Here is a 56,083-nt window from a genome sequence, read left to right as displayed (position 1 = left end):
GCCGCAGAGCAGCCAAAAAAATGCCCCGCTCGCGATTTGCGGAGCGGGGCGGAGGCTACGTACAGCAGTTAGGGAAACAAGGAAGGGGATTCCCCTGCCACTACCGCCACGTAGCCCATGACGTGCAGCACCGCAAAGCGGTTGTTGTAGCGCACGTTTTCAGCTGGCCATCAAGGCCGGTTCATTGCTGTCACAGGGCAGATCCTGCGCCAGCCAGTCGAACATGACAGAGCGAATCTCGCGAAAGTAGCGGCCACCCACTGTCCAGTGATCACAGCCCGGAATCTCGACCAGACGACAACGATCACCATACCGTTTCGCGATCTTGCGCTGCACGCCGATGGTTGTGATGCGATCTTCCACGCCACCAATGATCAGGATCGGGCAACGAATGCTGCCCGGCTCCACATTCGCAAAGGTTTTTTTGCTGAAAGCGGCCAGGGTCATCTGAAAGGTCACCATGCCGGATTCGTAACTGCACAGGTCGAATACTTCCTGCTGGGTCGCCGGACTCTGGGTGTTGGCAACACCGTACTGCACATTGGCCAGCTTCAGGTGGGTGGCGCTACGCCACAGCGGAAAGCGGAACAGGTTGCTGCCCAGGGTCCGAAATACCGATAAGCCGAGTCCGTTAATGCCTGCAGGCGCCGCTGACGACAACAGGATCAGGCGATCGCAAGGCACCCGCGCCGCGGTGAGCTGGGCCAGCAATCCACCCATGGAATGCCCCACCACAATAGGCGCGCTTTCCATTTTCTTTACGTGCTCGACCAGGAACTCCACATAATCCTGCAGCCGGGCTCGCGCCAGACTGGCAAGACTGGCGGTGGAATGCTCGGCACGGGGACGATGGAACGGCAGCGTCACCGAATCCACCCGATAGCCCTGCTCAACAAAGGCATCACGCACTTCGTGCAGGGTATCACCATCACTCCACATGCCATGAATCAGCAATACTGGCGGTTTGTTATTTTCGCTCATCGTTTTTCTCCCTGTGCCCGCCACGAATAGCTCTCCCGAATCCTGTGTTACCCGGGCAGGCACCAACAATCAGAATACCATCAGGCAGAGGCGCGGATTGGCTCTACGTTGTTGGCACGCGCCGCTTCACGGCCAGCAAATTCAAGAATGCCATCGTACACCGGATCTTCCGTCAGCAGTTTCTTGTCCTGGCCGTAGTGCATGGTCACTTTCCAGGGACCACCGCGCCCCTGACGAGGCATGCGATCCTTGGCGCGGTTAATATAACCCGGCGCAAAGCCATCCAGCATCCCCACCTCGGTCAGGTTATTGTGATGATCCACTGGTGTGGCCACAGTAGAACCGCGCTTTTCCATTTCCGCAAACAGACGACACAGATACTGGCCGCCGATATCGCTCTTCAGGGTCCAGGGCGCATTGGTATAACCAAAGATCCAGCCGTAGTTGGGAATATCCTGAATCAGCAAACCCTTGTAGGTCATTTTCCGGGTCAGATTCACCGGCTGATGATCCAGCTCCAGCTGCATACCGCCCATCAACTGCACATCCAGCCCGGTGGCGGTGACAATGATATCGGCTTCCAGATGCTGGCCGGACTTCAGCACGATGCCGGTTTCATCGAAGTGATCGATATGGTCGGTGGCCATGTCCGCCTTGCCGGAACGCAGCGCATCAAAGAAGTCACCGTCCGGGGCCGCACACAGACGCTGGTCCCAGGGCATGTAGGACGGCGTGAAGTGTTTCACGTCGATATTCGGGGCGCGCTTGCTCATGTGTGAGATCAGCAGCTTGCGAGCCTTCTCCGGCCAGCGCTGGCAGGCCAGGTAGAGGCCGCGCTGGAACAGGATGTTGCGCTTGCGGGTCATGTTGAACACCCACTTTTTCGGCAACACCTTGTTCATGGCAATGGAGATCACGTCGGTATCCGGCATGGCCATGATGTAACTGGGAGAACGCTGCAGCATGGTGACCTTGGCGGCCTTTTCCGCCATAGCCGGCACCACGGTAATGGCGGTGGCACCACTGCCAATCACCACCACTTTCTTGCCGCTGTAATCGAAATTTTGCGGCCACTGCTGGGGATGAACGATCTGCCCCTTGAAGCTTTCCTCGCCATCGAAATGCGGGCGATAGCCGTGGTCGTAGTTGTAGTAACCGGCGCAGTTGACGATAAAACCACAGGTATAGGTGCGGGTTTCACCACTGGCCTCATGCAGGGCGGGAATCTCCCAGTGTTGATCACTGCTGGACCAGTTGGCCTTTTCCAGTTTGAGCCCGTATTTCACCTTGTCGTACAGGCCAAATTCCCTGGCGGTCTCCGCCACGTATTCACGAATATCGCCCCCCTTGGCCAGCACCTTGTCGGAATACCAGGGTTTGAAGTTGAAGCCGAAGCTGGCCATGTCAGAGTCGGAACGAATGCCGGGATAACGAAACAGGTCCCAGGTGCCACCCACTTGCTCGCGGCGCTCAAGAATGGCCAGGGACTTACCCGGAAACTGACGGGCGATATGGCAGGCGGTGCCGATGCCGGAGAGTCCGGCACCAATGATGATGATGTCGTAGTGTTGAGTAGTCATCGTATTTTCCTTGTTATTAATCTCGCTCTCACCATCCACTATTCCAAAACCCGGGCTTGACAATATTGACGAATGCGGACATCTTTTTGACATATCGCGACATATTTTCAAGAACAAATACACCGAATTGCTGTGCACACAGGCACCCGCAATGACATCGGAGACAAGCGCGTGACCAGCCTGATCCGGGCCACCAATCTGTGGGGCTATGAAGAACAGGTCCGGAGCAGGGGTGCAGATCCGCTTCCACTTCTCGCCAGACATCACATCCCCGCACAGGATGACCGCGAGGACCAGAGCTTTCTGGTGCTCAAGGACTTCATCGCCCTACTGGAAGACACCGCGGACAGCCTCGGTGATCCGGCGTTCGGCATGAGCCTGGCAGACTACCAGGGCATGGACATTCTCGGTCCCATCTCGGTGATTGCCCGCAGCTCCATGACCGTGGGCGACGCCATTCAAAGCATCGGGCGCTACCTGCATCTGCACTCCCCGGTGCTCAGCGTGGACACCGAAATGGTGATGCTGGACGGACAACCCGCCATTCAGTTCTTTTACCGTATTGATAACAGGGGCCTGGGCTACTGGGTGCAGCCTTATGAACTGGGCATGGCCAATGCCATGCAGGTGATCAAGCTGCTTTGCGGGGACGACTTTCAACCCATCTCCGTTCACTTCATGCACCCGCGCAGCGCAGAGATGACCGCCTACCGTTCCATGTTTCAATGCCCGGCCTTTTTCGAACAGGACTGGACTGGTTTCTATCTGCCCATGTCCACCTATGCCATGCCACTGTCCAGTGCCGACCACCAGACCTGGCAACTGGCAGAGCGCTATCTGGACTCCCAACAGACACCCAATGCCAGCAGCTTGTCAGAGGACATCACCGGGCTGATCAACACCCTGCTTCCCACCGGCCGCTGCTCCAGCGATACCATTGCCTCACACCTGTCCATGCACAAACGCACCTTGCAGCGACGTCTGGCCAGGGAAGGGACAACCTATGAGCAGCTACTCAATGCGGAGCGGATGAAGCTGGCCAGGGAGTACCTGATGGAGCCCAATCTCAAACTCAGCCAGATCGCCGGGCTGCTCGGCTACTCCGAACAATCCGCCTTCAATCGCGCCTGCCGCGACTGGTTCGACCTCACCCCGCGGGCCTTCCGCCAGCAGCTGATCGGCCAGTAATCCCCCGGTTACGCCCCTCCAGATCATGACCTCCCGCCCCTAAACAGTTGGTTTACTTTGTATATTTATTAAGCAAAGGCAACATTATACAATGTAAACGTGAAGCACCTTCATGGCATTAGACAGCATGTTTACGCCATTTTAATTAAATATTGACGACAAACGGCACATTTTTGCCGCGCAACCCCATGGCCAACCCCGCCCCCACGGTGATACCGTGCGCGCGCAAAACTCATAACTCGGGAAAGCTATGATGAAGTATTCAAACAAGATGATTTTGGCGGCCTCTATTGCTGCCGCATCAAGCCAGGTAATGGCCAATGGCCTGTCACTGAACGAGCAAAGCGCCAGCAGCGCCGGCTCCGCCTACGCCGGTCGCGCCTCCACCGCCAGCGATGCCAGCATTCTGTTTGGCAACCCGGCCGGCATGAGCCGCCTGAAGCGCGCCGAAGTGTCCGGCGGCCTGGCCTTTATTGATGCCAGCACCGACATCAGCAACACCCAGGGCCAACTGGCCCCCGGCCTGCCGGTGAGCGGCACCAACGAGGGCGACATGGTGCCCTTCTCCACTGTGCCGTTCGGCTACTACGTGACCCCGATTAATGACAAGCTGCACGCTGGCATCGGCCTGTACGTGCCCTATGGGGTGGAAAGTGATTACGAGGACACCTTCCAGGGCCGTTACCATGGCCTCAACAGCCTGGTACAGGTGGTGACTATCCAGCCCACCATCAGCTACGCCTTCAACGACAAGGTGTCTGTGGGCTTTGGTCCGACCATCAACCATATCGAAGGCAAGCTGACCAGCGCCCTGCCCGGGGCAGCCTTTGCCTCAATTAATCCTGCTCTCGCGCTCGAACCAGACGCGGACGTGGAGATCGAGGGCGACGATATCGCCTACGGCTACAATCTGGGCGTAATGGTTGCGGTCACCGATCGCCTCGACTGGGGTCTCGCTTACCACTCCAAGGTGGACTACAACCTGGAAGGCGACACCACCATCACCGGCACGCCAGCACCGGTCGCACCGGCTCTGGATGGCAAATACGACGCGGAAGTGGACATCACCATGCCCGAATCCGTGGACACTTCCATCAGCTTCAAGGCCACCGACGAAGTGACCCTGTATGCCGGCGCCACCTGGACCCGCTGGAGCCGCCTGGAAGAGCTGGTTGTCGAAAACAGCGCCGTACACCCCATGTTCGCATCCAGCTTCGGTGAAGTCTCCGAAGAACTGAACTGGGAAAACACCTGGGCCTTTGCCATCGGTGGTGCCTACCAGCTGAATCCGGACTGGGTACTGCGCGCCGGCTATGCCCGCGACAACAGCCCCACCCGTGATGCCGACCGCACCGTGCGCATTCCCGTCAGCGACCGCGACATCCTCACCCTTGGTGCGGGCTGGAACGTGTCCGAAGACCTGACTCTGGACGCGGCCTATGCCTACATTAATGAAGAGAAAGGCGGCATCAATCAGGATTACTACAGCGGTGACTTTGAAAACACCGCCCACGGCCTTGCCCTGCAGGCAACCTACCGCTTCTGATTGCGGGAATGCGGAAACAAAAAAGCCGGGCTCAATGCCCGGCTTTTTTATGCCGCTCTGTGACCGCTTCATGCATCACGCAACAAGCAACACGCGAAAGACCAAACAACCCGAAAACGAAGGCTTTGCCTTTCGAAACTCGCTTCTCGCCACTCGCTGCTAGCTTTCCAGCTCCGCATCCGCCTTGTGGATCGGATGTCCATCACTAACCCGACCTACCCACAGCGGATGAGGCTCGGCGAGACGGACACGCCTGCGGAAGTGCTTGCGCACCAGCCACAGCAGCCCCGCCAGCGACAGCATCACCCCATTGATCAACAGCACGTCCGGATCGCGCCAGGCGCGAGCCCCATCCAGCACCAGAGAAAGCACGGGAATCAGCAGATACAGCCACGGCAGAACACGCAGGCCCTGGCCGCAAAAACGCAATGGCGAAGCCCGCAGACTCCAGCCTGCCAATGGCACCAGCACCAGCCAGAACACCAGCCGCTCCAGCCACACCACCTGATCCGCCCAGGGGGAATACAGGCCCAGCTTGCTGACCCAGAAGCTCACCGCCACCCCGGCGACCACACCGACACAGACACCCAGCGTGAGACGCAACAGTAACGCCGACGCCCGTGAAGGACCGGCACGATCACTGCGTCGCTCACACCAGAGAATATTGCCGGAGACAAACAGAAGGCAGCCCAGCAGGCCTAACAGGAAATACATCAGCTTCACTGCCAGCCCGCCGTAATCGCCAAAGTGCAGCGCATACACCACCGACAGAGAGGCGTTATTGAGGTCCCGCTGCGCCGGACTGATCACCCGCAGTGGCTTGAGGGTCGGATCCAGCACCACATGGGCATGATGGCCAAGGTAGCCAGGAACAGTGCCAGCCACATCCAGCCACCCGTCACTGTCGCCAAAGCCCCGCACTTCCACCCAGGCCACCTGCAGTCCCGGCACTTCATGCTCGGCGGCGGACAGATAATCAGCCATCAGCGCCATGGTCACCGGCTCGCCACTTGTGGTCATGGCCGGCCACACGTCGGTCTTCTTGCTGATTACCTCTTGCAACTGGGGACCGAACACCAGCGCGCCCAACAGCAACGCCACCACCGTAAACAACCCCATGGCGGCTCCGGTGATCGCCATGATCAGATGAAACGGCAAACTCACCACCCCGATCAGGTTGTGCAGGTTTTTCCAGTAGCGGCGCAGGTTGCCCTGGTGCTTGAGGGCAAGCAGCTCGCGACCCAGTTTGGGCCAGTGAATCACCAGTCCACTGAACAGGGCCACGCCGTAGAGCGCCGCCACCAGCCCCATCAGGATCATGCCGATATTGAGCAGACCGGCACCACCCGGAATCGCAAGCTGGTAATGCAGCTCATTAATGAAGTCGGCCAGCTCAGATCCGGGGCGGGACAGGTAGCCATCATCGCCCCCGAAATGAGACACCCTCGCGGTCTGCCATTCTCCATCCTGCTTCCACATGGCGGCAGGGTCGTTCCCGGGCTGAAAGTAGAGTCGCTCGGCCGCTTGCGGGAAACGCTCCGTCAAACGCTCAAGGAAGGTATCGGCATCCAGAACCGTCGCGTTTTCAGCAGGCCGGTCTTGCCAGTGATGCAGCTCATGATGGAAAACATTGATGGCGCCGGCAAAAAAGGCCACGAACAGCAGCAGTCCGCTGACCATACCCGCCCAGGCATGCAGATCAATGAAACGACGCAAACGATCCGCCTTCATGGGCCACCGCCATACAGCGTCGTGGTCTGCAGCAACAACAGCGCCACACCGTTAGCTGCCAACAATCCCGCCAGCGCCGGCCAGCCACGCTGTGGCAGGGCGGCCAGTGCCACCAGCAACATCCACAGGGTCACTACCAGTAGCAGCATCAAAACCAACCAGGAAGCCCAGGGCACCGGGAGAGCAGCGGCCAGCAGACCGCTGAGCATCACGCTGAGGGGCAGGGACAGCAGCGCAGCAGGCCACAACCTCATGGGCGGCCTCCGTTTTTCTGGTAGGTATCTCGCTGATGCGCTGCCAGCAGGGTTTGCACTACCAGCGCCAGAATAAACAGCCACAGGGCAGCCATCAGGCCAACCCCTATGCCAAGCAGAACGACCCACAAGCCGGCAGCCAGGAGCAGCAGCAATATACTGACCAACCGCTGCCAGGACGCCAGCGGCGCGGCCAGCCAGCGCTGTTCACGGTCGGTAAGATAAAAAAGTGCAGCCGAAACCAGCGTCAGTAGCGACGCGGCAATCCCCATCATCGAGAGTTCCCTTCCCAATCCTGATAATGGTTCTCATTTAATAGCAGCAGAAAAACAGCGTCAATGACGCAAGCGATATGCCAATTAATGAACCGGGCGAAGAGGCAACAACGCCTCGGTAGAAGTACTCAGACGCGCGGTGGACAACCGACGCCAGTCAATGCCGTCACGATCCGGCATCCACACATCGCGGAAGGCTGCGGCATCTGCCACGGCCATTTCCGGACTGAGCATGGCGGCCCCATAACACCCCTCGGCAGACAAACCACCCACCTGACGCATCACTGACCACCAACCGGCAGGCCGGTGGTGCAAGCCCACATGGCTCAGATTGCAATCCGTCACCGGCTCCGCCACCGCACACTCCAGCCTGCTGTCCTGCTGGGTGCTGACACCCTGGCGCCATAGCGCCGACCCCCCCACGACCACCAGCGAGGGAAAGGTACGGGTCAGCGCCTGCAAGGCTTCCGCCTCACTCAGCGGCTCCCCAAGAATCACCCGATAAAACACCGGTCGCTCCGGGGCCACCTGCCGAATCACCCCTGCTTCCAGCCAGCGCAGGGTCACATCCAGTGCACTGTCACCCTCACCGGGCAAGCGTTGCTTCAAATCCGACAGGGAAAAAATCTTTGGCATGCTGTCCAGTGACGGTGCCATCGCGTCCAGCTGAATCATGGTTCCACGACCCGAGCGGCCGGCAACGGCAAGCCCAGCCCCTGACGCAGCACCATCACCGCCCGCAGCAACTGGCAGCAGATGGCCACATGGCGAGGCTCGGGAAGGCAATCTCGGCGCAACAGGGCAGCCTGCCCAAGACGCACCTCCAACTTCTCAATCTGGCCTTCACTGATCCGCCCCGGGAACTGTCTCGCAGTAAGACGATACGTCAACAGCCGGCCCTGCAGATCTTCTTCCAGAGTGACATATGCACGCAGCACAAGGCTGTGGCTGCCCAGACGGCGCATGGTACGTGCGGCATGACGACGACGGGGCTTGTCCTTGCGGAGAGGAATCATCGGCAGCAACAACCGGGACAACTTGTTCAGCCAGCGCACCCAGCCCGCCCCCCGCTGCAGACTACTGAGATACCACCACCAGGCCTGCAGACGCGCAATATCACTGTGCAACACCCGAGCCTGACGCCACTGCCAGCCACCCACGCCGGAGGCGAGCCCGGCGCGGTACACCGCCAGATACTCAGACAGGGCCTGCAGGCGATGCTCCACGGCTTCGAGGGCAAGGCCGTTGAGGCTGTCACTGCTCGGCGAGCGGGAGGACGTCATTGGAAAGCTCCTGGTGCTTCGGTTGAGACTGCTGTAGATCACACAATCGAACCCTCGGCCTTTTCGAATCCAGTCCGGGGAGCACTAATAGCCTAACGCCGCCCCCGCCATCCCCCCAGCCCGAAAATGTGCTTTTTCGTAGTGCCGCGTTGCGGTTTGTTTCGTCGCGGTAAATTGCAGGAACCAGTTCACAATAATTTTTACGTAGGTCATCGCTCATACCCCTAATGGCTGATATCTTACGCATTTATTCTTAGCTTTATGGGTAATTCCTTGCGCAAAGCCCTGATCCTTTTTCTTGTTGCCGTACCGGCATTTCTGGTTGCCCACCCCGGCGGACTGGATAAGCAGGGCGGCCATACTGACCGCCATTCCGGTCAATATCATTGCCATCGCGACCAGTGCAAACAGACCCATCAGAAACAACGCCAGGCGGAGCAGGAGGCCCTTGAGGCGGACAGGGCCTTCAGCACCCTCTACGACCGTGATCAGTGGCCACACTGGATTGATGCGGATCACGACTGTCAGGACACCCGGGCTGAAATCCTTATCCAGCAAAGTCAGCAACCGGTCACGTTCAGCAATGCCCGCCATTGCACCGTGACCAGCGGCCGTTGGTACGACCCCTATACGAATATCACCTTTACCAACGCCCGCTCTCTGGATATTGATCATGTGGTGCCACTGCGACACGCCCATGGCCACGGCGGAGACCGCTGGGACGAAGCCCGCCGCCAGCAGTTCGCCAACGATCCTGACAACCTGATTGCGGTCTCTGCCAGCGCCAACCGCAGCAAGGGCGCCAGCAGCCCCGATCAATGGCTACCCGAGAACATGGGATACTGGTGCGAATACGGCCGCCGCTGGCAAGCACTGAAACAACGCTATGAATTGATGATCACGCCGCCAGAACAGGACGCCCTGAACAAACTGGCCGCCACCTGCCGCTGAATCAGCGATGAGCCGCGAGCAACCAGCTGCAAGGAAAGCCGGATTCAAAGGATTAATGAGCCTGACAACTTAACGCTCGTAGCTCATGGCCAAAAAAAGGCCGCACCCGATTCCGGGCGCGGCCTCTTTCATCGCAACAAACTCCAACCTATACCGCGTTGATGCGTGTTGCGTGTTGCGTGCAGCGCGGTTACTGCTCTGCCGCATCCTTCATGCTTTCCATGGATTCTTTTGCACTTTCTGCGGCGTTATCCAGGTCTTCACCCATTTCTTCCATGGGGCCCTGCGGATCCATGCTCTCAACCGCCTCATCCACTTTTTCGCCCGCTTTTTCTACCGGGCCATCATTGCTGTCACAAGCTACCAGCAGCGCAGACAGGGAAAAAATGGCGGCCAATGTCGCTTTAGTGAAAATACGCATACACTCACTCCTTTGCTCAGTGATACAGACGACCACCACCCTAATGATGTGGCGGCACACTGGCCATGGACCGACCCACAGAATGTCGGCATTTTACGAAGCCTTACGAATCACGTTGCGACAGGACATGAGCACGCTGGCTGTTTGGCAGGCGAACAGACCCGGGGACACAAGCAATGAAAAAAGTCGGACATCAGGTGGGCGGCCTGGCACAGCTGGTTACCCGCTTCGGCAATGAAATCACTCAGGTTGTGCAGGATATTCACGGCGCCGTTGCCAACCCGTTCGGGGTACGCGGGCACGATTACACCCCTGCACCCATGATCTATAACCTGATTCGCTACGGCTTTCGCCAGGCAGGCAACGCCGCTGGCATGGCCGACTTGCTGGCAGACCCGAACCGGGAACTTCGCGACAGTCTCGACTTGCAAAGCATCGTCAACGGCATCTTCGGGCAACTGCTGGTGGAGCAGAACAGCAGCTATGCGCTGCCCATGACCCTGCTGCCGAAAAAGCCCCAGGCTGCTGACACCGATACCCTGGTGATCTTCATCCACGGCCTGTGCATGAATGATGCCTGCTGGAACACCCCTGCTGCCGATGGCTTCGGCCAATGGGCTCGCCGTCACCTCAATGCCGAGGTACGTTACCTGCGTTACAACACCGGCCTGCATATCTCCGACAACGGCCGCAAGCTCGCCGGCCTGCTGGCCCACTCCGTACTGCCGAAACGGCTAATTCTGGTGGGGCATTCCATGGGTGGCCTGGTGGCTCGCAGCGCACTGCATCAGGGCCGTGAACGGGAAGACAGCTGGGTGGACAAGGTGACGCATCTTGCCTGCCTTGGCTCCCCCCACCAGGGTGCCCTGTTGGAGCGTATCGGCAACAACGCCAATCGCCTGCTCGCTACCACGCCCTGGTCAAAGCCGCTGATGCGACTGGGCAACCTTCGCTCCGACGGCATTCGCGATCTGCGCTTCGGCTATGTGCTGGAGGAACAGTGGCGCCACCGGCCAATCGACGAAGTCCAACCGAGCAGCAAGGTACCGCTGGATCCCACGGTAAAACAGCTGTTCATTGCCGGCAGTGTCAGTGAACCGGATCACCCCCAGCCCCAGGGCGACTGGCTGGTATCCGTGGACAGCGCCCTGGCCCGACGCCTTTACCCGGATGCACCGCAGCTGACCCGGGAACTGTTCTGGCAAATGGGCCACATGACCATGATCGAGGAAAACCGCACTTTCGCCCGGGTACAGCAGTGGCTGGAACCCCACGGATGAACTGCACTCTCTGCCATACACCTGCAGCCCTATTTGCGACCGTAGAAGGACGTGAATACTTTCGCTGCCCGAACTGCCAGCTGACCTTTGAACACCCGGACAAGCTACCCAGCGCCGAGCAGGAAAAAGGCCAGTACGATCTGCATGACAACCGGCCGGATGATCCCGGCTACCGGAAATTCCTGTCACAACTGGCCGAGCCGCTCAAGCGCGAGCTGCCCCCCGGCGCCCGGGGGCTGGATTTCGGCTGCGGTCCGGGCCCGGCACTGGCCATGATGCTGCGCGAGCAGGGGTTTGATTGCGCCACCTGGGATCCGCTCTATGCGTCAGATAAGGCAGCGCTGGAACCGCAATATGACTTCGTCACCTGCACAGAAGTGATCGAGCACCTGCACCAGCCGGCGAAGGAATGGCAGTGGTTTTCCGAACATGTGAAGCCCGGCGGCTGGCTGGGCATCATGACCCGCTGGCTGATCGACGATGACGCCTTCGCCCGCTGGCATTACCGCCGCGACCCTACCCACGTGTGCTTCTGGCAGCCTGCCACCTTTCAGTGGCTGGCCCGGAAACAGGGCTGGGATCTGCACCTCACCGGCAACCCGGTGGTGCTGATGCAAAAACGCCCGCCAGGCTGAAGCTCAACCGGGCGGGCGCTTGATGAATCATGATCCTGTCGGTTCAGCCGGCCACCACAACGGCTACGGCTGCCGCCAGCAACGCCATGGGTATGATGATCAGGATATGCCTGACCAACCGCTCAGCGAATACCGATAACCGGTAATGTAATTCCATTTTTTCTCCCCTTTTCCCAAAGCAGAAACTGGGCAAGCCATTGCATATCCCAGTCACTGAGACTGCATGGTAGAGGAGTTTAAAAAACCGACAATCCCCCACATGGGGGATAGCACACACTTTTGGTCAATCAGGCCCGCGCCCGCGCCCACTGCGGCATCCGCAAGGCGCAACTGACTAAAGGCTGTGCAACCAGAACTGCATATGCTTGAGCGAAGGCTCGCTGTCACCCAGATCGGTCCACTCGAAATCGGCCACCAGCTGGTCCTGGGGGAAATAGCCCCGCCCGCGCCAGAAGGCATCCAGAGGGCGATAATCTGCCGGCCGTGCCGGATGATCGTCAGGCCGCTGCACCGCACAGAAGGTGGTGTCCTGGAAACCAAAATCCTCCGCGTACTGCTCGCGCAGATCAAAGAAACGATGCCCGATGCCCTGCCCCCGCCAGTCCTTCTTCAGCACCGACTCACCAAAATAGAACACCGTGGACAGATCCGCCCCCAGCATCCGAAACGGTGCCTGAAAGGCATCATCCGCTTCCCGCAGGGGCAAGCCGGTGGCAGCACCCACCAGCTTGTTGAACTCCAGGGCCAGCACAAAGACGCTGCGATCGGACTGGGCATACCGATCCAGATAACGGCGCTCATATTCCAGATCACCGTCATACAGGTAGGGAAAGTCCCGAAACACCTCGATGCGCAACTGCGCCAGTTCATCCAGCCATGGCTCTACCGCAATACCGGTAACCGGACGAATTTCCACTGAAGACATGCAGGCTCCTCGGGAGACAGATCAGGAAGGGAATCAATAGCACGATGAACGGGGGAAGGAAAAGGGCGGGGAGACGAGTTACAAGCTAAAAGCTACAAGCTGCAACATGAAACAAGGCATCAGATGAATCCGGCGCCGTGCCCGCGCACCCTTTTTCCTGATTCGCGGGCACGGCGGCATAGCGAGAGGTATGGCATTGCCCGCGTTGCAGCTTGAAGCTTGAAGCTTGAAGCTCTAAGGCCGCATCAGGATCAGGCCGGTGATCCACAACACCACAAACACCGCCTGACGAAACCGCTCTTCGTTGATGCGATGATGCAGCCATTCCCCCAGCAGCATGGCGGCAATCACCACCGGCACCAACATGCCGATCTTCGGCGCCGCCGGCAGCAAAGAACCGTCCAGCAGAAACACTACGGTGAGCAGGCTGTTGAGAGACAGCCAGACCAGAATCAGGGTGGCGCGAAAGCGCTGCTTGTCCAGCTGCAAGCCACTGAGCGCATACACCAGCAAGGGGCCGCCCGAGGCAAACAGGCCATGGGTAATCCCGGCCAGGAACATCCAGCAGCGCGACCACCAGGCGGCATGACTGCGCACCTCGATGCCCTTGAACATGCGCCACAATTCACGGCTACTGAACCACAGCACCAGCACCCCGAAGCCCTGGCGCAGATAATCATCGCCCAGCCAGGGCCGCAGGCCATAACCCGCCAGGGTGCCCAGTACCATCAACGGCAGAATCAGCTTCCACAGGGTAGGCCAGTGGATGTGATGACGGTGACGCCAGCTCAGGGTGCTGCTCATGACAATATTAAGCGGCACCAGCACTGGCAGGATTTCCGGTATCGGCAGCACCAGGGCGCCCATCGACAGGGCGATGACGATACTGCCGAAGCCAGTCATGGCCTCCGTGGTGAAGGCAAAAAAGATGAACAGCCCCAACAACAGCCAGGGCCACATAACCGCAATATCCAAGGTTACTGCTCCAGCTCGGTGGCGAACTTGCGCACCATCATGCGCTGGTAGAGATCCGGGGCCAGCCGCCACAGCAGGCTGGCAAACCAGGTGAAGCGATCCGGGAACAGGCGTTTCTGTTTTTTGTCGTAGGCAACAAACACCTTTTCCGCCAGCGATTCCGGGGTTTGCATCTTGCCGACCATGGAACGCGCATGGCCAGCCGGCTTGCCGTCGTGGCCCAGCGCATTGGTCTCGATGGGCGTGTCCAGAAAGCTGGGGTACACCATCAGGATGTGCACGCCATAACGCGAGACCTCCCCGCGCATGACCTCAAAGAACTGCGCCATGGCACTCTTGGCGCTGCAGTAACCGGCGCGTCCCAACACCGGCATCCAGCCGGCCATGGATCCGATATTGATAATGCCGCCACGGCTTTTGCGCAGCAGCGGAAGCAACGTCACCGACAGTTCCACCGGCGCCTGCCAGTCCACCTGCATGACCTTGCGAAACACCGGTACGGCGGTTTTTTCCGCCAGGGAGCGATGGGTAATACCGGCATTGTTGATCAGCAGATCCAGCTCGAACGGCTGCGACTGCAGCCATTGTTTGAGCAGGGTGATGGCATCGCTGTCAGTGACGTCCAGCTCCCGGCAAAGCACCCGCTCAGCATCGCCAAGCTGTTTCGCTCTCGCTTCCAGCAGCACAGTGTTCATGTCCGTGAGAATCACCCGGTAACCACTGGCATGGGCCTGCTGGGCCAGCGCCCAGCCGAGTCCCGAAGCGGCACCGGTTATCAATACCGTTTTCATGAAGACTGCCTCGCGGGAGTTCCATCCAGATAGAAACGGAACACTTCCTCGGAACTCTTTTTCGGCTGATAACCGAATTCACTTTTCAGTCGCTGATTGCTCAGCACCGGGCGGTAACGCAGGAAATTGATCTGCGCCGGAGTGTAGCCGGTAAGGCCCAACTTGTTGCCCAGCCACAGACCGGCGCGCAACACGCCAGCGGGAATAGCCACCACCGGCTTGCCGAGAATACGGCCCAGCTCATGGATACTCAGGGCGCCATCACCGGCCAGATTGAAACAGCCAGAGGCTTCTTCGTTGACACCCTTTTCGATGATCTCGAGCACGTCCTGATCCCAGATAAACACGAAGGGCGACGGCGAACCGGCCACCGCCAGCAAACGCTTGCCCTCGAACAGTTTGGTGATCAGGTTACGGGTACCCTTGCCCAGCACTGTACCCGGACGCAGCACCAGCTGCTTGAGCTCGGGATGTGACTGGCGATAGGCCGCCAGCAGCTCTTCTACCTGACGCTTGTGATCCGAGTAGGCGAATTCCTGGTTGCCGCGCAACGGATCCTGCTCGTCCAGCCACTCCGGATTATCCGCATGGTAGCCATAGGCCGCGCCGGAACTGGTCACCACCAGCTGGTGCACACCGTTGGCCACGCAAGCCACCAACACATTACGGGTGCCGTTCACATCAATATCGTAATCACGCTGACGATCACCGGAGTCTTCCAGCACCGCCGCCAAATGCACCACCTGCTCAATGCGATGCTCGCGAATCAGCCCGGCCAGGGATGGGTCGCGCACATCCAGCACATGGAAGGGAAACGTGGCGGACTTGTCCTCACGGATATCCACCCCTACCACATAGTGCTGCTCCGCCAGACGACGGGCCAGCAGGCTGCCGATGTAGCCACCGGCACCGGTTATCAGGATACGTCTTTGCATGGCGCACCCTCCTCCTCAGCAGCCTCACCGGGCTGGCGCCCCCACCAGAAGGCCAGCGCCAGTCCGGTCACCAGATGCCAGACGCCCCAGAAGGCGGCGATCAAAATCATCTCACTGGCCTCCGGAAAGAAGGTGAACAGGATCGCCAGCCCCAGGCCGGAATTCTGGATACCCACTTCCATTGTGATGGCGCGCCGGTCATTGCGCGGCAAACCGGTCAGGCCGGCGGCGAAGAAGCCGAGGCCGAGGGCCAGCAGATTCTGCAGTACTACCAGGCCGACGATGCGATCCGCGTTGGCCAGGAACACATCCATATTGTTGCCGAAGGCCACCCCCACAAACAGGAAAAGTACCAACAGCGTGATCACCCGCATGGGCTTCTGCGCGCCATGGGCAAAGGCGGGAAATGCCTTGCCCACCAGCATGCCAACCACCAAAGGCAGACCCAGCACCAGCCCCACCAGCATCAGGATTTCCATGCTGTCGAGCTGAATCTCGGTAAGGATGCTGCGGGTATTCGGGTTGATATAGCCGTACAGGGCAAAGTTGAACGGGGTCAGGAACATGGCCGCCAGGCTGGACACCGCGGTCATGCTCACCGACACCGCCACATTGGCCTTGGCCAGCCAGGTCATGATGTTGGAGAAGGAACCGCCCGGGCAGGACGCCACCAGGATCATGCCCAGTGCCAGTTGCGGATCCACATTGAAATACCAGGTGGTCAGACAGGTGGCTGCGGGCAGCAGCACAAACTGGGCAATCAGCCCCACCAAGGGGGCATCCGGGCGCTTGAGCACCCGGCGGAAGTCGTCACCGGTGAGCGACAGGGAAACGCCAAACATCATGAACGCGAGAATGACGTTGAGGATCAGCAGGTTGTTGCTGCCAAAGTGCACTTCCATGTCACACCCCCTGCAGCAGATCGCTGATGTGTGTACCGACGGCCTTGCGATAGGTGTCCTTGTGGACATAGTAGGCCATCCGCGCCAGCTTCAGGTAGGCCAGGCCACCATCAAGATTATTGCCGGCCTCGGCACTGGCTTTCTTCTCCAGGGCCGCCGCTTCCGGCAGCCCCTTGGACTTGGCACGCAGATACAATGCCACCATTTCCGCCTGTTCGTTACGCCCTTCCCAGCCCAGCCCGGCCGCTTCCACCATGCCCATGATGAACAGGTTGCGGTGCTCGGGATGGAACACGTTCAAGTACAGCTGCGGCGCATCCTGGCCCTGCCAGTTGAGTTCGGCAGCATCGATGAAGGGGTAATCCAGCTTGTAACCGGTGCCCATCAGGATCAGGTCATAGACCCGTGACTGCCCATCGGCAAAGGTCACGGTATTACCGGATACGGCGGCGATATCACCATGAGGGGTAATGTCACCATGGCCCAGGTGATGCAGGATCAGAGAATTGATCACCGGGTGGGATTCATACAACTTGTAATCCGGATCCGGCAAGCCGTAATCGCTGGGCTTGCCGATCAGCATGCGAATCAGGGCGCCATCCACCTTCTGCTTGACCAGACGTGGCAGGGTAAATTTGCCTCCCAGGCTGTCGGTGGCCTTGCCGGCAATGAACTTGGGCAGGAAGTAGTAACCACGACGCACGGACATGTCCACGCTGGCCGCACGATGCACCGCGTCCACCGCGATATCGCAGGCGGAATTGCCACAACCCACCACCAGCACCCGCTTACCGGCAAACACGTCGGCACTGCGGTATTCACTGGAGTGCATCAACTCGCCTTCAAACTCACCCGGCAGGCTCGGCATATTGGGCTTGTGCAGGGTACCGTTGGCGATCAGTACGCCCTCGAAACGGCGGGTTTGCTGCTCGCCATCCTTGCTGGTGGTCACCTGCCAGCCGTCACCATCCTTTTCCACACTCTCCACCCGGGTGGAAAATTCGTAGTTTTCGTAAAGGCCGAACTGGCGCGCATAACCCTGGAAGTAGCGCTTCATCTCGCTGTGATGGGGGTAGGTCGCCACGCTGTCCGCCATGGGGAATTCCTTGAATTCCGTCATGCCCTTGGAGGAAATCAGGTGCGCGGATTCGTACATGGTGCTGTGGGGGTTATCGATGTCCCACAGGCCACCCACATCGGAATGCAGATCGAATCCAATGAACGGGATATCATATTTTTTCAGGTTGCGGGCGGTCGCAAGCCCCATGGGGCCGGCCCCTATCACTGCGTACATGTTGTCACCTGCGTTTGTTGTTTGCTGAGCACAACTCAGAATTTGTTATGATGTTCACTTTACGGTCAGAGCCCCAGAGCCTCACGGCCAATTCAGGACCAGCCTACGGTTAATTCGGGACCCGTTAACTCAGACAGGACAGCCCATGTCGCACACCCCCACCGTCACGGTGCGCTACACCCAGGCCATCAGCCAGGCCGCTGCCAAGCTGGGATTTTCCCTGCCGGAGGCACTGCAAGACGCCTTCGCAGAACAGGAACGGGTGGGGCTGGAGTTGCAGGGCGATATCTGGGAAAGCTTTTGCAGTCAGGCGGACGATGCCCTGGTTGGAGTGCGTTTCGGACTGGCATTGGAAGTGGGACATCTGGATACCGCCGGCATGGTGTTGATGAGCTGCGACACCGTGGCCGACGCCATGGAAAGCCTGATCGACTACTACCCCATCGTCGGTGAAGGCGGCCGTTTCAGTTATGAGATACAGGGCGAAGAATGCATCGTTTCCTATGAGCCCCAGTATCAGGTTCGCAAACAGGAACGGGTGGAAGCGGCTCTCGCCTCACTACTGCAACTGTCCCGCTGGTCTTCCGGCGGCAAACTGAAAGCCCTGCGCCTGGAGTTTGCCCATGCCGCCCTGGACGACAACCGCCGTTACGAAACCCTGCTCAACGTGCCGGTGCGCTTTCTGGCCAACCGTAACAGTCTGGTGATCCCCGCAAGCTCCCTGGATCTTCCATTGATCTACGCCAACCCGGCCCTGTGTCAGCACCTGCGTACCCTGGCTGATCAGGTACTGGACTCCCTTGGCGAACAATCCCTCAGCGCCCAGGTCACCCAACTGCTCCGCCAGCACCCCCACTGGGGCAAGGAAAAAGCAGCCGATGCCCTGTCCATGAGCGGGCGACATCTGGTGAGAAAACTGGGCGAGGAAGGCAGCAGCTTCAAGCTGCTCCGTGACGGCCTGCTGCAAGGCATGGCGGAAACACAACTTCGGGATGGCGAGCGCCTCAGCAACATTGCCGAGGCACTGGGGTTTTCTGATGAAAGCGCCTTTTCCAAGGCGTTCAAACGCTGGACCGGCATGACGCCGGCCCAGTTCCGCGAAAAAACCTGATCAGGCCTTGTCGAGCGCCTGGGTAATATCCGCAAGGATGTCATCAATGTGTTCGATCCCGACAGACAATCTCACCAGATCCGCACTCACTCCCGCGCTCTCCAGCTCCTCATCATTGAGCTGACGGTGCGTGGTCGTAGCGGGATGGCAGGCCAGTGACTTGGCATCACCAATATTGACCAGCCGCTTGATCATGGTCAGCGCATCAATGAAGCGCGCCCCGGCGTCACGCCCGCCGTCAATACCAAAACTGAGAATGGAAGACGGCACACCACCATCCATGTAGGTTTGCGCGGTGGCGTAATCCTTGTCCGTATCCAACCCGGCAAAGTTCACCCAGCTCACCTTGTCATGATCGCGCAGGAACGCCGCCACCGTCATGGCATTTTCGCAATGGCGCTCCATACGCAGGCTCAGTGTTTCGATGCCCTGCAGAATCAGGAAGGCATTCATCGGCGACAGGGCGGCTCCCATGTTACGCAGTGGCACAACCCTGGCACGGCCAATGAAAGCCGCCTCGCCCATGGCTTCCACATACACTACACCGTGATAGCTGGGGTCCGGTTCATTGAACTGCGGGAAGCGAGGATTGCCTTTCCAGGGGAACTTGCCGGAATCCACAATAATCCCGGCAATGGTAGTGCCATGCCCGCCCATGTACTTGGTCAGCGAATGCACCACGATATCTGCACCGTGTTCAAACGGGCGACACAGCGCGGGTGTGGCAACAGTGTTATCTACCACCAACGGCACCCCGGCAGCGTGGGCCACCTTCGCCAACGCGGCCATATCCACCACATTGCCGGCCGGGTTGCCGATGGATTCACAGAACACCATTTTGGTCTTGTCATCGATAACCGCAGCGATAGCTTCCGGATCTCGACCATCGGCCATGCGCACTTCAATGCCCTGGTTTGGCAACGTATGCGCGAACAGATTATAGGTGCCGCCATACAGCTGACTCACCGACACGATATTGTCACCGGCACGGGCCAGGGTCTGGACTGTCGCGGTAATTGCCGCCATACCCGAGGCCATGGCCAAGGCACCGATACCCCCCTCCAGCATGGCTACCCGTTCTTCGAGCACCGCATTGGTGGGGTTCATGATCCGGCTGTAGATATTGCCGGGAACTTTCAGATCAAACAGATCCGCGCCATGCTGGGTATCATCAAAGTAGTAACTGGTGGTCTGATACATCGGCACCGCCACCGCATGGGTTTGCGGATCACCTTCAAATCCACCATGTATGGATACCGTTTCCTTCTTCATTACTCTCTCCCTGCCAACCATAAAAAAGGCCGCCTGATGGCGGCCTGATGAAGCTACTTATTCAAGCGGAGGTTGCGGCCAAAAATCAAATTGTTTGGGCACATCGGACAGATCGGTTTCAAAACGCGGCGCGCGTTTTTCAAGGAAAGCGGTGAAGCCGTCGCGGCCATCCCAGAAAGAATGGGACCAGTAGATCATTTTCGATTCCACTATATGGGCCTGCATGGGGTGATCAAATTCCGGATTGCGCCACAGCATGTGGCGCGCGAGGGCCACCGCCACCGGGGAGCTTTTGGCGATCAGTTTTTTCGCCATGCAACGGGCCACATCCAGCACTTCACCCTTGTCATGCACACTATGGAACAGACCGGCTTCTGCGCCTTCCTCGGACATGAAGATATCGCCGCTGAGCACCCACTCCAACGCCTTCTGACGACCCACCACTCGCGGCAGGAACCAGGAGGAACAGGCTTCCGGGGTAATACCTCGCTGGGTGAACACGAAACCGATCTTGCTGTTCGCAGCCACCAGACGAATATCCATGGGTAGAGTCATGGTGATACCCACCCCCACCGCCGCGCCATTGATGGCACCAATAACCGGCTTGCGACAATGGTAGATCGCCATGGACAACTCGCCACCGGAATCGCGGATGGTCTCCAGCGGCGGATCCATGCCCTCCGCGTCGTCATAACCGAACAGGTTACCGCCGCCTTCAGGTTCCATTTCCATGCCGGCACAGAACACCTTGCCCGCCCCGGTGACAATAATGGCTCGCACCTCATTGTTGCTGTCCGCTGCCTCCAGGGCATGCACCACTTCGTCTTTCATGCGCAGGGTAAAGGCATTCAGGCGTTCGGGCCGGTTAAGGGTGATGGTGAGGATGTTTTCCGACAGCTCGGTCTTGATGTCCTGGTATTCCATGGTCACTCCGTGAAAGTTGTTCTTGTATGAGCAGACAGATCCACCACCTGCACCGATTGCCCCCGAGCATAGCGCGATGGCAGGGCATCGAACATGGTCCGAAGCGTCCTGTTCAGGTGGGGTTGATCGTAAAATCCGGCCGCCACGGCCAGTTCGGTCAGGCTCATGCCGCTCTGCCACAGAGTCAGGGCTCGCTGACATTTCAGGTGCAGCACGAAACGCTTGAAGGTAACGCCCAGCTGTTCACTGAACAGACGGCGAAAACGGGACGCAGACAGGTTGGCGGTGACCGCCAGGGATTCCAGATCAAGGCTGCTATCTTCACGCAGCGCCTGGCAAGCCGCCACGATGCGCGGGTCGGGAATATGCGCCGGATGAGGGACTCTCAACTGGCGGATAAAGGCTGCGGCCATATCTACATGCACCTGACCGTCCGCCAGCGCCATCAATGGCTGCCGCAATTCGGCTAACGGCAAGACAGCTCCCTCATCAGCCTCGCGCAGGGCCCACCAGGCAGGTTCATCGGGGTCCAGATGCAGCACCGCCAGCGGGGTATCACTATGCAAGGACTGGGGAATCTCCGGCGGCACCCGCACCAGTGGCTGGGTCAGCGTCTCGCCATCACGGCTGACTTGCAGGCTGCCTTCAAGGGCAACCAGCAGCGACGCGGCCACATGCTGATGGGGGCGGTTATCCATGGCGGACAACAGCACCAGCCAGCCACCTGGCCAGATATACAGGGGCGACAGTAAACGGGTTTCGATAGCCGGCGAAGAATCAGTCATGCCGGCATCATGCCCGGCTAACGCCGGGCGGACAATGTGCCGATCAGGCCGAAACGCCTCTGCGCAGCCCCAGCTTGTGGGCCAGCTCAATGGAGACAAACATGGGCCCCACCAGCAGGAACACCAGATCATCCACGAAGGAAGGTTTCTTGCCTTCCACCTTGTGACCCCACACCTGCACCGCCCAGGCAAGCAGCCAAACGGCCGCACTGGTCAAGCCCAGCGGCAGATCGCTGCGATCCACCGCCACAATGGCCAGCAGGGACAGCGCCAGCCAGGCGCTCATCAGTACCGTCATGCCAGCAGACATGCGCAGATAAAAGGGCATACAGATGGCCGCCAGCAAGGTACCACCGTTGACCCAGTAAGCGGCCGAACCCTCGAGTCCCAGCCAGCTGCCCAGCGGGATCAACCAGAACAGGCCAATGGTTGAAACAAAGATCGCAGGCACACAAATGATGTGCACCCACTGATTAACCGGATTGCGATGGCTCTCACTGTAGTCGGCCAGAAAGGTCTGCAAATCGCGCATGGGGGTTCTCCCGAATTGTTGTTTTCCATCGGGAGACTACCGGTACGGCAATCAGGAAAATTGTACGCAGGGGCCGAATGGACGCCGGATGCCAGAGGCTCGACGCCTGACGGTAAAGACAAAACCAGGCCGCGTCCGGCGTCAGGCATCCGTCGTCCAGCAACAGGCCTAAAACTCACGCCTCGCAGGCGCGACGGCTGTCTTTCAGGGCGCGTAGTACCTGATGGCGGCTGAGCAACCCCACCAGCCGTTTCTGGGCATCCACCACCGGGTAGATCTTGGGCTTCTGGTTGACCATCAGTTCCGCCACATTCACCACCGAATCCGTCTCGGCGACGGTCAGCGGCGAGGCATGCATGAACTCATCCACAACCAGTGAGCCTTCACAGTGGTAACTGGATACCAGCAGTTTGCGCAGGCAATCCTGCTCCGACACAAAACCCACCACCCGGTGATTGGCATCCACGACAGGCAGCCCGGTAGCCTTGTGTTGCAGCAACTTGTCTACCACCTCAGTGAGCTCCGTACCCAGGGTAATCGCCGTGGGGTGCTTTCCCATCAATGCGCCGACAGTCAGATCGCTCATTGCTTGTGCTCCTTTGCAATGCTCTTTTCCTGACTATAGCACCCTGCCCCTCCCCTTCCTGTTGTATTGCTCTATGATCCTTATAACTGTTTTGAATAGAGAAGGTGACGGCTAGCGCCCCCCTTCCTACAATGGTTGCGAAGCAGCCCCGGATTCCGGGCCAGAATATTGGAACGCCTGAACAACCCTTTGCACATTGTTGGTTGCTGCCTTTTCCGACAGGCATACCGAATGCGCCACGCGGCCCCAACGGGAAATCCCGCCAGCGTCTGACAAACCGGCAAACTGGACTCAAGGTCTTCCAGAAATACAAGGACACAGGATTTGCGAATGGGATCGCACCGAAAACACTTGCCCGGCGTTGTGATGGCTTTCCTTCTGCTGCTGTTTCCGATGCTGGCCATCGCTACTCCGGCCTGCGAAGAAGCAGAGCAGCTGCTCGCCAGCCTCAAGAACGAAAAGCTGCAGTTGCAGGCAGACAAACAGGCTCTCGAAGATATCCTTGATGGCCAGGTACCAAGCCGGGCCACGCTAGAAGAACTATTGGGCGTCACCCTCGATCTACCCTTGATCAAACTGCCCGCCCTCTCAGGAGTGCGGGCACAATCCCTGCCGGATTGCCCCAGTCTGAAAAGCGATCTTGACACCCTGGTGCGGCAGCTCGGCAAACTTGAGCAGGCCGGCCATGCCCTGCGTCAACGCATCACTGACCGCAACCTGCTGCAGCGTCAGGTCATGGTGGAGCTAACCGAACTCCACCACACGGTCGAAACGCTGATTGCTGCCGAGAACCCCGACCCGGCGGTTCTTCAGGGAGCCATTCTTCTGCAAAACGCCCTCAAGCGCGTTTGGACACTTATCCCGACGCTGGATGAGAAAAGGGTAAAACTCACCCGGTTCGAACTGGACCATCTCTGGTATTCAGCGCCGCCACTGGAGGCCCCCGAAGCCGCCATCCCGGAATACCGTACCCTGATCAAGACCAGACTGGACCTGCAGCGGCAAATTCGGACCTTGCGCGGTGATATTTGGGAACGACGACAACTGGCTGAGCAGATTTCAGAACAAGGCGGCCTTGATGCCGTTCCCGGTTTGTTGACCAGAGAAGTTCGCCGCATCGGCCAGCGGGCGCTGGATACACTGGTGCTGGTGCGTTACGACCTGAATGCTCCTATGCGCGGCAGCGGCTACTTGCCGCTGGTGCAGAATGTGTTGGCGCTGGTACTGGGCATCGCCGGTTTTGTTATTCTGGTAAAACTGGCCCGCCGCACACGACAGTGGGTATTGGGGCTACATGAACATGTGGTGAACGCCAGCGGTGACAGGCGCTGGATTCGCAACGCCAGCCGACTGCTCAGTGGCCTTGCTCCCATGCTGCCCTGGTTCCTGCTGTGGGCCATTCTGGATCAGCTCAGCCTGCACCTGAACTCGCCCACCACCAAGGTGCTTTACTGGTTGCTGCCGCTCGCCAATCTGTATGTCATCTACGGCCTGCTTTCACTTCTGGGAGAATGGCTGGTCGGCCGGGTGGCGCAAAGTGCCGGCGCCTATCTAAGCGCAGACCAGACACAACAGGTGCTCGACCACTCGCATCACATCGCCCGCTGGCTGATGATCCCCTGGCTGCCCTTGCTGGTGGTATGGGAAAGTCTGGGCCCATCGCTGCTCTACTATCTGATGCAAGGCCTACTGGCTGTCTGCCTGTATGTCGGTCTGAGCCGCCTGCTCGCCCTGCGCAGCAAGGACTACCTGGTATGCCTGCAAGCCATTTTACCGTCGCGACTGGATCCACTTGCAGAAGCACTACTGAGCGAGAAGCTCTTTACCCTGTTCGCGCCCTTGCTGCTGCCCGTGGCCCTGGTCAGTTTCCTGGTGGATTTCCTCGACCGGGTACTCACAGACTTCGACTGGTACATGAGCTTCAAGGCCCGCTGGTTCCGGCTGAGAACCCGCATCGCCAGTGATGAAGACGATGCGGGATCACAGAATAATGAAGAGGCGGTCGAGATCCATTACGAGCGCTGGTTTGCCCAGGACGTCCCTGAAGGCAGCAAGCTGCCCTTTATCGATACCGGCCTGGTCGCCGCCATGGAAAAAAGCATCCTGCGCTGGCACGAGAACAAGACCGACGAAAACTCTCTGGTGGTGGCCGGAGAAAAAGGCAGCGGCAAGAGTGTCAGCATCAACAAGCTGAAAAGCGCACTGGAAACCAATGCCGAAGGCCTGCAGGTCATCGACATCAAGGTGCCCGCACGCACCACCGCCCCTGCAGATATCCTTGCCCTGGTCGGCGACACCCTGTCGGTAGACCTGAGCGAACATGGCGCCGCTGCCTTGGTAAAAAGCGACGAAGACCGCAAGCCCACCCTGGTGGTGCTGGATGAGGCGCAGAATTTTTTCCTCTCTCAACAAGGCGGACTGGAAGGCTGGCGCCAGGTGCTGAGTCTGGTCAACGCCCGACTCGACAATGTGTTCTGGCTACTGTTGATCAACAACCAGAGCTGGGCCTACCTGTGCAATGTTTTTGGTCGGGATTACCAGTTCCGCAATGTGATCAAGGTAAAACGCTGGGCGCAGTCAGATATTCGTTCGCTGATCCTGTCACGCAACCATCTCAGTGGCTACAAGGTCCGCTATGACGAGGTCCTGCTGTCTTCACGGGGCCCGGAAGCCGGCAACGTACGCAATGCAGAGCAACGTTATTTCAGTCTGCTGTGGGATGGCTGCCGCGGCAATCCGCTGGTGGCCCTGAAACTTTGGCTCACATCAATCAAGGTACAGGGACGGGAGGTACTGGTCGGGCTGCCCACTCCTCCCTCTGCCGGCATTCTCGACAGCATGGGTGAAAACGCCCTGTTCGTGTATGCCGCCATTGCCACCCACGGGACGTTGAGCAGTCATGAAATCAGCGGCGTCACCTGCCTGCCGGAAAATGTGGTTCGCTATGCCCTGAAAGGGGGATTTGATACTGGTTTTCTGCAAAAAACCGAAGATAGCCGCTACCGGCTGGTGCCCCTTTGGTACCAACCGGTGATCAGTTACCTGACAAGGAAGAACCTGCTCAATGAATGATGGAAATATCGTCAACGACCTGGCGGTAGTGGTTGAGCTGTTCAACATCTACGCCATCGTGCTGCTATTCATCGGCGGCTTTGTCCTGTGGGCCCTGAACTGGGGTATCAGCAAGGCCAGCCAGAAGGTTACAGAGAAACTGCCCACCAAGCGTTTTCTGATCCTGCAAATCACTACCCTGATCGGCTTTGTGCTCTATACCGTGGGCTCCATTGCCCTGATCGTTGGAGTGCTCCAGCCGCCCAAGGAATTCATGCTGGCGGCGGGCGGCTCCATCGCCGTTGCACTGGGTTTTGCATTGAAGGATATCGCCGCCTCATTGGTGGCCGGCCTGCTGCTGTTGTTCGACCGCCCCTTTCGGGTAGGTGACCGGGTCAGCTTCGATAATGTTTATGGTGAGATTGTTTCGATTGGCTTGCGCACCGTGCGCCTGCAAACCCTGGACGACAACCTGGTCACCATTCCCAACTCCCGCTTCATTACCGATGTGGTCGCTTCCGGCAATGCCGGTGAGCTGGACATGATGGTGGTGACCGATTTTCACGTGGGTCTGGATGCGGATCTGGAACAGGCCCGCGCCATTATCGAGGAAGTGATTTTCACCAGCCGCTTTGCCTATCTGAAAAAACCGGTGACGTTCGCCATTGAAGAAATCGAGATCGGCTACAAGCTCGCCATCCGCCTGCGAGCCAAGGCTTATGTGCTGGATGTGCATTACGAGAAAGCATTCCAGAGCGATATCGTGGTGCGGGTTTCCAAACGCTTTAGCGAAGCGGGCGTGATTCGCCCTTCATGAATGCCGCGCTGCGGCTGCATCACGCTTCACGCTTCACGCAACATGCGGCACGCAAATATAAAAGGCATTTGATCCACAGAGACCACAGCGTTCACTGCGGCAAAGTAAAACAGGCTTTTTCACTCTTTGGTCTCTGTGGCAGGGATTAACTTTTCAGGATTATCGACCGGATTTTTTCTGCTTTTCCAGCAGCGCTTCCACTTCTTCCCGGGGCAGGTAATCCAGGTCCCAATGATTGGTAAACGTTTCTTTTATCCGGTGTCGGCCGCGATGCAGATCGTCCGGTGTCTCTCCTTCATGGGCCGGGTGATACTCCACGTGCTCATGCCCGGATGAAATATCTTCTTCCGGTTGCTGAGAGGGAAAGAATCGCTGCTTGAGAGCGGTTAACCAACGCATGACCACCTCCTTGATTACATTCACCCTAACATGGCAGGCGTGAAGGATTCATGGTCATGGCGTCAGACAGCAAACCTGTGGTTTTCAGCGCACATTCACGCCACCAGATCCGGCCGTCCCATCATGTCCGCCAGGCGAATCAGGGCACGCCTGCGCAAGTGGGCGCTGTCACGTTTTGAGGGATGAAAGTCACGCTTGTAATAAGCGATGTAGGACTTGCCCAGCTTGCGTAACCAGCCCGGTTTTCCGAGCAGCCAGTTAAAGCCATTGCGCACCGATTTCCAGTCGGTGGGATCATCCATCTCGTTGCGCAGCTGCCAGTAGTGAAACACCGTAAAGCTGAGAAACTCCACGGTGGTAAAGGCCATCTCGGAACTGCGCACCCAGTAGCTGTCCACCTGATCCTGAAACACATCAAAGGCCACCGCCTTGTGCTCGCTCTCTTCGATGGCATGCCACAGCCACAGCGGCACCATGCGCTCATCCATGCCCTCAATGAACTCCGGGTTTTCCAGAATCATTTCTGCCAGCATGGCGGTGAAATGTTCCAGTGCGCAGGTCTTGGCCAGTTGCCGCTCAGGCGACATCACCTTGGCCATGAACTTGAGTCCATCCTTCACAAAGGCATCCACCTTTTTGGTCGGCACGCCCTTGGATTCCATGAAATCATTAAAGGCATCGTGCTCATTGCCATGATGCGCCTCCTGACCGATAAAGCCTTTCACCTGCTCACGCAGCAACGGGTCCTGAATGTTTTTCTGGAAGTGACGCACCGAACGTACAAAGAAACGCTCCCCTTCCGGGAAGGTACAAGACAAGGAAGTCAGCAACGTCGATTTGAACTGATCGTTATCGAACCAGTAACGGGGCATGGAAGGATCGAATGTGAAATCCATCCGCCGCGGCTGAATATCGCTCTGATTGATTTTTTTCTTTGCCGGCGAATGCGTCGTGACTTGGGCGGTCATAGGTCTTCTCCTGTCGTCCACCCAATATGTGACAGCCAGTAATGGCACACTAGTGCAGGTTGTGCCATTTTCGTTCACTCTGCCTGGCTCAATCGGCCGTTTTCAGCAACACCGCCTGATCGCGCCCCTGACCCTTGGCAAGATACAGCGCTTCATCGGCCTCACGCATCAGCGCAGAAGAAGACAACGGCTGCCCCGGCAACCAGCTGGCCGCCCCGATAGACAGCGTGACAGGCACCCAGTCAGATACCTCACCAGCACTCTGAGCCTGCTTGTTGGCGCTTCTCAGGGCCATCACCAGACGCCAGGCCACGTCTTCGGCTCCCCGTCGGTCAGTATTGGGCAGTAACACGGCAAATTCCTCTCCACCGATCCTGGCAACCTGATCCCCTTTGCGGACCAGCGAGGCTGTCAGCAGGGAAGCAACCGCGCACAACACCTTGTCGCCGGCTTCGTGACCGTGGGTGTCGTTGATTCGCTTGAAAAAATCCAGATCAATCAGCAGTAACGAAAACGGGAAGGCATTGTCCCTGGATTCCCGGCACAGCTGTTCAAGCCAATGATCGAATGCCCGGCGGTTGGCAATGCCGGTGAGTGGATCCTGATTGGCTTGCGACAAGGCGACGCGGGCTGTTTCTCTTGCGCGGACATAATTACGCTGCAGGGAGGCCTCACGACGGCGCGTCTCGGAAAGGCGGCTCATTCCTCCCACTGCCAGATCACGGGGGAACAGCTCAATCAGATAACAGTCCTGCCATTCATCATCACGGCAAACCCGGGAACTGGCCGGATAATAGTCCGCCAGAGGCTCAACAAGCCGGGTAGTCAAATGTGCACAGTGCCGATTGCGACGCACCGCTTTCAGGAAAGATGACAGATCGGTCGCCACCAGCGAAGCGATAGACTTTGGTAGCTCTCCTTTCAACAGGGCAAGGGCGTGGGCATTGGCCACCTTGATGCGCCCCTCGCCGTCCATAAGCACTACCGGCAGGGAGATCGCATTGAGGATGGCGAGGCATTCCCGGGTGACCATGCTCAGCTATCCGCCGAGAAATATTCACGCCCGGAGGCCCCTTCTTCCGGTGTCAGACTGACGACCACCCGGCACTGGGAATCACCATGGGCAATGGCCTCGGTAATTTCTACCCTGGCATAGCCGGTATTTTCTGCGGCGATCACGCCAAAAACATTGGAGGTCATCATGCACAGGGCAGGCCTGCCCTCTACGTAACGACCAAAGGGACAGCGCCAATTGCCAAGGACAATGCGCTCCTCATCCTGCTCGATAACGTAGAAATCACCGCCGATACGGCGCTTGAGATCGACCATCACGGCCGTCACCTGATCCTTGTCGAGGCCCGATACATTCAGCGCTGATCGATAGCTGGCATTGATCTCGTCACCGATTTTCTGGCCGACAATAGAAACCAGTCCTTCAGCCTGCTCCAGCCCCGCCACATCCTGGATCGACTCGGCAAGATAGCCCAGCAGCTCACGGAGAAAACGGTCCCCATTAAGCGGTATCCTGGCGTTTTTAACCTCATCCATGGTCATCCCTCCCCGAGCACTCAGGTCCCGAAGGTTCATCGGCGCCCTGCCGAATTATTGTGACACCTGTCACAATATTTCCATTCTGGATGAAAATTAATCAAAAAACGCTGAACCGCCCCCCAGACTGGATGAATTGCCGTCGTTAGCCGCGCCGGAACAGCCGGGCATGGATCTCGCCGGCCTGCTTCTCGCGATGCAAAGACCAGTTTTCAGGTACCGCAGGCTCCGTTCCCTGACGGCGGGACTCCACATAAATCCAGGCCTCATCGGCTAGCCAGCCACGCGCCTCAAGATCCCCACAGGCCGGTTCCGCCAGCCCCAGATCATAGGGCGGATCCACAAACACCAGATCGAAACGGGTGGGCGGCTGGTGAAGCCAGAGCAAGGCGTCGTGGCACTGGATGCTGATCCGGTCGGCAAACATGGGTTGCAGCTGGCGCTGCAGATCCGCCACCCGCTCCCGCTGCTTCTCGATCAGAACAGCTTTACTGGCACCGCGACTGAGCGCCTCGGCACCCAGCACCCCGGAACCGGCAAACAGATCCAGCACGTTCAGCCCCGGCAACTCGAACTGCAGCCAGTTGAACAGGGTTTCGCGCAGCCGATCAGAGGAAGGGCGCAGGTCGCCACCATGATCCACGAACTGCAACCGCAGCCCGCGCTTCTCTCCACCGATAATGCGCACCTGCCCTTTGCTACCCGCGCTGGCGCGGCCCTTACTCTTCGCCACGGCCTGCCTCGACGCTCACCGCTGCCACATCGCTCTCGGCCGGTTCATCCACCGGCACGATCTGCGGCGCTTTGGGGCCGATACTGACAATCGCCAGATCATCCGCCTTCAATGCCCGCGCGAACGCCTCCCGGATGTCGTCGGCACTGACGTCCCGTACCTGCTGACTGAACTGCTGCAGGTAATCCAGCGGCAGGTCATAGAAACCGATGGCGCCCAGTTGACCGATGATGTCGCTGTTATCAGCGGTGCCCAGGGCGAAGCTGCCGAGAATACTGGTGCGCGCTTCTTCCAGCTGGGATTCACTGGGGCCCTGCTGGATGAAGTCATCTATCAATTGCAGAGTCAGGCTCAAGGCCTGATCGGCATTCTCGTTCCCGGTCTTGAACGACACCTGGAAAGGCCCGCCCGCCGCCATGGCCGAGAAGCCGCTGCCAATGCCGTACACATAGCCGCGCTTCTGGCGTACTTCATCGGTGAGTATGGAAGCGAAGCCGCCGCCGCCCAGCACCATATTGCCCACGTACAGGGCCACATGGTCCGGGTTGCCCCGCCAGGTACTTTGATTCCCCAGCAGGATGCTGGTCTGGGCGGAGGGGAACTCGATGTGTTCACGCTGGCGAGAGGCCAACGGCGTGGCACGCTCCAGTTTCGGCGCCGCCTCACCGGCGGGCAGCGCCGCACTGATCTGCGCCGCTATCGTTTCCGCCTGTGAGCGATCCACCGCTCCCACCATGGCAATCACTGCGTTGCCGGCGGCGTAATAGGTGTCATAGAACGTTTGCAGTTGGGCACGCTGAATCGCCGGCAGGCTCTCCAGGGTACCGTCGCTGGCGGACCCATAGGGGTGATCCGGGTACAGCGTGGCCATGAAGGCCTTGCTCACCTGCGGCCCGGGCACCTGCTGCTCCATGCGCAGCCCCTGCATCATCTGGGTACGAATTCGCTCCAAGGCCTCCTGCGGGAAGGTCGGTGTCCCGATCACCTGGCCAAACAGGTCCAGTACCGGCTCGCGGAATTCTGTATCTGAAAGGGTACGCAGGCTGATGATGCCCATATCCCGGTAACTGCTGGAGGAAAACTCGGCACCACGATCTTCAAACCCGCGGGCGATGTCATCCACGTTCAGGTCTTTGGCACCTTCACCCAGCAAGGCACTGGTCAGGGATGCGAGACCGTCATTGCCACCATCCCGGGCACTGCCCGCATCCATCACCAGACGGATATCCAGCATGGGTAACGCATCGCTGGGCACGAACAACACCTTCGCCCCTTCCGCAGTCTGCCAGGACTGAATCTCCAGCACCGGCGCCCCCGGCTCACTGGCCGCCACCAGCGCCTCAGTGGTGGGAAAATCCGCAGAAGGATTCAGGGAAGCACAGGCACTCAGCAATACCACTGCAGCCACTGTCAGGAGCCGCAAGCTGCAAGCTACAAGCTGCAACGCGCGCAAACCTCTCAGCCAACCGAATACCGCAACCACCGCGCCGCCAGCACTTGCCGCGCGGCGCCCTTTATCGTGACGCAGCGCAGAACCGTTCCCCGCGTCTTGTAGCTTGTAGCTTGAAGCTTGAAGCTGCTTTTTCATTTCCCTTCCCCCTGCTCCGGCTGCACATGCCCGACAGCAAGGCGCTCCGGCACCAACCATTGCTTCGCCACCCGTTGCACATCTTCCGCCGTCACCTTGGCCAGCTCATCAGCAAAGGTAGCCGAGAGATCCAGATCCAGCCCAAGCGTACTGAGCGTACCCAGCTCCATGGCCTGGCCCATCACGGAATCCTTTTCGTACACCTGCCCCGCCAGCACGCCGGCACGCACCCGGGCCATTTCATCGTTTGTGGGCAGGGTGGTCTGCAGCTTGTGGATTTCACTGCGCAGGGCCGCTTCCACCTGATCCAGAGTGACCCCGGGATTGGGCGCCGCCTGCAGCGTAAAGGTGCCGTTGCCTCGCTGGATACCCGAGTAGGAAGCACCAGCACCGGCCACCAGTTTCTGGCCCCGCACCAGATCAGTCTCGATACGGGCGCTCATGCCGCCATCCAGCACCCCGGACAGCATGGTCAGGGCATAGAAGTCGCGCTTGTCTTCAGCCGTGACCAGGGAAGGCACGTTATAGGTCATGAACAGGGTCGGCACTTTCACTGGCAGAGCCAGGTTCAGACGACGCTCCCCTGCCGGCGGATTAATAGTCTGCTTCGGCCGCGGCGGGGTACTTCCGGAAGGGAGACCGCTGAAAAAGCGCTCAACCAGAGGCTCCACCTGATCGCGGGTCACATCACCGGCAATCACCAGGGTGGCATTACCCGGGACATAGAAGCGCTGAAACCAACTGCGTGCCTGGTCCGGTTGCAGCTGGGACAGCAGCGAACGCCAGCCGATAATCGGGTGCGCATAGCCGGTACCCGGGCGCGCCACCGCCTGAAACTTCTCCCAGGCCAGGGCATTGGGGTTGTCATCGGTGCGCATGCGGCGCTCTTCCATGACCACCTGCAACTCACGGAAGAACTCTTCGTCATCGATCTTCAGGTTGGCCAGGCGCTCCGCTTCCAGTTCCAGCGCCAACGGCAGGCGAGAGACTTCATACTGCTGGAAGTAGGCGGTGTAGTCGTAGCTGGTAAAGGCGTTGTCGCTACCGCCGTAGCGCGCCACCAGCTTGGAAAAGTCGCCCGGCCCCAGCTTTTCCGTGCCCTTGAACATCATGTGCTCCAGCACATGGGCCAGCCCGGTTTCAAACGGTGCTTCATCAATGCTGCCGGCCTTGAACCACACCATCACCGTCACCACCGGCGCGCGATGATCTTCGCGCACCAGCACCTTGAGCCCGTTATCCAGAGTAAAACTGTGAGTGGCCAGCGAGGCCCCGGCCAGACCGGCCCACAGGCCCAGCATCAGGCCCAGTATCCATTTCTTCATTCTGTATCCCATCGTCATCCGCAATGGCGAAATGCCGCCGTGAAAGCTGCTCCCCAACGCCCTTAATGGTAGGATAGCCGCGCACTCCGTGAAGTGAGTGTCTGTTTCTGCAGGCGGGCGCCTTTTATCGTCGACATAGCATACCGACTATTTGCTCCGCACATGCAGCCTGATTGTTAAGGGAGGGGAAGTCACCCCTTCTTGCCTGGATATGACTGATCATGAACGACGAAGTTTCCCGCGACGACGAGAATGGCAACCAGGAACCGAAAAAAACCGGTTTCTGGAAGCGCATGTTTGTGGGGGTAGAAGAAGAGACCACCCCGGAAAACCCGCAGAGCGAAGCGGCAGCGACACCTGCCGAGCCTGCCCCGGCACAGCAGCCGCCCGCTGCCGTAGCGCCGCAGCCCGCCAGCGAGCCAGCCCCCGCCCCTGCCCCAGCTGAAACCCAGCCCGTTTCAGAAGTACAGGATGGCGACGAGGACGGCGGTTTCTGGGCCCGCATGAAGCAGGGCATGAGTAAGACCCGCAAAGGCCTGGGCAAGGGCCTGGCGGACCTGCTGGTGGGCGCCAAGGAGATTGACGACGAGATCTTCGAGGAAATCGAGACTCAGCTGCTGGTGGCGGATGTGGGCGTGGAAGCCACCGATGTCATCATCGAGGCCCTCACCGACCAGGTCAGCCGTGAAGAGCTGGTGGACGCCGACGCCCTGTACGAATCCCTGCAGAATGAACTGCGCAAACTGCTGGTACCGGTGGATCAGCCGCTGGAAATCGACACCGGCAAGAAGCCCTATGTGATCCTGATGGTGGGCGTGAACGGGGTCGGCAAGACCACCACCATCGGCAAGCTGGCCTGCCGCTTCAAGGCGGAAGGCAAGAACGTGATGCTGGCTGCCGGCGACACTTTCCGCGCCGCTGCGGTGGAACAGCTGCAGGTGTGGGGCGAGCGCAACGACATTCCCGTGGTGGCACAGCACACCGGTGCCGACTCCGCCTCGGTGGTCTATGACGCCGTGCAGGCCGCCCAGTCCCGCAATGCCGATGTGCTGATCGCCGACACTGCCGGCCGCCTGCACACCCGCGGCAACCTGATGGACGAACTGACCAAAGTCACCCGGGTAATGAAGAAGCTGATCCCGGATGCGCCCCATGAGGTCCTGCTGGTACTGGATGCCGGCACCGGCCAGAATGCCATCCAGCAGGCCGAACAGTTCCGCGATGCCGCCGGCGTGACCGGGTTGGCACTCACCAAGCTCGACGGCACCGCCAAAGGCGGTATCCTGTTTGCCTTGGCCAAACGTACTGGTTTGCCGATTCGTTTTATCGGCGTAGGGGAACGCCTGGAAGACCTGCGACCTTTCCATGCAGAAGAATTCGTCCAGGCGCTGTTTGAAGATGTGACTGGTTAACGCCTCACGCAACATGCCTCACGCATCACGCCGCGTGTTGCCTGTTGCATGGTGCGTGCAGCGGTCGAGCCCAAGCGAGACACAATGATTCAGTTCGACCGGGTCAGCAAACGCTACCCGAATGGCAAAGATGCGCTCAGCAAGGTGAGTTTTACGCTCCCCGCCGGGCAGCTCACCTTCCTTACCGGGCATTCCGGGGCGGGCAAGTCGACGCTGTTGAAACTGATCATGATGATCGAGCGCCCCTCCCAGGGGCAGGTGCTGGTGGATAACCAGAACCTGAACGGCTTCGGCAATCGCCACATCCCCCTGCTGCGCCGCAAGATCGGCATGGTGCACCAGAATCACCAGCTGCTGTTCGACCGCAGCGTATTCGACAACGTGGCCCTGCCGCTGATCATTGCCGGCTATTCCCGCGCCGACATCGGCAAGCGGGTGCGTGCCGCCCTCGACAAGGTCGGCCTGCTGGAGAAGGAAAATCTCAGCCCGATCATGCTCTCCGGTGGTGAACAACAGCGCGTCGGCATTGCCCGCGCCGTGGTCAACAAACCTCCCCTGTTACTGGCGGATGAGCCCACCGGCAACCTGGATCCGGCCCTGTCCGAAGAGATCATGGACCTGTTTCAGGACTTCGCCCGGGTCGGCGTGGCGGTTCTTATCGCCACCCACGACCTGAGCCTGATCGCCCGCTACAACCACCGCTTGCTGACCCTGCGCGAAGGGCGACTGATCCATGATGGTGATGAGGGGGAAGAATTCCATGGCGGCCAATAAAGGCAACAGAAGCGCCACCCCGATCAAACCCCAGCGCCAGAAAGCGGAGAAGGTTCGGCGGGTTGCGGGAGCCCAGAGCGCCAGCACCTCCCTGGCAGACCGTTTCCGCAGCTGGCGCGCCCATCACCGCGACTCCTTCCGCGATGCCCTGCAGCGGCTCAACGCCAGCCGTGCCAGCAGCGCCATGACCATCCTGGTGATTGCCATCGCCCTGTCCCTGCCCGCCGGGCTGGCGGTACTGCTGGACAACGCCCGCGCCATCACCAGCAGCTGGGACGGCAATGCCCACCTGTCCGTGTTTCTGGACATGGACATCAGTGAAGACCGCCAGCGCACTCTGGCCCGGGAATGGAAAAGCATTGCCCATATCGAGGACACCAAAGTCATCACCCGCCAGCAGGCACTGGAAGAATTCCAGGCCCTGTCCGGGTTCGGTGATGTGCTCCAGGCCCTGCCAGACAACCCTCTGCCGCCACTAATCGTAGTCTTCCCGGACAGCACCGATCCGGTGACCCTGGGGGATCTGGAAAATCGCCTGGCCGAGCAAGACGGAGTCGACCTGGTCCAGCTGGACGTGGAATGGGTGCGTCGCCTGCATGCCCTGATTGAGCTCGGCGAGCGGCTGATCTCCGCCCTCACCCTGGCCCTGGCCGCCGCCGTGGTGCTGGTGGTGGTAAACACCATCCGCCTGGGCATCGAGAGCCGCCGGGATGAAATCGTGGTGGTGAAGATCGTCGGCGGCACTGACGGCTTCGTGCGCCGCCCCTTCCTCTACACCGGCTTCTGCTACGGCTTTGCCGGTGGCCTGGTCGCGGTCGTACTGGTCCAGACCGCCCTGTGGTGGCTCGGCGGCCCCATCGGCGAGCTGCTTGCACTCTACAATAGTGAGGACTCACTCACCGCCATGGCCGCATCCAGCCTGATTATCATGCCCCTGTTCAGCGGCATCCTCGGCCTGCTCGGCGCCTGGCTGGCGGTAGGGCGGCATCTGGGCGAGATCGAACCGAACTTTTAAGAGCAGCTGCGAGCCATGAGCTGTCAGCTGCGAGACGCGGGTCAGGCCCTGCCAATCGGCAGCACCCTGCCCGCGCACCACAAGGATACCAGCGCGAAGCCCGGAACTTTCCCTGCCCTCCACTCTCTAATCGCGTTGTAGCTTGTAGCTTGTAGCTTGTAGCTGATTCTGCGCCCCGGTTCACAGCCTGTTCACCAAAACCCGCTATTCTCATTTCTCGCCCTCCAGAACCCATCGAAATAGCCGATCACAGGGAACTTTTTGGTCGATTAGCACTCTATAGAAACGAGTGCTAATATCGGGCTCAAACAGAGTTAAATGACGTCTTCACGAGGAGACATTGCGCATGACCAACCCTTCATTCCAAGCACAGGCGCTTCCGCTGGCGGTACCGGGTAATGACCTGGACGCCTACATGCGAGCCGTTAATGCCGTGCCGGTACTCAGCGCAGACGAAGAACACCAACTGGCTGAGGCCCTCTACTACGAACAGGATCTGGATGCCGCCCGCAACCTGGTGCTGGCTCACCTGCGTTTCGTGGTGCACATCGCTCGCAGCTACACTGGCTACGGCCTGCCACTGGGCGACCTGGTCCAGGAAGGTAACGTGGGCCTGATGAAAGCGGTGAAACGTTTCGATCCCACCAAAGGGGTTCGCCTGGTGAGCTTTGCGGTTCACTGGATCAAGGCAGAAATCCACGAATACGTGATCAAGAACTGGCGCATCGTGAAAGTGGCCACCACCAAGGCCCAACGCAAGCTGTTCTTCAACCTGCGTGGCCAGAAGAAGCGTCTTGGTCGCCTGACCCTGGAAGAAGCCCAGCGCGTGGCCGATGATCTGGGTGTGACCGCGGCCCAGGTAAAAGAAATGGAAGGCCGCCTCGGCGCCTACGACGCCAGCTTCGACGGTCCCACCAATGATGACGAAGACAGCACTGTGGTGTCTCCGGCCGCGTACCTGCACAGCGACAACAGCGACCCCGCTGACCTGATCGCCGAGCAGGACCAGCAGGACCGGGAAACCCGCCAGCTGGGCTCCGCCCTGATGGCACTGGACGACCGCAGCCGCGACATCCTCGAACGCCGCTGGCTGGCTGACCAGAAGTCCACCCTGCAGGAACTGGCCGACGAATACGGCGTCTCCGCCGAGCGCATCCGTCAGCTGGAAAACAACGCCATCAAGAAGCTGCGTAACGCCATGGCGGCATAAGAGACGCGACGCGCATCACGCAACAGGTAACACGCCAAAGCCCCTCTTCGAGGGGCTTTTTTGTGGCCGCTCTGCGGATGCCAGATGCCAGATGCCAGATGCCAATGATGAAACCGTAGGGCGGAAATTGGCGTAAGCCAATCTCCGCCATTCTCGCCAAACCGCCACACCTGAAACGCCGTGCCCGCGGAGCAACACCGTCCGAACTCGTCACCAGCACATCCTCGCGTTTGAACTTTCAACTTTAAACTTTCAACTACTCCCCAACCCCCCCCCCCCGAATATACCCGCCGGCGAAAGAATTCCGGTACACTGTGCAGCCCGAGGCGGCACCCGTTCTGACCGCCACTGCGGAGTCCTGAATGAAAATTCTGCTTGTTCTCGGCGCCATCAACGGCGCGCTGGCCGTAACCCTCGGCGCCTTTGGTGCCCATGGCCTGAAAGCCCGTGTCGACGAATCCCTGCTCGCCACCTGGTCCACCGCCAGCGAATACCATTTTTATCATGCCCTGGCACTGCTGCTGACCGGACTGCTGGCCAAAACCTTCGGCGCTTCCAGCATGGTCACCGCGGGCTGGGTGATGTTTGCCGGCATGGTGGTATTCAGTGGTAGCCTGTACGTACTGGTGCTCAGCGGGCAGAAATGGCTTGGCGCCATTACCCCGCTGGGCGGCACTGCCCTGATCATCGGCTGGCTGATGCTGGCCTGGTCCCTTTTCAAACACGCTTGATCGAAATCATGAAGCTCACCGTAAATGGCGATACGCTCACCCTGACCGGCACCACCATTGCCGATCTGGTTACCCAGCTGGAACTCACCGGCCGACGCCTGGCCGTGGAAGTGAACCGGGAAATCATCCCCAAGAGCCAGCATGGCGAATTCACCCTGAACGAAGGCGATGTGGTGGAAATTGTCCACGCCATCGGCGGGGGCTGAGCGCCGCGTCACCGAGCCATGTCTATCAATTACTCACCGATATTTTGAGGCCCCCATGTCCGATCTGCTTACCATCGCCGGAAAAACTTATTCCTCCCGCCTGCTGATCGGCACCGGCAAGTACAAGGATTTCGACGAGACCCGCGACGCCATCGAAACCAGTGGCGCCGAGATCGTCACCGTGGCCATTCGCCGTACCAATATTGGCCAGAACGCCGACGAGCCCAACCTGCTCGATTACATCACCCCGGACAAGTACACCATCCTGCCCAACACCGCGGGTTGCTATACCGCCGAAGAAGCAGTGCGTTGCTGCAAGCTGGCCCGGGAGCTGCTGGATGGCCACGACCTGGTAAAACTGGAAGTGCTGGGTGATCAGAAGACCCTGTATCCAAATATCATCCACACCGTTCAGGCCGCAAAAGAACTCATCGATGACGGTTTCAAGGTGATGGTTTACACCAACGACGACCCCATCGTGGCAAAAGAACTGGAAGACATGGGCTGCGTGGCCGTAATGCCGCTGGGCTCACTGATTGGCTCCGGTCTGGGTATCCTCAACCCGCACAATATTCGCCTGATCATGGAAGAAGCCAACATCCCGATCATCGTCGATGCCGGTGTAGGCACCGCCTCTGATGCCGCCATCGCCATGGAAATGGGTTGCGACGGCGTGCTGCTCAACTCCGCCGTGGCCCACGCCCGGAAGCCGGTACTGATGGCCTCTGCCATGAAGAAAGCCATCGAAGCCGGCCGCGAATCCTTCCTCGCCGGCCGCATGCCCCGCAAGGCCTACGCTTCCGCGTCCTCACCCCTGGATGGGTTGAGCAGGTAAGAGACGCAGCACGCAGCACGCAGCAAGCAACACGCAAAACATCCGGCTCACGGAGGGCTTGGTTTTTTGCGTGTTGCTTGTTGCGTGAAGCGTGATGCAGCCGCAGAGCGGCCCAAAAAAATGGCACTGCCGGGGGAGGGTCAGTGCCAGGGGTAAGTATTGGGGAAGAATGCTCTTCCATGCAAAGCATCGGGCACTGCCCATGAACACCACGTGAACAGGTCTTTCCCCCGCTTTCTGCTACAATCGCCACCTACCAGGAGCGCACTGCCTGCCAATGCGCCTTTCCACATTTAACGTGTAGCTGAATTCCCATGCTCGATTTCATCAAACAGGACAAGGACCCGGAAACCGGCAAGGTCATGCGCAAGGTGCGCAGCTTTGTGCTTCGGGAAGGCCGGCTGACCACCGGGCAGCGCAATGCCCTGGATAAACTCTGGCCCACTTTCGGCCTTGAGCGGGATCAGGGGCCGCTGGATCCACAAACCGTGTTTGGCCGTGATGCGGACCGGGTACTGGAAATCGGCTACGGCATGGGCCAGTCCCTGGCCGCCATGGCCAAGGCCGATCCGGAAAAAGATTTCATCGGCATTGAGGTGCATCGCCCCGGCGTCGGCGCCCTGCTGATGGAAATCGAGCAACAGGCGCTGACCAACCTGCGCAGCTATTGCGACGATGCAGTGGAAATTCTGGAGCTGTGCATCCCCGACAATAGTCTGGCCCGGGTGCAGCTGTACTTCCCCGATCCCTGGCACAAGAAAAAGCATCACAAGCGCCGCATTGTGCAACCGGCCTGGGTGCAACGGGTTCACCAGAAGCTCAAACCCGGTGGCGTGTTACACATGGCCACAGACTGGGAAAATTATTCCGAGCACATGATGGAAGTGATGAACGCAGCCGAAGGCTTTACCAATCTGGCCGGCGCTGGCCAGTTCTCCCCACGCCCGGACTGGCGTCCGGAAACCAAGTTCGAACGCCGCGGCGAACGACTGGGGCATGGCGTCTGGGATTTGCTGTTCGAGAAACATTGAGCTGCAAGCGACAAGCTTCAAGCTAAAAGGCGCGGGCAAGGTCACTGCAACCTGGTATGCCATGCCCGCGACTCAATGCAGCGCTGAGCGCGGAGCACCGCATTACCCAGCTGGCAACAACATCATCCCGCGTTGTAGCTTGAGGCTTGCCGCTCGCAGGGCTACAGGAAAATTTCAACACCCACAGAAATCGGAGTGTATTCCAGGTCTGAACCATCCAGATCAAAGCTGTAGCGGTTAACCGACATGGTCACAGCACCACTCTTGTCATTGAACAGCACCTTGCCGATCAGACCGTAAAACAGGTCACTGCCATCCTCGCTTTCCGAGAACCCTTCCACATCCAGGTCGATATCCCAGGCCTGCATGCCTATGGTACCGCCGAGATAAAAGCTGTCATTTACCGGGAACAACAAATCCGCGGCGGCATAAAGGCCATCCGCATCCAGCTCCGCTGTCACCGAGCCAAGGAAGCCCGGTTGCGTGACTTCTGCCGACTGCTGACCAAATTTACGATAGCCCAGCCGGATGCTGGAAGCCTCCATGAAACTCAGGCCCGCGTGGAGGTCAAGGCCAATTGCCAAACCACTGTCATCGTCCGCCTCTAATCCGAAGGCGGCCAGATCATCATCCAGCTCCTCGGCAAAATTACTGCTATCGATCGAGAGAGCGCCCCCCAGCAGCAGACGCGCCTCAGCCTCCTCAGCCTGAACCAGCCCAGTCGACAAAAGTAATGCACTGGCCATCACGATTTTTTTCATTCTTTATCCTTCCCTGTTCCAATATGACAAGCAGATGATCATACCCCGATTGCACGCCTCGGCACCCGGATTCACATCAAGGATTTGGAAAGCCGCAAGCTTCAAGCTACACGCCGAGGAAATATTGCGACCAACCTGTAGCCTCTGACACCGCGCGCACGAACAGACATGACAGGCAGCTCATACTCAGGCCGAAGGCCATGTGAGGTTTTTCTTTTCGCCTCTCAGCGCGGAGCACGACGCCAGCCGTTAAACTCAAAACCGGTTCCCGCGTTGTAGCTTGTAGCTTGAGGCTCGCCCCTACACATCATCCAGCGACAAGGCACTGAACACCCCTACCGCCCCCATCACACCCAGCACCAGCAGCGCCCAGTCATTGCCAAGGGTAGCCACCGCCGCACTGAAGGCCCCTACCACCAGCAACAATACGCCAATCACGGTATTGCTCACCGAGGTGTAATCAGTGCGTTTGGTCCCGCCGGCCATATCCACCAGATAGGTCTTGCGGCCAATACGGATTCCGGCGTGGGCAATGGCCAGCACAAAGTAGGCAATGGGAAACAACCAGTGCAGCCATGACACCGCTGGCCCCCACAGGGCAAAGCTGCCTGCCAGCATGCAGATGAACGCCGCCATACCGCCACCACGAATCATCACATTGCGGCTGGAAGTGTCGGCCATGTAGCCCCAGACCGTGGCACTGACGGTACTGGCCAGACTGGAAGCCAGCACGAAGCCGCCCAGCAACAATGGCAGGGAGGATTGATCCTGGGCCAGCAACACCAGGAAGGGGGATGCCAGCGACGAAGACATCAACAACGCGCGGGTCAGCACAAAACGACGAAAAGGGGCGTCGGTCTTCAGCAGACGCAGGCTGGCAATGGCTTCCCGGAAGGCATTGTGCCCCCCTTCACTGGCCCCCGGATATTCGTCCACGGTCAGAAAGACCCAGGCCGCCACCAGCCAGGCCACCCCGGCACCTGCCAGCAGCGCCGTATAAAAACCCCGACTGGGGTCATCGTCACCCTGGAAAATCACCAGCGAGAGCGCAAACGTGATCGCCCCTGACAGGGTGGCAGAAAGACCTGTAAGCCTTCCGCGACGGGACTTGGGGATACACTTGCCCTGCACATCCTTCATGGCCACGGAGCAGAAGCCCCGACTGATACTGAACAGGATCAACAGCGCGATGATGGCCACGCCCGCCTGCATCCCCTCCAGCATCCACACCGCTACCCCCATGCCCAGCACCGCCAGTCCCTGCAGTGCCGACCCCAGCACCCAGAACCCCTTGCGCACCGGATAGCGACGCACCAGCGCCCCGATCATCAGCTGCGGGATCAGCGAGCCGGATTCACGAATCGGCACCAGAAATCCGGCCAGCCAGGCTGGCGCACCCACTGCGGTGATCAACCACGCCAGTACCGTCTTGGGGTTGATCAACAGATCGCCAATCTTGGTCAGTGCATTGGCGGTAATGATGCGGAAGAAATTTCCCGGCACCTCGCGACACGCTTCCTCGCTGATGTCCTTGCAGGTGCGAGCATCCTCATCATTGGCCACTTGGGCATACAACCGCTCCAGTAATTCACGATTTGCCATTCTTCACCTGTTCCTGATCACCTTTTGATCAATCCTTCACTTTCCCAAGCCTAGCGTAGAGTCATTCATTACGAAGGAGGGAATCGCGCATGTACAGAATCTACTATCTCGTCCCCAATCTTCAGCAGGTACGCACCGCTATTGGCCGTCTCGATGGGGCCGGCTTCGGCGGTGACCGCATTCATGTGATGGCCCGGGACAATGGCGAGCTGGAACGTCTGGGCATCAACAGCACCACTCCCTGGGAGGATACCGATCTGATGGCTGACGGCTACAGCGGCGCCACACGGGGGTTTGTGATTGGCCTGATCGCCGGTTACGCGCTGGCCTTCGCGGATCCCTGGGGCATCGATGCACACCTGGGTATCTGGGCACTTACTGCCCTGTTCTTCACCTGCTTTGGTGCCTGGGTGGGTGGTCTGCGCGGCATTTCCCATCCCAATCACCACCTTGAGCCTTATGTGCAGTCGGTTAAAAACGGCAACTATCTTGTCATCGTGGATGTGGATCGCAAGGTACAGCGCAATCAGGTTCATCAGGCTCTGGATGACTACATTGACGTGCGCCAGCATCATGAAGAAGCCAATTACAGCCCGCTGACCTGATCCTGAGACTGCGTTCTCGCCGGTGGCCGATTGCACGGCCACCGGGCGGGCTTTAGACTTTGCGGCAACAGACGCAAGCGAGTCATCATGCCGCAACAGATCCCTGCCGATTCCGTCGGGCTGGTTGAGCCGAAAACCCATCATTTCGACACCCCTCTCGAACTGGAGTGTGGGCGGACGCTGCCTGCCTACGATCTGGTATACGAAACCTATGGCACCCTTAACAGCAACGCCTCCAACGCCGTGCTGATCTGCCACGCCCTGTCCGGCCACCATCATGCCGCGGGTTATCACAGCGAGGATGACAAACGTCCCGGCTGGTGGGATACCTGTATTGGCCCCGGCAAGGTTATCGATACCAATCGCTTCTTCGTGGTGTGCCTGAATAATCTGGGCGGCTGCCACGGCTCGTCCGGCCCTTCCTCCATCAATCCGGAAACCGGCCAGCCCTGGGGCCCGGACTTCCCGATGATGACCATCAAGGACTGGGTCAACAGCCAGGTACGGCTGGCCGATGTATTGGGAATCCAGCGCTGGGCCGCGGTCATCGGCGGCAGCATGGGCGGCATGCAGGCGCTGCAATGGTCCATTGATTACCCGGAGCGACTCAGCCATTCCGTGGTCATCGCGGCAGCACCGAAACTGTCGGCACAGAATATTGCCTTCAACGAAGTGGCCCGCCAGTCGATCCTTACCGATCCGAATTTTCACGGTGGACGCTACTACCTGCACGACACTTACCCCCGCCAGGGGCTGATCCTGGCGCGCATGGTCGGGCACATCACCTACCTCAGTGATGACGCCATGCGCATGAAGTTCGGTCGCGACTTACGTGCCGGGCGCTTTCATTACGGTTTCGACGTGGAATTCCAGGTGGAGTCCTACCTGCGCCATCAGGGCGAGGTGTTTTCGCGCAACTTCGACGCCAACACCTACCTGCTGATGACCAAGGCGCTGGATTACTTTGATCCGGCCCGGGAATTCGAAGACAACCTGGAAACCGCCCTGGCCCAGCCCAGCTGCAAGTTCCTGATCATGTCCTTCACCTCGGACTGGCGCTTTGCACCGGAACGCAGCCGCGAAATTGTTGACGGCCTGGTACATGCCGGCCGTGATGTGAGCTATGCGGAAATCGACACCCCCAAGGGGCATGACGCCTTCCTGCTGGACATCCCGGAATACGTGAAGCTGTTCGGTGCCTATATGCACCGGGTCGCCAATGAAGTGGAGAGCGGCGTCAACACTGTGGAGAACACCAATGCGTGATGACCTGCAACTGATCAGCGACTGGATTCCCCAAGGCGCCACCCTGCTTGACCTTGGCTGTGGCGATGGCACCCTGCTGGCCTGGCTGGGCGAGCACAAGCAAACCCGCGGCTATGGCCTGGAGATCAACCAGGACAACCTGGCGGCCTGTTTTGAAAAAGGCGTCAACGTGCTGGAACAGGATCTCGACAGCGGACTCGGCAACTTTCAGGATGGCCGTTTCGATTATGTAGTGATGACCCAGGCCCTGCAGGCGGTGCTCCGCCCCGACCAGATTCTCAACGAAATGGTGCGGGTAGGTCGTGAAGCGATCATCACCTTCCCGAATTTCGGCCACTGGTGGGTACGCAGCTACCTGGCATTCAAGGGGCGCATGCCGGTGTCGTCGGCACTTCCCTACCAGTGGTACAACACACCCAACATCCACCTGTGTACCGTGCAGGATTTCGAGACCCACTGCCGCAAGCACAACGTGCAGATCCTCGAACGCCAGGTGATCAACCGCCACCATCGCAGCGGTTTCCTGGCCAAGCTGTGGCCGAATCTGTTCGGGGAAATCGCGATTTACCGGGTGAAGGCATAAAGAGCCGCTGCACGCACCACGCATCATGCAACAACGCGGAAGGTACCCTGCCCAGAGTGTAGCGTCGTCTCCGCGCCCAAACGCAGGCAAAGATCGGAGCCCTGTTTTTAGCGTGAAGCGTGTTGCGTGATGCATGCTGCGAACGACCCAAGGAGTGAAAATTGGAAAAGCTAGTCCTCGCCTCCGGCAACAAGAAGAAACTCGCTGAACTTCAGCAACTACTCGCGCCGCTGAATATTGAGGTAGTGGCGCAAAGCGAGTTTGAGGTGCCGGAAGCGGATGAGACCGGCACCACCTTTGTGGAAAACGCCATCATCAAGGCCCGCAACGCCTGCAAATACACCGGCCTGCCCGCTATTGCCGATGATTCCGGCATCCAGGTGGCGGCCCTGCGCGGCGCACCCGGCGTTTTCTCCGCACGCTTTGCCGGCGTCGGCGCCAGCGACGAGAAAAACAACAAGCTACTGGTAGAGCTGCTCTCCGACATGCCAGAGGTCAACCGCGATGCCCGCTATGTGGCCGTACTGGTATTGATGGAACACGAAGACGACGCCACCCCGATCATCTGCCAGGGAACCTGGGAAGGGGAAATCGTACTGGAACCGCAAGGCGACCAGGGCTTCGGCTATGACCCGCACTTCTACGTGCCGGAAAAAGGCTGCACCGCTGCCCAACTCCCCCCGCAAGAAAAGAACGCCATGAGCCATCGCGGCAAGGCGATGGATCAGCTGATAGCGCAACTTCAAGCAATGTAGGAGCCTGCCTGCAAGCGATCCGAGCGTAGGCGAGGTAAGGATTCCAGAAACGGTGACGAGCCAGGCTTCCCTTTGTCCTAGACGCGCGAGGCGGCACCCAAATTCAAGTCGCGGGCACCTTCATCGAAATAAAAAAGACGCGCAATCGCGCCACTGTTAACTGTTCACTATTAACTGTTAACTGCCTTTCCTCGCCAACCACCGATCCAGCGCATTCGCAAAGCGACCCTTGTCCTGTGCAGAAAAGCTTTTCGGGCCACCGGTTTCCATGCCCGCCGAACGCATCTCTTCCATGAAATCGCGCATGTTGAGTCGCTCACGCACGGTGTCTTTATCCAGCCAGTGCCCACGCGGCGTCACAGCCTCGCACCCCTTCGCCACGACTTCTGCCGCCAGCGGAATATCCTGGGTGACCACCAGATCCCCCGGCTCACAGCGCAGCACGATTTCATTGTCGGCCACATCAAAGCCCTGCCCCACCTGAATAGAACGGATCAACGCCGAACGCGGCACTGCAATCGGCTGGTTGGCCACCAGCGTACACGGCACCTGCACCCGCTGCGCCGCCTTGAACAACACTTCCTTCACCGGCCGTGGACAGGCATCGGCATCAACCCAGATATGCATAAAAGACAATGAACAGTTAACAGTGAATAGTGAACAGCGAAGGCAAAACACACACTTCGCCTGGACGGTTTGCTACCATACCGCAAGCCGGTGAATTTAGCTGTTCACTGTTAACTATTCACTGTTAACTGATACTCATGCCCCCCCTCTCCCTCTACATCCACACCCCCTGGTGCGTGCGCAAATGTCCGTACTGCGATTTCAATTCCCATGAGCGTGGGGAGTTGCCTGAGCAGGCGTATCTGGCGGCGTTGTTGCTGGATCTGGAGCAGGATCTTGCCCTCACCGGTGAGCGCCCGGTGGAGACGGTGTTTATTGGCGGCGGCACCCCCAGCCTGATGTCACCGGACTTCTACCGCCAGCTGTTTGACGGGATCCGCGCCCGGCTGCCGCTGGCTGCGGATGCCGAGATCACCCTGGAAGCCAACCCGGGCACCACGGAAGCAGCCCGTTTTGAGGGTTTTCGGGCAGCTGGGATCAACCGGCTGTCCATTGGCGTACAGAGTTTCAATGACGGCCACCTGCAAGCACTGGGGCGTATTCATGATGCCCAGGCCGCAATTACCGCCGCTGGCCAGGCCCGCGCCGCCGGGTTCGACAACCTGAACCTGGATATCATGCACGCCCTGCCAGGGCAGACCCGACAACAGGCGCTGGCAGACCTGGAGCAGGCCATCGCCCTCAAGCCAACTCATCTGAGCTGGTATGAGCTCACCATCGAGCCCAATACGGTGTTCTACCGCTCGCCCCCCACCCAGCCTGACAGCGACAGCATGGCAGACACCGAGCTGGCCGGTTTTGCCATGCTCGAAGGAGCGGGGTTCCAGCGCTACGAAATTTCCGCCTTTGCCCAGCCCGGCAAGGCCTGCCGGCATAACCTGAACTACTGGCAGTTCGGCGACTATCTGGGCATTGGCGCCGGCGCCCACAGCAAGATCAGCACCCTCGACGAGCAAGGGAAACTGGCCGTCACCCGATACCAGAAAACCCGCAAGCCCGAGGACTACCTGGCAGCGCCAGATCGTGCCCGTCGCCAGCCGCAAAGCATTGAAACCAGTGACCTGCGCTTTGAGGTGCTGTTGAACGGCCTGCGCCTGACAGATGGCATCTCGTTACAAACCCTCGAACGAACCACTGGGGAAAATCCGGCAAAATGGCTTCCCCTGCTGAACCGATTACGGGAGCAAGGGCTGCTGATAATCGACGATAAACGGCTGTGCTGTACGCCGAACGGCCTCCAGCATCTGAACAGCGTGCTGGAAACCGCGGCCGAGACATTGTAAAAAGTGTAAAGAACGCTCAGGCTTGCAGGACTCTGAGTGAATCCTTGCTTACCCAGAGACAGCCAAGCAACACGAATCAGGGATAGAAGACAACACACATGATCAAGACACGAAGCGGCCGGGAACAGGCCCTCGCTGAGCGGGAAAAACTCTTTGTCGAAGCCACCCGACAGCAACTCTGTAACGAAGGGCTTCTCGGAATTCAAATGGCAGCTATCGCCCGCAGCTGCAACTTCGCCACCGGCACCCTCTATCACCACTTCGCCTCCAAGGAAGACCTGCTCATCGCGGTCTGTACCGAACTCACCGGTACCCGTCAGGAATACTTCCGCCGGGTAGCGGAGTCCGAACTGAGCACCCGTGACAAGATGCTCGGTTTTGCCGTGGCCTACACCCTGTTTGCCCAGCATCACCCGGAACACTTCCGCCTGGAGCAATACGTGATGACAGAGGTGGTCTGGCTGGCCTCCTCCACCCATCGTCGCGAGCAGCTAATGGAAGCGACCATGCCGATCGGACGCATGGTGGAATCCGTAGTGGTCGATGCCATCAATAAAGGCGAACTGGAAGACCACGGCCTGGCGCCTCTCACCTTCAGTTCCGGCCAGTGGGCCATGAGCATGGGCATGCACACCCTGATCAATGCGGAAGGGGTGCTCGATGTGTATGCGCTGAACGATCCCTATCGCATGCTCATGCGACATATCCAGCTGCAGCTCAATGCCATGAACTGGCAGCCTGTGGTCAGCGACCCGTTCGACGACGCCGCTCTGGATGCCAAGGTCAAAATGCTGTGCGAGACCCTGTTTGGCGACCTGTGCAGCGAACACAGCTGCATCAAGCTGGACAAATCCGGCGGCTGCGACGCCTGACGCCTGACGCAAAAAGGCCCGCCCAGAAAACCAGGCAGGCCTTTTTGCGTCGGTAAAACCCTCTCTATACCCCGCTGTAGGAGCTTGCCTGCAAGCGATCCGAGCCCAAGCGAGGTAAGGATTCCAGAGGCGAGCGTCGAAACTCGAAACCCAAACCGCTCTCCATGCTTCTGGTCCTGCCTTTCGATACCCGCTTCTCGTAACTCGAAACTGTCTTTTACCTCGCCGAGACTCGGATCGCGAGCAGGCAAGTTATTCGCTGCGCCCCTCCCCTCCGGGGCCGCACTCCGTGCGTTACTCCGCTACGCTACGTTCCTACAGCCGCGTCGTAGAAATGCAGAAGCCTTGGAGCGTCCCGGATTTGCATGTTGCGTGAAGCCTGATGCGGCCGCAGAGCGGCATAAAAAAGGCCATCCCGCCGTGCAGGATGGCCCTTTTTATGGAACAGACAAGTCGACCGGGGGAGTTACTCCGCCGCCGCCACCGCCTCTTCGTTGTTTTCCTGGGTCGCCTTCTCGGCCTTCAGGCTTTCGTGCTGGGCCGGGGTACATCCAAGGCAACGAATAAAAGTGCTCTTGCCCGGGTTCAACACCAGTACCTGGCCGGCTTCACCAATGTTGCCCCCCAGCAGACTGAACGGCGACGTCACCAGCCACAAACCCGCACCCACCACCGTGGATACCAGCAGCACCGGACGCGCAATAAGCGAATCGGCGATCATCGCCATTTCCCCCGGACGATCCTGAGCCGAAGAGCCCGCAGCGGCAGTCATCGGCGCCATCGCGGTCAGCATCAGAGTGGAGGCGAGAACAGATGCCAGTACCGGGCGCTTTGCTCGCTTCATGGTCAGTCCCTCTTGAAGTTCTTATAGTTAAAGTATCGCTGACATTGTTTCAGCTAAGTCGTTAATATTCCGACAATTGCATCACAATCTACACCTTTGCAAGCAACCCGGCAATACGCAAGTTGTTCATTCCCTGATCAGCGCTGGCACTGCGGGCAATAGCTGGTACTGCGCTGGCCGTGACGATCTGCCTTAAGCAAGGCCTTGCATTTGAGGCAGGGTTCCCCGGCCCGCCCGTAGACATTCAGAGACTGGGCAAAATAGCCGGGCTGGCCATCGGCTTTGGTGAAGTCCTTCAGGGTTGTCCCGCCCGCCTCGATCGCTTTGGCCAGCACGGTTTTGATGGCCTCGGCAAAACGCTCATAACGCGCCTTTGATATTTTCCCGGCCGCCCGGGACGGGTGGATCCCGGCCAGAAACAGACTCTCCTGGGCGTAGATATTGCCCACCCCCACCACCGTGGCGTTATCCATGATAAAGCTCTTCACCGCCACCTTGCGGCCCCGCGAGCGCTCAAAAAGCCAGTCTCCGCTGAAGGCATCACTGAGAGGCTCTGGCCCCAGCTTTGCCAGCAGATCGTGCGGCTCAGCACCCGGCTGAAACAACACCGTACCGAAGCGGCGCGGATCATTGAAGCGCAGCACCTTGCCACTACCCAGACATAAATCCACGTGGTCGTGCTTGCGCAGCGGCACCGTCTCGTCCACCACCCGCAGAGTGCCGGACATGCCCAGATGGATCAGCAGCTCACCGCCAGGCAACGCAATCAGCAAATACTTGGCCCGCCGCCGCAACCCCAGCACCGGCTGATCCTGCAAGGTCAGCAACTCGTCACTGACCGGCCAGCGCAACCGCCGCTCACGCACCACCACCTCACGCAGCGTCTGGCCTTCAACAAAGGGACGAATCCCGCGCAGGGTAGTTTCAACTTCGGGTAATTCGGGCATGGGAAAAAGCAGTGAACAGTTAATAGTTAACAGTGAATAGTTAAAATCCACTCGCTTCCGGTATGGTAGCACCAGCGGGCACCGACGTTGCCCCCTGTTTTCGCTGTTCACTATTCACTGTTAACTGTTCACTGATATGCCTCTCTCTTTCTGGCTCGGCGTCGATACCGGCGGCACTTTTACCGATTTTGTTCTTCTCGGTGACGGGGAACCGCGCATTCACAAGGTGCTCTCCACGCCGGCGGCGCCGGAGCAGGCCATTCTGCAGGGCATTCACGAGCTGGGCCTGGATGCGGCCATGGCGGCCGGAGAACTGGCCATTGTCCACGGCACCACCGTGGCCACCAACGCGGCGCTGGAAGGCAAGGGTGCTCGCACCGTGTTCGTCACCAACAGTGGCATCGAGGACATCCTGCGCATTGGCCGGCAGAATCGGGCCGAGCTGTACAACCTGACGCCGGCACCGCAGAGCGGCGTGCTGACCGAACTCCCCTGCGAAGGGGCTACTTGCCGGCTGGATGCCAGCGGGCAGGAAATCCAGGCACTGAACGATACCGCACTCGACGACCTGGTCGCCCGCGTACAGACACACGCACCGAACTCCGTCGCAATCTGCCTGCTGTTTTCCTACCTCAACGGACAACAGGAACAGCGTATTGCCGATGCCCTTCAGCGAGTCGGGATTTCCGTCAGTACCTCGCACAGCATTATCCCCACCCGCGGAGAATACGAACGGGGCATGGCCACCTGGCTGAACGCCTGGTTATCGCCACGAGTAGCCGCCTACCTTCAGCGTCTCGAGCAGGCCACCACGCCTGCACCGCTGGCCATCATGCAGTCCCACGGCGGCACCATTGCCGCCCATCAGGCCCGGGAACTGGCCGTCAACCTGCTGCTGTCCGGCCCCGCCGGGGGCCTTGCCGCCGCCCAGCGACTGGGTGAGCAACTGGGTCAGCCACAATTGATGACTTTCGATATGGGCGGCACGTCCACCGATGTGGCGCTGCTGGATGGCCAGATTCGCCTCACCCAGCAAGGCCATATCGGCCCCTATCCGGTGGCAGTGCCCATGGTGGACATGCATACCATTGGCGCTGGCGGCGGCTCACTGGCCTACGTGGACGAGGCGGGCCTGCTCCATGTGGGGCCGCAATCTGCTGGCGCCGACCCCGGCCCCGCCTGTTACGGCCGCGGCGGCCATCAGGTCACCGTCACCGATGCCAACGTGGTGCTGGGCCGCCTGCAGCCGGATTTTGCCCTGGGCGGCTCTCTGAAGCTGGATGTGGCAGCCGCCGAGCGGGCCATGGAAAGCCTGGGCAAGCAGCTCGGCATGGACACTCTGACGGCCGCCGAAGGGGTGCTGGCACTGGCCAACGAACACATGACCCAAGCCCTGCGGGTCATCTCCATCCAGAAAGGCCATGATCCGGAAGATTTCGCCCTGATGAGTTTCGGCGGCGCCGGCGGACTCCATGTCTGCGCCCTGGCTGACAATCTGGGGATGCGCCGGGCCATCGTGCCGCAGCGGGCCGGCGTGTTATCCGCCGAGGGACTGGTCTATGCCCCGCGCAAACGCGAACTGCTCAAGGCACTCCCGGAAGGGCTGTCTGATGCCGACTGCCTTGCTGAAATCCACGCCCTGCAGCAGCAAGGCACACAGGAATTGCAGGCAGAGGGGGTGGCCGCCGAACAGATCGGCTATCAGGTCTATCTGGATATGTGCTACCGGGGACAGTCCTCCGTACTTCAAATCCCCTGGACAGACGACACCAGCCTGCGAGAACAGGCTTTCCACCAGGCCCACGAGCAGCGCTTCGGGCATCGTCTGGGGCTCGCGGTGCAGCAGGTCAACCTGCGCGTGCAGTGTCAGGCGAAGCAGCATCCACCGACCACTCCGGCACTCCCCACACAATCCAGCCAGCCATTACGGACCACCTTAATGCCGGGACTCGCAACAGAAGTAAGCATTTACCAACGCGAACAGCTGGGCAGTGGCCAGTGCCTGCAAGGCCCCGCCCTGATTGCCGAGGCCGTGGGCACCACCTGGCTGGCGCCGGGGTGGCAGGCCCGGGTAGACCCCCTTGGCCACCTGCTACTGGAAAGAAGCTGAGACCCGATCAGCGGATGACGAGCGCCCTTCATCCCGGCTCTGCCGCCGTCCGGTCGATAAAGCCGGCGAAAGTCCGAATTTGACCTGCCCGGCATCTTCTTACCGTCACGGCGACTGGGCACAATACACATTCCGAATTCTACGTGTATGAACCCGATGCTTGATTTGATTGAACACGGCCTGCTGGCCCCGAGTCTGGGCGCGCTGGTGCTGATTACCCTGGCAATGACCCACGCGACCATCGTCAGCGTGACGGTCTACCTGCACCGCTATTCCGCCCACCGGGCCCTGGAGCTGAGCCCGATCCTGAAGCACTTCTTCCGCCTCTGGCTGTGGCTGAGCACCGGCCAGAACACCCTGGAGTGGACCGCCATCCACCGCAAGCACCACGCCAAGTGCGAAACCGAAGAGGATCCGCACAGCCCCCAGGTGAAAGGCATCAAAAAGGTACTGCGTGAAGGTGCCGAACTGTACCGCGAAGAAGCCGAGAACCAGGAAACCCTGAAAAAATACGGCGCCGGCTGCCCGGACGACTGGCTGGAGCGTAATGTCTATTCCCGCTTCCCCATGGGCGGCGTGGCCATCATGGCAGTGATCGACCTGGCGCTGTTTGGCGTCTACGGCATCACCATCTGGGCCGTACAGATGATGTGGATCCCGGTATTTGCTGCTGGCGTGATCAACGGCATTGGCCACTACTGGGGCTACCGCAACTTTGAATGCGCCGACGCAAGCCGCAACATTTCCCCGTGGGGTATCCTGATTGGCGGTGAAGAGCTGCACAACAATCACCACACCTACCCGAACTCGGCCAAACTGTCCGTACGCCGCTTCGAATTCGATGCCGGCTGGGCCTGGATCCGCCTGTTCGAGATGCTCGGTCTGGCCAAGGTGAAGAAGGTCGCGCCCAAGCCGGTCATCGACCAGAGCGCCAAAGGGATCGATCTGGACGCCCTGCGTGGCGTCATGCAGCACCGTTTCCAGGTGATGGCCAACTACCGCAAGAGCGTGATCGCGCCGGTATTCAAACAGGAGAAAGAACGCGCCTGTGAAGCCACCCGCGACCTGTACGCCCGCGCCAGCGCCCTGTTCCACAAGGACCTGTCCCTGATCAAGCCCAAGCAGCAGGAACGACTGGCCAGCCTCACCGAGAGCAACGAAACCCTGGAGGCCATCTACCAGTTCCGTCTGCGCCTGCAGGACATCTGGTCCCAGACCAGCCGCAACTCGGCAGAAATGGTGGAAGCCCTGGAGCAGTGGTACCACGATGCCCGCGAGTCCGGCATCGCCGCCCTGCAGGACTTCGCCGACCAGCTCACCCGCTACCGTCACGCGGCAGCATAAGGGTTAGCCTGCGATCAAAAACGGCCGCTCATGCGGCCGTTTTTTATTGCAGTGTATTCCCTGTTTAAGCGAGCTTGACCAGTAATCCGGTCACTCCATAGCGTTTGAACGGGCGCATGGCGTCGGGGCTATCGCCAGCTTGCGAGTAATGAAACCCGATATCTGCCAAAGCACCAGGGTCACCAGGATCGCAACATAGCCATCCAGCGCATAGTGCCAACCCAGATAAACAGAACCTGCCAGAATCAGAACAAGGTAAACACCAAACAACCACCGCCAAAATGCACCCATGTGCCAGACGCCGAGCAGAAACAGTGTCGCCATGCTCAGGTGCATGCTTGGCATGGCACTAATACCTGAAAACGGGACTGCATAGTGGCCATCGTAGGATTTCCATAGATAATCCTGGGCCACCAGATCAAACACCGGAAATACCTTGTTGGCATCCTGCAACTTATGCATCAGCTCAGCGTAAGGATCCACCAGATCCGGATAGACCAGCCCGAAATAACATGGCCCCGCGGACGAAAGCAGTAACGCCATAAAGGTGCCGATGACAATCCAGCATAATAACAAGGCCAGCAGGAATTGCTCCCTTTCACGGCCGGCATCAAGGCGAAAGGCCTGCCAACACACCATGCCGTACTTGATCATGAACCAGATCTTGTAAAAGAAGCTGATCGCCATGGCCATGAATGCAGAGCCCAATACAGAATCAAGCCAGCGCCACGGTTCGATACCAAAATGCAAAACCCGGTCAGCCTCGGCTAGCCAGGGATCCAGATAGAAAGGCACCAGCACCGGGATGCTGTTTTTCATCATGGTGAATGCCGAGAAAAACAGAGGCATCATCATTAAAATCGGTGCTGCGACAGCGATTCTTCTTACCGTAAGATAACCTTTTATATCGCTAGCGATAGCAAGCCAAAGATTACCGTCAGGCTTGGAGAAAACCACCCGGACTATCCGAAAACAGAGGAAATAAAACAGGAACACGCCGGTTCCCAAAGAGAGCGATAATGAATAAAAAGAATTAAACGGGTTAAACGGGAGGTCATATGTAGAAGTCAGTCCATAAACGGACAAGATGTATGCCGCCACGATACCAACAAAGATACAGGAGAAAAGAAACGGCGAAACCCGCCCCTCCTCTATCACACGTTCATTGATCACCGTCATGTCCTGCACATCAACACCGCCCATGGTCACCGACTGAGCCAGACACCGTCAGGCCGCACCGCGCCAACGCACGCCCAGTCTCACCCCTTCCGTCCATTTGACCATCATCCAGACCAATGAGGTAGTCAGGACCGCAAGATAGCCATCAACAGCATAATGCCAGCCCAGGTGTACGGAGCCGATCAGAATGAACAGAAAAAACAATCCCGCCAGCCAGCGCATCCATTCCCGCTCTTTTCTTAACAGTAAAAAAATCAGCCAGGCCACAGAAACATGCATGCTTGGCATGGCCGAAATGCCCGCCCCTGCACCAATCTCGTTTCGAGAGTAAAGCACCCAGAGCGCTTCCTGTGTTTGCAATGCCCACACCGGCATCACCTGATTAACATTCTTCAGATAGACCATTAATTCCATGAAAGGATTGGCCTCCTCCGGAAAAAGCCGATCCAGAAAGCAAGGACCGGCAGAGGAGAACAGCACCGCCAACAAAGAGCCATTGACTCCC

57 protein-coding genes (1 of these 57 only partly in view) are annotated in these 56,083 nt (G+C 59.1%); 24 read left to right on the top strand and 33 right to left on the bottom strand.

Features of this window, described 5'->3' with window-relative positions; translation table 11 throughout:
- Positions 1-159: 159 nt before the first annotated feature.
- Entirely contained in the window at positions 160-981 is an 822-nt protein-coding gene (locus MWU49_RS13395) for an alpha/beta hydrolase (RefSeq protein WP_246973278.1), read from the bottom strand.
- An 80-nt stretch (positions 982-1,061) separates the two neighbouring features.
- Positions 1,062-2,561 (bottom strand): NAD(P)/FAD-dependent oxidoreductase, encoded by a 1,500-nt coding sequence (locus MWU49_RS13390; RefSeq protein WP_246973276.1) that lies wholly within the window; start codon positions 2,559-2,561, stop codon positions 1,062-1,064.
- A gap of 171 nt (positions 2,562-2,732) precedes the next feature.
- Here MWU49_RS13390 and MWU49_RS13385 point away from each other — a divergent pair, with 171 nt between their 5' ends.
- Both MWU49_RS13385 and MWU49_RS13380 read left to right on the top strand, forming a co-directional pair.
- Entirely contained in the window at positions 2,733-3,749 is a 1,017-nt protein-coding gene (locus tag MWU49_RS13385; RefSeq protein ID WP_246973273.1) for an AraC family transcriptional regulator, read from the top strand.
- Positions 3,750-3,999: 250 nt separating this feature from the next.
- Positions 4,000-5,295 (top strand): outer membrane protein transport protein, encoded by a 1,296-nt coding sequence (locus MWU49_RS13380; RefSeq protein ID WP_246973271.1) that lies wholly within the window; start codon positions 4,000-4,002, stop codon positions 5,293-5,295.
- A 159-nt stretch (positions 5,296-5,454) separates the two neighbouring features.
- On the opposite strand, the gene MWU49_RS13375 is transcribed toward MWU49_RS13380, so the two are convergent.
- The 5 genes from MWU49_RS13375 to MWU49_RS13355 all read right to left on the bottom strand — a co-directional run bounded on the left by MWU49_RS13375 (position 5,455) and on the right by MWU49_RS13355 (position 8,838).
- A complete protein-coding gene (locus MWU49_RS13375) occupies positions 5,455-7,026 on the bottom strand; it encodes a PepSY-associated TM helix domain-containing protein (protein ID WP_246973269.1) in 1,572 nt (523 codons plus the stop codon).
- Entirely contained in the window at positions 7,023-7,280 is a 258-nt protein-coding gene (locus tag MWU49_RS13370; protein ID WP_246973265.1) for a hypothetical protein, read from the bottom strand. The genes MWU49_RS13375 and MWU49_RS13370 overlap by 4 nt, the downstream gene beginning before the upstream one ends.
- Positions 7,277-7,555, bottom strand: a complete 279-nt coding sequence (locus MWU49_RS13365) for a hypothetical protein (RefSeq protein WP_246973263.1) — start codon at positions 7,553-7,555, stop codon at positions 7,277-7,279. The genes MWU49_RS13370 and MWU49_RS13365 overlap by 4 nt, the downstream gene beginning before the upstream one ends.
- An 84-nt stretch (positions 7,556-7,639) precedes the next feature.
- On the bottom strand, positions 7,640-8,230 hold the full coding sequence (locus MWU49_RS13360; protein ID WP_246973261.1) for a hypothetical protein: 591 nt from the start codon (positions 8,228-8,230) through the stop codon (positions 7,640-7,642).
- Positions 8,227-8,838 (bottom strand): hypothetical protein, encoded by a 612-nt coding sequence (locus MWU49_RS13355; RefSeq protein WP_246973260.1) that lies wholly within the window; start codon positions 8,836-8,838, stop codon positions 8,227-8,229. Before MWU49_RS13355 ends, MWU49_RS13360 begins: the two co-directional genes overlap by 4 nt.
- Positions 8,839-9,111: 273 nt before the next feature.
- Here MWU49_RS13355 and MWU49_RS13350 point away from each other — a divergent pair, with 273 nt between their 5' ends.
- Complete coding sequence (locus MWU49_RS13350) at positions 9,112-9,789, top strand: HNH endonuclease (RefSeq protein WP_246973259.1); 678 nt, start codon at positions 9,112-9,114, stop codon at positions 9,787-9,789.
- A gap of 190 nt (positions 9,790-9,979) precedes the next feature.
- Here MWU49_RS13350 and MWU49_RS13345 read toward each other — a convergent pair whose 3' ends face one another.
- On the bottom strand, positions 9,980-10,210 hold the full coding sequence (locus tag MWU49_RS13345; RefSeq protein ID WP_246973258.1) for a hypothetical protein: 231 nt from the start codon (positions 10,208-10,210) through the stop codon (positions 9,980-9,982).
- A gap of 176 nt (positions 10,211-10,386) precedes the next feature.
- On the opposite strand from MWU49_RS13345, the gene MWU49_RS13340 reads away from it, so the two are divergent.
- Positions 10,387-11,490 carry an alpha/beta fold hydrolase gene (locus tag MWU49_RS13340; RefSeq protein ID WP_246973257.1) on the top strand — a complete coding sequence of 368 codons (1,104 nt, stop codon included), beginning with the start codon at positions 10,387-10,389 and terminating at the stop codon, positions 11,488-11,490.
- Positions 11,487-12,125 (top strand): class I SAM-dependent methyltransferase, encoded by a 639-nt coding sequence (locus MWU49_RS13335; protein WP_246973255.1) that lies wholly within the window; start codon positions 11,487-11,489, stop codon positions 12,123-12,125. Before MWU49_RS13340 ends, MWU49_RS13335 begins: the two co-directional genes overlap by 4 nt.
- A gap of 334 nt (positions 12,126-12,459) precedes the next feature.
- Here MWU49_RS13335 and MWU49_RS13330 read toward each other — a convergent pair whose 3' ends face one another.
- The 6 genes from MWU49_RS13330 to MWU49_RS13305 form a co-directional block, all read right to left on the bottom strand.
- Positions 12,460-13,050 carry a GNAT family N-acetyltransferase gene (locus tag MWU49_RS13330; protein WP_246973254.1) on the bottom strand — a complete coding sequence of 197 codons (591 nt, stop codon included), beginning with the start codon at positions 13,048-13,050 and terminating at the stop codon, positions 12,460-12,462.
- A gap of 234 nt (positions 13,051-13,284) precedes the next feature.
- On the bottom strand, positions 13,285-14,025 hold the full coding sequence (locus MWU49_RS13325; RefSeq protein WP_246973245.1) for a sulfite exporter TauE/SafE family protein: 741 nt from the start codon (positions 14,023-14,025) through the stop codon (positions 13,285-13,287).
- Between the two features lie 2 nt (positions 14,026-14,027).
- Complete coding sequence (locus tag MWU49_RS13320; RefSeq protein ID WP_246973242.1) at positions 14,028-14,816, bottom strand: SDR family NAD(P)-dependent oxidoreductase; 789 nt, start codon at positions 14,814-14,816, stop codon at positions 14,028-14,030.
- Positions 14,813-15,751, bottom strand: a complete 939-nt coding sequence (locus MWU49_RS13315) for an SDR family oxidoreductase (RefSeq protein ID WP_246973237.1) — start codon at positions 15,749-15,751, stop codon at positions 14,813-14,815. The genes MWU49_RS13320 and MWU49_RS13315 overlap by 4 nt, the downstream gene beginning before the upstream one ends.
- On the bottom strand, positions 15,733-16,653 hold the full coding sequence (locus tag MWU49_RS13310) for a bile acid:sodium symporter family protein (protein ID WP_246973234.1): 921 nt from the start codon (positions 16,651-16,653) through the stop codon (positions 15,733-15,735). Before MWU49_RS13310 ends, MWU49_RS13315 begins: the two co-directional genes overlap by 19 nt.
- A 1-nt stretch (position 16,654) precedes the next feature.
- Positions 16,655-17,947, bottom strand: coding sequence for an NAD(P)-binding domain-containing protein (locus MWU49_RS13305; RefSeq protein ID WP_246973231.1), 1,293 nt, complete (start codon positions 17,945-17,947; stop codon positions 16,655-16,657).
- Positions 17,948-18,092: 145 nt separating this feature from the next.
- On the opposite strand from MWU49_RS13305, the gene MWU49_RS13300 reads away from it, so the two are divergent.
- Complete coding sequence (locus MWU49_RS13300; protein ID WP_246973228.1) at positions 18,093-19,058, top strand: AraC family transcriptional regulator; 966 nt, start codon at positions 18,093-18,095, stop codon at positions 19,056-19,058.
- Here MWU49_RS13300 and MWU49_RS13295 read toward each other — a convergent pair whose 3' ends face one another.
- The 5 genes from MWU49_RS13295 to MWU49_RS13275 form a co-directional block, all read right to left on the bottom strand.
- Positions 19,059-20,330, bottom strand: a complete 1,272-nt coding sequence (locus MWU49_RS13295; RefSeq protein WP_246973225.1) for an aminotransferase class I/II-fold pyridoxal phosphate-dependent enzyme — start codon at positions 20,328-20,330, stop codon at positions 19,059-19,061.
- Positions 20,331-20,387: 57 nt separating this feature from the next.
- A complete protein-coding gene (locus tag MWU49_RS13290) occupies positions 20,388-21,254 on the bottom strand; it encodes an enoyl-CoA hydratase-related protein (protein ID WP_246973223.1) in 867 nt (288 codons plus the stop codon).
- A 2-nt stretch (positions 21,255-21,256) separates the two neighbouring features.
- A complete protein-coding gene (locus tag MWU49_RS13285; protein WP_246973221.1) occupies positions 21,257-22,039 on the bottom strand; it encodes an AraC family transcriptional regulator in 783 nt (260 codons plus the stop codon).
- A 43-nt stretch (positions 22,040-22,082) separates the two neighbouring features.
- Positions 22,083-22,571, bottom strand: a complete 489-nt coding sequence (locus MWU49_RS13280) for an Mpo1-like protein (RefSeq protein WP_246973219.1) — start codon at positions 22,569-22,571, stop codon at positions 22,083-22,085.
- 175 nt (positions 22,572-22,746) lie between these two features.
- Complete coding sequence (locus tag MWU49_RS13275; RefSeq protein ID WP_246973217.1) at positions 22,747-23,157, bottom strand: CBS domain-containing protein; 411 nt, start codon at positions 23,155-23,157, stop codon at positions 22,747-22,749.
- Positions 23,158-23,523: 366 nt separating this feature from the next.
- On the opposite strand from MWU49_RS13275, the gene MWU49_RS13270 reads away from it, so the two are divergent.
- Positions 23,524-26,229: an ATP-binding protein gene (locus MWU49_RS13270; protein WP_246973215.1), complete on the top strand. Its 2,706-nt coding sequence runs from the start codon at positions 23,524-23,526 to the stop codon at positions 26,227-26,229.
- Positions 26,222-27,025 (top strand): mechanosensitive ion channel domain-containing protein, encoded by an 804-nt coding sequence (locus MWU49_RS13265; protein ID WP_246973213.1) that lies wholly within the window; start codon positions 26,222-26,224, stop codon positions 27,023-27,025. Before MWU49_RS13270 ends, MWU49_RS13265 begins: the two co-directional genes overlap by 8 nt.
- A gap of 159 nt (positions 27,026-27,184) precedes the next feature.
- Here MWU49_RS13265 and MWU49_RS13260 read toward each other — a convergent pair whose 3' ends face one another.
- The 7 genes from MWU49_RS13260 to MWU49_RS13230 all read right to left on the bottom strand — a co-directional run bounded on the left by MWU49_RS13260 (position 27,185) and on the right by MWU49_RS13230 (position 33,586).
- Positions 27,185-27,424, bottom strand: coding sequence for a hypothetical protein (locus tag MWU49_RS13260; protein WP_246973210.1), 240 nt, complete (start codon positions 27,422-27,424; stop codon positions 27,185-27,187).
- A gap of 95 nt (positions 27,425-27,519) precedes the next feature.
- Entirely contained in the window at positions 27,520-28,392 is an 873-nt protein-coding gene (locus MWU49_RS13255; protein WP_246973207.1) for a metal-dependent hydrolase, read from the bottom strand.
- A gap of 88 nt (positions 28,393-28,480) precedes the next feature.
- Entirely contained in the window at positions 28,481-29,425 is a 945-nt protein-coding gene (locus tag MWU49_RS13250; protein WP_246973206.1) for a sensor domain-containing diguanylate cyclase, read from the bottom strand.
- Between the two features lie 2 nt (positions 29,426-29,427).
- Complete coding sequence (locus MWU49_RS13245) at positions 29,428-29,940, bottom strand: methanogen output domain 1-containing protein (protein WP_246973205.1); 513 nt, start codon at positions 29,938-29,940, stop codon at positions 29,428-29,430.
- A 145-nt stretch (positions 29,941-30,085) separates the two neighbouring features.
- On the bottom strand, positions 30,086-30,673 hold the full coding sequence (rsmD, locus tag MWU49_RS13240; RefSeq protein WP_246973204.1) for a 16S rRNA (guanine(966)-N(2))-methyltransferase RsmD: 588 nt from the start codon (positions 30,671-30,673) through the stop codon (positions 30,086-30,088).
- Positions 30,660-32,081, bottom strand: coding sequence for a pitrilysin family protein (locus tag MWU49_RS13235; RefSeq protein WP_246973203.1), 1,422 nt, complete (start codon positions 32,079-32,081; stop codon positions 30,660-30,662). The genes rsmD and MWU49_RS13235 overlap by 14 nt, the downstream gene beginning before the upstream one ends.
- Positions 32,082-32,257: 176 nt before the next feature.
- Entirely contained in the window at positions 32,258-33,586 is a 1,329-nt protein-coding gene (locus MWU49_RS13230) for a pitrilysin family protein (protein ID WP_246973202.1), read from the bottom strand.
- A gap of 221 nt (positions 33,587-33,807) precedes the next feature.
- Between MWU49_RS13230 and ftsY the strand changes: the two genes are divergently transcribed.
- The 8 genes from ftsY (at position 33,808) to trmB (ending at position 40,800) form a co-directional block, all read left to right on the top strand.
- A complete protein-coding gene (gene ftsY / locus MWU49_RS13225; protein WP_246973201.1) occupies positions 33,808-34,998 on the top strand; it encodes a signal recognition particle-docking protein FtsY in 1,191 nt (396 codons plus the stop codon).
- A gap of 84 nt (positions 34,999-35,082) precedes the next feature.
- Positions 35,083-35,772 carry a cell division ATP-binding protein FtsE gene (ftsE, locus tag MWU49_RS13220; protein ID WP_246973199.1) on the top strand — a complete coding sequence of 230 codons (690 nt, stop codon included), beginning with the start codon at positions 35,083-35,085 and terminating at the stop codon, positions 35,770-35,772.
- Positions 35,759-36,787, top strand: a complete 1,029-nt coding sequence (gene ftsX / locus MWU49_RS13215) for a permease-like cell division protein FtsX (RefSeq protein ID WP_246973196.1) — start codon at positions 35,759-35,761, stop codon at positions 36,785-36,787. The genes ftsE and ftsX overlap by 14 nt, the downstream gene beginning before the upstream one ends.
- A gap of 346 nt (positions 36,788-37,133) precedes the next feature.
- Positions 37,134-37,997 (top strand): RNA polymerase sigma factor RpoH, encoded by an 864-nt coding sequence (rpoH, locus tag MWU49_RS13210; protein ID WP_246973191.1) that lies wholly within the window; start codon positions 37,134-37,136, stop codon positions 37,995-37,997.
- 362 nt (positions 37,998-38,359) lie between these two features.
- Positions 38,360-38,728 (top strand): DUF423 domain-containing protein, encoded by a 369-nt coding sequence (locus tag MWU49_RS13205; protein ID WP_246973188.1) that lies wholly within the window; start codon positions 38,360-38,362, stop codon positions 38,726-38,728.
- A gap of 8 nt (positions 38,729-38,736) precedes the next feature.
- On the top strand, positions 38,737-38,934 hold the full coding sequence (gene thiS, locus MWU49_RS13200) for a sulfur carrier protein ThiS (RefSeq protein ID WP_246973186.1): 198 nt from the start codon (positions 38,737-38,739) through the stop codon (positions 38,932-38,934).
- A gap of 55 nt (positions 38,935-38,989) precedes the next feature.
- Positions 38,990-39,769, top strand: a complete 780-nt coding sequence (locus tag MWU49_RS13195; RefSeq protein ID WP_246973184.1) for a thiazole synthase — start codon at positions 38,990-38,992, stop codon at positions 39,767-39,769.
- A 314-nt stretch (positions 39,770-40,083) separates the two neighbouring features.
- Positions 40,084-40,800 (top strand): tRNA (guanosine(46)-N7)-methyltransferase TrmB, encoded by a 717-nt coding sequence (gene trmB, locus MWU49_RS13190; protein WP_246973182.1) that lies wholly within the window; start codon positions 40,084-40,086, stop codon positions 40,798-40,800.
- A 161-nt stretch (positions 40,801-40,961) separates the two neighbouring features.
- Here trmB and MWU49_RS13185 read toward each other — a convergent pair whose 3' ends face one another.
- Positions 40,962-41,561: an outer membrane beta-barrel protein gene (locus MWU49_RS13185; RefSeq protein ID WP_246973180.1), complete on the bottom strand. Its 600-nt coding sequence runs from the start codon at positions 41,559-41,561 to the stop codon at positions 40,962-40,964.
- Between the two features lie 300 nt (positions 41,562-41,861).
- Entirely contained in the window at positions 41,862-43,163 is a 1,302-nt protein-coding gene (locus MWU49_RS13180) for an MFS transporter (RefSeq protein ID WP_246973178.1), read from the bottom strand.
- An 89-nt stretch (positions 43,164-43,252) separates the two neighbouring features.
- On the opposite strand from MWU49_RS13180, the gene MWU49_RS13175 reads away from it, so the two are divergent.
- From MWU49_RS13175 to rdgB, 4 genes are all read left to right on the top strand, one after another.
- Complete coding sequence (locus MWU49_RS13175) at positions 43,253-43,768, top strand: hypothetical protein (protein WP_246973175.1); 516 nt, start codon at positions 43,253-43,255, stop codon at positions 43,766-43,768.
- Positions 43,769-43,855: 87 nt separating this feature from the next.
- Positions 43,856-45,034: a homoserine O-acetyltransferase gene (locus MWU49_RS13170; RefSeq protein ID WP_246973172.1), complete on the top strand. Its 1,179-nt coding sequence runs from the start codon at positions 43,856-43,858 to the stop codon at positions 45,032-45,034.
- Positions 45,027-45,617 (top strand): methionine biosynthesis protein MetW, encoded by a 591-nt coding sequence (gene metW / locus MWU49_RS13165; RefSeq protein WP_246973170.1) that lies wholly within the window; start codon positions 45,027-45,029, stop codon positions 45,615-45,617. Before MWU49_RS13170 ends, metW begins: the two co-directional genes overlap by 8 nt.
- Positions 45,618-45,778: 161 nt before the next feature.
- Positions 45,779-46,372 carry an RdgB/HAM1 family non-canonical purine NTP pyrophosphatase gene (rdgB, locus tag MWU49_RS13160; RefSeq protein ID WP_246973168.1) on the top strand — a complete coding sequence of 198 codons (594 nt, stop codon included), beginning with the start codon at positions 45,779-45,781 and terminating at the stop codon, positions 46,370-46,372.
- 177 nt (positions 46,373-46,549) lie between these two features.
- Here rdgB and MWU49_RS13155 read toward each other — a convergent pair whose 3' ends face one another.
- Positions 46,550-46,999 (bottom strand): YaiI/YqxD family protein, encoded by a 450-nt coding sequence (locus tag MWU49_RS13155; protein WP_246973165.1) that lies wholly within the window; start codon positions 46,997-46,999, stop codon positions 46,550-46,552.
- Between the two features lie 137 nt (positions 47,000-47,136).
- Between MWU49_RS13155 and hemW the strand changes: the two genes are divergently transcribed.
- Positions 47,137-48,282, top strand: a complete 1,146-nt coding sequence (gene hemW, locus MWU49_RS13150; protein WP_246973163.1) for a radical SAM family heme chaperone HemW — start codon at positions 47,137-47,139, stop codon at positions 48,280-48,282.
- A gap of 98 nt (positions 48,283-48,380) precedes the next feature.
- Positions 48,381-49,154 carry a TetR/AcrR family transcriptional regulator gene (locus MWU49_RS13145; RefSeq protein WP_246973161.1) on the top strand — a complete coding sequence of 258 codons (774 nt, stop codon included), beginning with the start codon at positions 48,381-48,383 and terminating at the stop codon, positions 49,152-49,154.
- A gap of 466 nt (positions 49,155-49,620) precedes the next feature.
- Here the strand turns inward: MWU49_RS13145 and MWU49_RS13140 are convergent, their stop codons facing one another.
- Complete coding sequence (locus tag MWU49_RS13140; protein WP_246973159.1) at positions 49,621-49,998, bottom strand: hypothetical protein; 378 nt, start codon at positions 49,996-49,998, stop codon at positions 49,621-49,623.
- Between the two features lie 137 nt (positions 49,999-50,135).
- Positions 50,136-50,945: a bifunctional DNA-formamidopyrimidine glycosylase/DNA-(apurinic or apyrimidinic site) lyase gene (mutM, locus tag MWU49_RS13135; protein WP_246973157.1), complete on the bottom strand. Its 810-nt coding sequence runs from the start codon at positions 50,943-50,945 to the stop codon at positions 50,136-50,138.
- 136 nt (positions 50,946-51,081) lie between these two features.
- Here mutM and MWU49_RS13130 point away from each other — a divergent pair, with 136 nt between their 5' ends.
- Together MWU49_RS13130 and MWU49_RS13125 are read left to right on the top strand one after the other, a co-directional pair.
- Complete coding sequence (locus MWU49_RS13130; RefSeq protein WP_246973156.1) at positions 51,082-53,055, top strand: hydantoinase/oxoprolinase family protein; 1,974 nt, start codon at positions 51,082-51,084, stop codon at positions 53,053-53,055.
- Between the two features lie 156 nt (positions 53,056-53,211).
- A complete protein-coding gene (locus MWU49_RS13125) occupies positions 53,212-54,399 on the top strand; it encodes a fatty acid desaturase (RefSeq protein ID WP_281502313.1) in 1,188 nt (395 codons plus the stop codon).
- A 90-nt stretch (positions 54,400-54,489) separates the two neighbouring features.
- Here MWU49_RS13125 and MWU49_RS13120 read toward each other — a convergent pair whose 3' ends face one another.
- Together MWU49_RS13120 and MWU49_RS13115 are read right to left on the bottom strand one after the other, a co-directional pair.
- Positions 54,490-55,602, bottom strand: coding sequence for a phosphatase PAP2 family protein (locus MWU49_RS13120; RefSeq protein WP_246973400.1), 1,113 nt, complete (start codon positions 55,600-55,602; stop codon positions 54,490-54,492).
- Between the two features lie 24 nt (positions 55,603-55,626).
- Positions 55,627-56,083, bottom strand: the 3' end of a protein-coding gene (locus tag MWU49_RS13115; protein ID WP_246973153.1) for a phosphatase PAP2 family protein. Its footprint extends 626 nt past the window's final position; the window shows 457 of its 1,083 coding nt (coding positions 627-1,083); its start codon lies beyond the right edge, outside the window; its stop codon occupies positions 55,627-55,629.

Source organism: Alcanivorax sp. S6407, from assembly GCF_023016115.1.
Taxonomy (GTDB): domain Bacteria; phylum Pseudomonadota; class Gammaproteobacteria; order Pseudomonadales; family Alcanivoracaceae; genus Alcanivorax.
The sequence above is the reverse complement of the archived record's forward strand: the minus strand, read 5'-3'. Positions and strand labels throughout refer to the sequence as shown.

Bases quoted from the DNA above. Each gene is read 5' to 3' on its own strand.
- MWU49_RS13395 (WP_246973278.1), bottom strand. From the start codon at position 981: ATGAGCGAAAATAACAAACCGCCAGTATTGCTGATTCATGGCATGTGG.
- MWU49_RS13390 (WP_246973276.1), bottom strand. From the start codon at position 2,561: ATGACTACTCAACACTACGACATCATCATCATTGGTGCCGGACTCTCC.
- MWU49_RS13380 (WP_246973271.1), top strand. From the start codon at position 4,000: ATGATGAAGTATTCAAACAAGATGATTTTGGCGGCCTCTATTGCTGCC.
- MWU49_RS13375 (WP_246973269.1), bottom strand. From the start codon at position 7,026: ATGAAGGCGGATCGTTTGCGTCGTTTCATTGATCTGCATGCCTGGGCG.
- MWU49_RS13370 (WP_246973265.1), bottom strand. From the start codon at position 7,280: ATGAGGTTGTGGCCTGCTGCGCTGCTGTCCCTGCCCCTCAGCGTGATG.
- MWU49_RS13365 (WP_246973263.1), bottom strand. From the start codon at position 7,555: ATGATGGGGATTGCCGCGTCGCTACTGACGCTGGTTTCGGCTGCACTT.
- MWU49_RS13360 (WP_246973261.1), bottom strand. From the start codon at position 8,230: ATGATTCAGCTGGACGCGATGGCACCGTCACTGGACAGCATGCCAAAG.
- MWU49_RS13355 (WP_246973260.1), bottom strand. From the start codon at position 8,838: ATGACGTCCTCCCGCTCGCCGAGCAGTGACAGCCTCAACGGCCTTGCC.
- MWU49_RS13345 (WP_246973258.1), bottom strand. From the start codon at position 10,210: ATGCGTATTTTCACTAAAGCGACATTGGCCGCCATTTTTTCCCTGTCT.
- MWU49_RS13340 (WP_246973257.1), top strand. From the start codon at position 10,387: ATGAAAAAAGTCGGACATCAGGTGGGCGGCCTGGCACAGCTGGTTACC.
- MWU49_RS13335 (WP_246973255.1), top strand. From the start codon at position 11,487: ATGAACTGCACTCTCTGCCATACACCTGCAGCCCTATTTGCGACCGTA.
- MWU49_RS13330 (WP_246973254.1), bottom strand. From the start codon at position 13,050: ATGTCTTCAGTGGAAATTCGTCCGGTTACCGGTATTGCGGTAGAGCCA.
- MWU49_RS13320 (WP_246973242.1), bottom strand. From the start codon at position 14,816: ATGAAAACGGTATTGATAACCGGTGCCGCTTCGGGACTCGGCTGGGCG.
- MWU49_RS13315 (WP_246973237.1), bottom strand. From the start codon at position 15,751: ATGCAAAGACGTATCCTGATAACCGGTGCCGGTGGCTACATCGGCAGC.
- MWU49_RS13310 (WP_246973234.1), bottom strand. From the start codon at position 16,653: ATGGAAGTGCACTTTGGCAGCAACAACCTGCTGATCCTCAACGTCATT.
- MWU49_RS13305 (WP_246973231.1), bottom strand. From the start codon at position 17,947: ATGTACGCAGTGATAGGGGCCGGCCCCATGGGGCTTGCGACCGCCCGC.
- MWU49_RS13300 (WP_246973228.1), top strand. From the start codon at position 18,093: ATGTCGCACACCCCCACCGTCACGGTGCGCTACACCCAGGCCATCAGC.
- MWU49_RS13295 (WP_246973225.1), bottom strand. From the start codon at position 20,330: ATGAAGAAGGAAACGGTATCCATACATGGTGGATTTGAAGGTGATCCG.
- MWU49_RS13290 (WP_246973223.1), bottom strand. From the start codon at position 21,254: ATGGAATACCAGGACATCAAGACCGAGCTGTCGGAAAACATCCTCACC.
- MWU49_RS13285 (WP_246973221.1), bottom strand. From the start codon at position 22,039: ATGACTGATTCTTCGCCGGCTATCGAAACCCGTTTACTGTCGCCCCTG.
- MWU49_RS13280 (WP_246973219.1), bottom strand. From the start codon at position 22,571: ATGCGCGATTTGCAGACCTTTCTGGCCGACTACAGTGAGAGCCATCGC.
- MWU49_RS13275 (WP_246973217.1), bottom strand. From the start codon at position 23,157: ATGAGCGATCTGACTGTCGGCGCATTGATGGGAAAGCACCCCACGGCG.
- MWU49_RS13270 (WP_246973215.1), top strand. From the start codon at position 23,524: ATGGCTTTCCTTCTGCTGCTGTTTCCGATGCTGGCCATCGCTACTCCG.
- MWU49_RS13265 (WP_246973213.1), top strand. From the start codon at position 26,222: ATGAATGATGGAAATATCGTCAACGACCTGGCGGTAGTGGTTGAGCTG.
- MWU49_RS13260 (WP_246973210.1), bottom strand. From the start codon at position 27,424: ATGCGTTGGTTAACCGCTCTCAAGCAGCGATTCTTTCCCTCTCAGCAA.
- MWU49_RS13255 (WP_246973207.1), bottom strand. From the start codon at position 28,392: ATGACCGCCCAAGTCACGACGCATTCGCCGGCAAAGAAAAAAATCAAT.
- MWU49_RS13250 (WP_246973206.1), bottom strand. From the start codon at position 29,425: ATGGTCACCCGGGAATGCCTCGCCATCCTCAATGCGATCTCCCTGCCG.
- MWU49_RS13245 (WP_246973205.1), bottom strand. From the start codon at position 29,940: ATGGATGAGGTTAAAAACGCCAGGATACCGCTTAATGGGGACCGTTTT.
- MWU49_RS13230 (WP_246973202.1), bottom strand. From the start codon at position 33,586: ATGAAGAAATGGATACTGGGCCTGATGCTGGGCCTGTGGGCCGGTCTG.
- ftsY (WP_246973201.1), top strand. From the start codon at position 33,808: ATGAACGACGAAGTTTCCCGCGACGACGAGAATGGCAACCAGGAACCG.
- ftsE (WP_246973199.1), top strand. From the start codon at position 35,083: ATGATTCAGTTCGACCGGGTCAGCAAACGCTACCCGAATGGCAAAGAT.
- ftsX (WP_246973196.1), top strand. From the start codon at position 35,759: ATGGCGGCCAATAAAGGCAACAGAAGCGCCACCCCGATCAAACCCCAG.
- rpoH (WP_246973191.1), top strand. From the start codon at position 37,134: ATGACCAACCCTTCATTCCAAGCACAGGCGCTTCCGCTGGCGGTACCG.
- MWU49_RS13205 (WP_246973188.1), top strand. From the start codon at position 38,360: ATGAAAATTCTGCTTGTTCTCGGCGCCATCAACGGCGCGCTGGCCGTA.
- thiS (WP_246973186.1), top strand. From the start codon at position 38,737: ATGAAGCTCACCGTAAATGGCGATACGCTCACCCTGACCGGCACCACC.
- MWU49_RS13195 (WP_246973184.1), top strand. From the start codon at position 38,990: ATGTCCGATCTGCTTACCATCGCCGGAAAAACTTATTCCTCCCGCCTG.
- trmB (WP_246973182.1), top strand. From the start codon at position 40,084: ATGCTCGATTTCATCAAACAGGACAAGGACCCGGAAACCGGCAAGGTC.
- MWU49_RS13185 (WP_246973180.1), bottom strand. From the start codon at position 41,561: ATGAAAAAAATCGTGATGGCCAGTGCATTACTTTTGTCGACTGGGCTG.
- MWU49_RS13180 (WP_246973178.1), bottom strand. From the start codon at position 43,163: ATGGCAAATCGTGAATTACTGGAGCGGTTGTATGCCCAAGTGGCCAAT.
- MWU49_RS13175 (WP_246973175.1), top strand. From the start codon at position 43,253: ATGTACAGAATCTACTATCTCGTCCCCAATCTTCAGCAGGTACGCACC.
- MWU49_RS13170 (WP_246973172.1), top strand. From the start codon at position 43,856: ATGCCGCAACAGATCCCTGCCGATTCCGTCGGGCTGGTTGAGCCGAAA.
- metW (WP_246973170.1), top strand. From the start codon at position 45,027: ATGCGTGATGACCTGCAACTGATCAGCGACTGGATTCCCCAAGGCGCC.
- MWU49_RS13155 (WP_246973165.1), bottom strand. From the start codon at position 46,999: ATGCATATCTGGGTTGATGCCGATGCCTGTCCACGGCCGGTGAAGGAA.
- hemW (WP_246973163.1), top strand. From the start codon at position 47,137: ATGCCCCCCCTCTCCCTCTACATCCACACCCCCTGGTGCGTGCGCAAA.
- MWU49_RS13145 (WP_246973161.1), top strand. From the start codon at position 48,381: ATGATCAAGACACGAAGCGGCCGGGAACAGGCCCTCGCTGAGCGGGAA.
- MWU49_RS13140 (WP_246973159.1), bottom strand. From the start codon at position 49,998: ATGAAGCGAGCAAAGCGCCCGGTACTGGCATCTGTTCTCGCCTCCACT.
- mutM (WP_246973157.1), bottom strand. From the start codon at position 50,945: ATGCCCGAATTACCCGAAGTTGAAACTACCCTGCGCGGGATTCGTCCC.
- MWU49_RS13130 (WP_246973156.1), top strand. From the start codon at position 51,082: ATGCCTCTCTCTTTCTGGCTCGGCGTCGATACCGGCGGCACTTTTACC.
- MWU49_RS13125 (WP_281502313.1), top strand. From the start codon at position 53,212: ATGCTTGATTTGATTGAACACGGCCTGCTGGCCCCGAGTCTGGGCGCG.
- MWU49_RS13120 (WP_246973400.1), bottom strand. From the start codon at position 55,602: ATGGGCGGTGTTGATGTGCAGGACATGACGGTGATCAATGAACGTGTG.